The organism is Novosphingobium sp. (genome assembly GCF_041905565.1).
GTDB lineage: Bacteria > Pseudomonadota > Alphaproteobacteria > Sphingomonadales > Sphingomonadaceae > Novosphingobium.
This window is the reverse complement of the sequence record NZ_JAYRKX010000007.1, coordinates 55,768-111,934: the sequence shown is the minus strand read 5'-3', so window position 1 is coordinate 111,934 and position 56,167 is coordinate 55,768. Positions and strand designations below refer to the sequence as shown.

The window sequence follows — 56,167 nt, the reverse complement described above, 5'->3', positions numbered from 1 at the left end:
CATCGCGCTGGGCAATTTCGACGGGTTCCACCGCGGCCACCAGGCCGTGGTCGGCCAGGCGATCGACTGGGCGCGGGCCGAAGGCCGCCCGGCGATCGTCGCGACGTTCGATCCGCACCCGGTGCGCTACTTCGTGCCCGATGCGGCGCCGTTCCGGCTGACCACGCTGGACCAGCGGCAGGAACTGTTCGCCGATGCCGGGGCCGATGCGATGCTGGTGTTCCACTTCGACGCCGCGCTGGCCGCGACCACGGCGGAGCAGTTCGTGGCCGAGCTGCTGGCCGAGCGGCTGGGTGCGGCGGGCGTGGTGACCGGCGAGGATTTCACCTTCGGCAAGGCGCGCGGCGGCAATGTCGAAGTGCTGGCCCGGCTCGGCGCGCCGCTGGGCCTGCGCGCCAAGGCGGTTGGCCCCGTGGCGGACGAGGGCGAGGTGGTGTCTTCCAGCCGGATCCGCGATGCGCTGAAGGCCGGGGACTGCGGCCTCGCTACCCATCTCCTCACCCGCCCCTTCGCGATTCGCGGCACGGTGCAGCACGGTGACAAGGTGGGCCGCACGATCGGCTTTCCCACCGCCAACCTCGCCATGGGCAACTACCTGCGCCCGCGCTACGGCATCTATGCGGTGACTGCGGTGGTGCCGGGCGGGCGCGTGCTGCACGGCGCGGCCAACCTGGGCATCCGCCCCAGCTTCGATCCGCCCAAGGAACTGCTTGAGCCGCACTTCTTCGACTTTTCGGGTGACCTGTATGGCCAGGAAATCGAAGTGGCGTTCCACCACTTCCTGCGCCCCGAAGCGAAGTTCGACAGCCTGGAAGCGCTGACCCGCCAGATGGAAGCCGATTGCCTGAAGGCGCGCGAGCTGCTGGCGTGATCGTCTGGCTGAAGCGCGCGGGCTTTGTCCTGGCCGTGGCCTTCCTGGCGCTGACCGTAATCAACGCCAGCTGGCTGGCCGATGCGCCGCGCGGCTATCCCAAGCTGATCGCGCATCGCGGCGCGCACCAGCTGTTCGACCATCGCGGCGTCGGGCGCGACACCTGCACCGCCACCCGGATCGAGCCGCCGGTTCACGATTACCTTGAAAATACCCTGTCGGGGATGCTCACCGCCCAGCGGCTGGGCGCGCAGATGATCGAGGTGGATGTCGCCCCGACCGCCGATGGCCAGATCGCCCTGTTCCATGACTGGAAGCTGGATTGCCGCACCAATGGCAGCGGCGAGGTGCGGCAGGCGACCCTGGCCCAGCTGAAAGCGCTCGACGCGGGCCATGGCTACACGGCCGATGGCGGCAAGACATATCCGCTGCGGGGCCAGGGCGTGGGGGCGATCCCCAGTGTGGCCGAAGCCGTGGCCGCCCTGCCCGACCGGCCGCTCTTGTTCAATTTCAAGTCGAAGGATCCGGGCGAAGCGGACCTGCTGGCCAAGGCGCTGAAAGCTGCCGGACGCGATGTGGAGAAAGTGGGCGACGGCTTCTACGGCGCGCAGGGGCCGGTCACGCGGATTCGCCAGCTGTACCCCAAGGCCTGGGCCTTCTCGCTGGGCGAAGCCAAGGCCTGCACCACCGACTATCTCAAGACCGGGTGGTTCACCGTGGTGCCCGAAAGCTGCCGCAACGGCACGATCTTTGTCCCGATCAACTACCAGTGGGCCTTTGCCGGCTGGCCGAACCGCCTGATCGCACGGATGGACAGCGTCGGCGCCAAGGTGGTGGTGCTGGGCGCCTGGGGCAAGGACCGCGACATGGGTTTGAGCCTGCCCGAACAGATCGGCCAGGTGCCGAGCAGCTTCACCGGCTACATCTGGGTCGAGGACATCTACGCCGTCGGCCCGGCGCTGCACCCCGCCTACAACAAGCGCAACCCGGTGCAGGAAGCAGAACTGGCCAGGCAGCTCGAAGCGCGGCGCAAGCGTTGAATTTTGGACCGGTGCGCTGATCGCCTCCGCGATCAGCTTGCAACACCAGCCCGCTCCCCCGGCCCGACCACCCATTCAGGATACACTTCCGTGGGTGGTCGGGCCGGGGGAGCGGGCTGGGATGGCCTGTCCGCACCGGCGTCAGCCGGACAAGGACTCCAGCGCCCAGCGCGCGGCGTCGGCAACGGCTTCGTCGGGATCATCCAAGAGCGCGCCCACCTGCGGCAGAAGTGCGGCGTCCCCGCTGTTCCCCGCTGCGTAAAGGCAATTGCGCACGAACCGGTCGCGGCCGATGCGCTTGATCGGACTGCCGGAAAACAGCGCGCGAAAGCCCGCGTCGTCGAGCACCAACAGGTCCGCGAGGCGCGGCGCGATCAGTTCGGCGCGGGGCAGGAAGGCCTGCATCCGCCGCGCGCTATCGGCAAACTTGTTCCACGGGCAGACCGCCAGGCAATCGTCGCAGCCATAGATGCGGTTGCCCAGCGCGGCGCGGAACTCCTCTGGCACCGGACCCTTGTGCTCGATCGTCAGGTAGGAAATGCAGCGCCGCGCGTCGAGCCGGTAGGGCGCGGGGAACGCCGCCGTCGGGCAGGCGCGCTGGCAGGCATCGCACGATCCGCAGCGGTCGCGGCCCGGCGCATCGGGCGGGAAAGCCAGCGTGGTATAGATCGCCCCCAGGAACAGCCACGAGCCGTGGTCCCGACTGACGAGGTTGGTATGCTTGCCCTGCCAGCCCAGCCCCGCGGCCTGGCCCAGCGGCTTTTCCATCACCGGGGCGGTATCGACGAACACCTTGACGCCAATGTCCCCCAGCCCCCGCCGCGCCGCCTGATCGACCAGCCAGCGCGCCAAGGCCTTGAGCGCCTTCTTGACCACATCGTGATAATCGCGCCCCTGGGCATAGACCGAGATCCGCGCCCGGTCCCCCCGACCTTCCAGGGCGAGCGGATCGGCGGCAGGGGCATAGCTCATCCCCAGGGCCACCACGCTGCGGGCTTCGTCCCACAGCCCTTGCGGACTGCGGCGGTGATGCAGCCGGTCGGCCATCCACTGCATCTGCCCGTGCATCCCGGCGTCCAGCCATTGTTCCAGCCGGGCGGCGCGCAGCGGGTCCTCTGCCGCAGGCGCGATTGCGCAGGCGGCAAAGCCCAGCCGCGCCGCTTCTGCCGCGAGATCTTGCTTCAGCGCAGTGATTGCCGCCGCGTTAACCAAACTTCCTGTTGCCCTTCTTCACCCGCGCCCCATTATGCGGCGCAACCATGAGACCGGGGGAATGGCAGATGGGGAGCAGCGCGGCAACGGCGCCGGACAAGGTTAATCTGGCGATCGAGGCCCGCGGACTGATCAAGCGCTTCGACGGGTTCACCGCCGTCGACGGGGTCGACCTGTCGGTGCCCGAAGGCGCGATCTATGGCATCCTTGGCCCCAACGGCGCGGGCAAGACCACCACACTGCGGATGCTGCTGGGGATCATCGACCCGGACGAAGGCGTGCGCCGCGTGCTGGGGCACGACCGCCCGCACGAAGTGGCCCACACCATCGGCTACCTGCCCGAGGAGCGCGGGCTTTACCCCTCGATGAAAGCGTATGAGGCGATCGCCTTCATGGGCGCGCTGCGCGGGCTGCCGCTGGCCGAAGGGCGCCGCCGGGGCAAGGAACTGCTTGAGGCCCATGGCCTGGGCTATGCGATCGACCGCCAGATCCGCCAGCTGTCGAAAGGCATGGCGCAGCAGGTGCAATTGCTGGGCACGCTGGTCCACGAACCCCGGCTGGTGGTGTTCGACGAGCCGTTTTCCGGCCTCGACGCGCTGAACCAGGGCAAGCTCGAACGGATGATCCGGGGGCTGGCGGAAAAGGGCACCACAGTGATCTTTTCCACCCACGTCATCGCCCATGCCGAACGGCTGTGCGACGAGGTGGCGATCATTGCCGGAGGCAAGGTGCCCTTCGCCGGGCCGGTTGACGTGGCGCGCGACCGTATCCGCCCGCAAGTGCGGCTGGAAACCCGCGCGGCTGACGGCCCGTGGCGCGCCGCCCTGCCCGCCGAGGCGCGGCGCGAAGGCAGTTTCTGGTACTTCTCGCTGCCCGACAGCGGGATCGAACCCCTGCTGCGCGCGCTGATCGAGGGCGAAGCGGGGATCCTCTCGCTGTCGATCGAACGCGCCGGGCTGCACGATGCCTTTGTCGCCATTGCCGGCGAGGCTGCGGCCCGCGCGCTGGAAGCCAGCCCTGACGAGGAGACTGCCCGATGAGTGTCCAGCCCCGCAGTGGCCGCCTGTCGACCATGGCCGCCGCGCTGGTGATCGCGCGGCGCGATTTCACCGCGATCCTGTTTTCGCGCAGCTTCTTCTTCTTCCTGCTGGGGCCGCTGTTCCCGATGCTGGTCGGCGGCCTCGCGGGCGGGATCGGCCAGCGCGTGCAGGAACAGGCCGTGCGCCCGGAACTGGGCATCGCCATGGCCCCGGCAGACATGGCGGCGATGACCGCCGCCTACGAGCGGCTGGCGCCGCAGCTGGGCCTCCTGCCGGTGGTGGTCAAGGTGGCCGAAGTGCCGCCCGGCCAGGCATTCGACGCGCGCGCCGCGCTGTCGGACAAGCGGCTGAACCTGGCTGCGGTGGTCACCGGCACGCTGGACCAGCCCGTGCTGACCGGATCGCAGGACCTGATCGAACGCTGGCAGGGCCCGGTCGGGCTGGTCGCCGCCGAAGCCCGGCAAAGCGCGCCCAGCACCTTTCCCAAGGTGACGCTGGCCCCGATCACCAGCCAGACCACGGCAGACCAGACCCGCAGCCGGCTGGTGACCGCGCAGCTGGGCCAGACCGTGCTGTTCCTGCTGACCATGCTGCTGGCCGGCATGGTGCTGTCCAACCTGGTCGAGGAAAAGGGCAACAAGATCATCGAAGTGCTGGCCGCCGCGATCCCGATGGACGCGGTGTTCCTGGGCAAGCTGTTCGCCATGCTGGCGGTCAGCTGGGTCGGGATCACGGTGTGGGGCATGATGGGCGGCACGGTGTGGCTGGTGTCGGGCCATTCGCTGCAGGACTATCCCGCTCCGGCGGTCGGCTGGGCGGCTTTCCTGGGCCTGGGCGTGCTGTACTTCTCGATGGGCTACCTGCTGCTCGGTTCGCTGTTCCTGGCGATCGGGTCGATGGCCAGCACCGTGCGCGAAGTGCAGACGCTGTCGATGCCGGTGACCATGCTGCAGCTGCTGAACTTCTTCTTCGCCTCTTATGCCATGGCCCAGCCGGGCAGCGTGGTCGAACTGGCGGCGGCGACGATCCCGTTCTCCTCGCCCTTCACCATGCTGGCGCGCGCGGCGCAGGACCCGCGCCTGTGGCCCCACGCCCTGGCGCTGGCCTGGCAAGTGGTCTGCGTGGCGCTGTGCGTGCGGGCCGGGGCCAACCTGTTCCGCAAGCGGGTGATGAAAAGCGGTTCGGCCGGCGGCAAGCCGAAAGGCGGCCTGCTGAAGCGCGCCTTCGCCCGCTGAAGGCGGGCGCTCAGGCACGGCAAACCGGGCGGAATCACCGATGGGCCGCTATTGACAATCGAGTAAGTTAAGGTAGATAAGTTCGCAAGAGCAACGCATTACGTGCGATTGCGCGTGAGAGGATTTTTCATGGCAACTCAACCGATTGCTGCCGATTCGCCGCTGACCTACCGCAGTTCGCCCACCGCCGCCGAAGCCTTCGCCGGGTGGCTCAAGGAACACGGGCACGAGCTGCAGGCTCATACCCAGCGCTGGGACGTGTCGAACTCTGCCCTGTACCGCGATGATACCTGGCAGCCGATCTTTGCCGAGATGCGCGCCCAGGCCCCGGTCAACAAGATTACCGGCACGCCCTATGGCGATTTCTGGAACGTCACCACGGTGGAAACGATCCAGCACGTCGAATCGCAGCCCGAAATCTACTCGTCCTCGTGGCGGTACGGCGGGATCACCCTGACCGAACCGCCGCGCGACATCGCGCCGGAAGAGCTTGAGGAACGCCGCCTGCCGATGTTCATCGCGATGGACCGGCCCGAACACACCGGCCAGCGCCGCACCGTGTCCGAAGGCTTCACCCCCAGCGAAGTGGCCAAGATGGAGGCCGAAATCCGCGCCCGCACCCAGGGCGTGCTCGACAGCCTGCCGTGGGACGAACAGTTCGACTGGGTCGACAAGGTCTCGATCGAGCTGACCACCGGGATGCTCGCGATCCTGTTCGGCTTTCCCTGGCAGGATCGCCGCCTGCTGACCTTCTGGTCGGACTGGGCGGGCGATGTTGAGCTGAGCTTCGCGCGCGAGTTGGCGGAAACCCGCTGGCAGATCTTCACCGAGATGGCGACCTACTTCAAGGGGCTGTGGCTGGACCGCATGGGCAAGCCGCCCAGCCGCGACCTGATCTCGATGATGATCCATTCGGACGCGATGAACCACATGAGCCCGCAGGAATTCATGGGCAACCTGATCCTGCTGATCGTGGGGGGCAACGACACCACCCGCAACACCATGTCGGGCATCGTCCACGCGCTCGACAAGTTCCCCGACCAGCGCGCGCTGTTCGAGGCCGACCCTTCGGTCATCACCAACGGGGTGCAGGAATGCATCCGCTATGTCACCCCGCTGGCGCACATGCGCCGCACCGCCACCCAGGATGCCGACCTGTTCGGGCAACAGGTCAAGGCGGGCGACAAGCTGGCGCTGTGGTACATTTCGGGCAACCGCGATGAAAGCGTGTTCCCCAATGCCGACAAGCTGGACCTGACGCGCGAGAACGCGCGGCGCCACGTGGCCTTCGGCTATGGCATCCACCGCTGCGTCGGCGCGCGCCTCGCGGAACTGCAGCTGCGCGTGCTGATGGAGGAAATGCACGAGCGGCGGATGCGCGTGAACCTGACCGGCAAGGTCGAACGCACCCGCAACAACTTCGTCCATGGCCATACCCGAATGGAAGTGACCCTCTCGAAGTTCTGATCCGCCTGCCCTACATTGCTTCCCGGACAGCGGCCGTATCACCGGCCGCGTCCGGGAGAACGATCATGGATCACACGGCAACCCTGCCGCGCCGCGCGATGCTGCGCTGGCTGGCGGCATCGGCGGCGCTGCCCGCGCTGGCGGCCTGCGACAAGGCCCAGGCCAAGGGCTATCCGGTGCAGTTCAGCGACGGCGAATGGAAGCGGCGGCTGACGGCCGAGCAGTATTACATCCTGCGCAAAAAGGGCACCGAAGTACCCGGCACATCCCCGCTGCTGAAGGAACACCGCAAGGGCACCTTCACCTGCGCGGCCGATGGGCAGGCGCTGTTCAGTTCCGGCACAAAGTTCGACAGCGGCACCGGCTGGCCCAGCTTCTGGGCACCGCTGCCCGGCGCGGTCGCCTATTCGACCGATTGGGAAACCGGCTATCCGCGCAAGGAAGTGCACTGCACCCGCTGCGGCGGGCACCTCGGCCACGTGTTTGACGACGGGCCGAAGCCCACCGGCAAGCGTTACTGCATGAACGGCGACGCCTTGCTGTTCCGTCCGGGCTGAGCCGGCGGAACCACGCGCCACAGCGTCAGGGTTCCGGCTTCGCCCGGGAGCGGTACGCGTTCCAGCCAGTGCGGCGGCTGGTTGGCCAGCAGCTGCGCCATCAGCCCCTGCGGCGCCAGGCGGACGTAATTGCGTGCCTCGATCAGGTCGGAACAGGTCACCAGATGGGTGGCCCCGTGCCGGCGGACCAGCGCTTCGGCCTGGCCGGGCGCGGCGGTGAACGCCTTGATCACGGCCTCGATCGACGGGGCAGAGCGGTGATGGCCGGTCGCGATCACCGCGTGGGGGGTGCTGACCAGCAGGCTGGGGCCGATCTCGAACGGGGCGAACAGCGTGGCGCGCGGCAAGCCGGCCAGCACGGTCAGCGATTGCGGCTGGCCGCAGCCGGTCCCGGTAACCTGCGAATCGCCCGACTGCGCCGGGGCGCCGGGCTGGGCCAGCGCATTGCGCAGTGCGCCAACGGCCACGCCGGGCACCAGCGAGATGAAGATCACCGGCAGCGCCAGCAGCCGCAGCGCGGTGGGCAGGCGCGGCGCGCGGCGGAGCCATTCGAACACGGCAAAGCCCAGCGGCACCGTGGCAATCGCGGTCGCAACCGAACTGAAGCGCGACACCAGCAGCGCGATGACTATCGCCCCAGCCAGCAGCAGCGCGAATTCGCCCAGCGCCTCGCGCTGGCCGCCCAGGTCGCGCGCCCAGGCCCACAGCGTGACGGCCAGGCCAATCAGCGGCGGGATGATCATCTGCACCATGGTCGACAGGTCCTGCCGCCAGACCGGCAGCCCTTCGAGCACGTTGTCGTACCAGAAAGTGCGGACCAGCGGGTCCAGTTCGGCAAAGGGCCCGGCCAGGCACTGCGGCGCGAGCGCGAGGTAAAGCGCGCCGGTCAGCCCGGCGGCCAGCACCAGCAGCCCGACCAGCACCGGCCAGCCAAGCTGGCGGATCCGGGCAATCGCCCCGGTTAGCAGCGCGGCGAGCAGGAAGGCGGCCAGCAGGGCCGGGGAAACGGTATCGCAGTGGCTATCGGCGACCAGCCCGCGCGTTGCCACGAACAGCACGCAGCTTGCTCCGGCCAGCACCAGCAGCAGCTGCACCAGCGCATCGCGCCGGGGCGCGCCGCCGCGCAGCCAGCGCAGCCCCAGCACGCCCGCAGTCAGCGCGGCGAAGGGCAGCAATTCCAGGCTGATCGACAGTCCGATGGCCAGCGCCAGGGCGGCAAGTCGTGCCCCGCGCCGCGCATCGCGATCGAACAGCGCCGCCAGCGCGGCCAGCTGGCTGACGATCTGCCAGCCGTGATGATCGATCCGCAGCGGTTGCAGCTGGACCATCGCCGCCAGGGCCATGATCCACACCACGCAGGCGCCATAGGCGGCGCGCTCGCCAAACAGCCGCCGCGCGATCCGCGCGGTCAGCAGCATGGCGCACAGCAGGGTCAGCAGCGGCACCAGCGTAGCCGCCACCTGTTCGGCCACTGGCTGGCCCAGCAGCGGGCGCAGCGCGGCAATCAGCAGCGCCAGCGGCAGATCGACCAGCCGCGACCAATGGGTCGGCGTGCCGACCGGCGGATCGATGCGGTATTGCCGCAGGTCGAACCAGCCCTGCCCGTCCAGCAGGTCGCGGACCTGCACCAGGCGCAGCGCATCGTCGGGATCGGGAAAGCGAACGGCGGCAATCGCCGCCCAGTTGCGCACCAGCATGATCAGCGCCACGCCCAGCCAGGCCAGCACGATCCGCCGCCAGAACACGGCGGGGGCGGTCGGTTCAGTCATGCTGCAAGATCCCGGCGGAACACGACCACGTCGCGCAGCAGCCAGGTCACGGTAAAGCTCGCGCCGACCGCGACCAACTTGGCCAGGCGCGGATCGAGCCCGAGCATGCTGCCCGCGCCGACGATCAGCGTGGTCACGGCGAGGCCAATCAGCGCGGAGACGACGAACAGCGCCTTCTGCCGGGTGCGGGCCGCGCCGTGGCGGGCCACGCTATCGCCGAACACCTTGCGGCTGGATACCAGCCAGTGCACCACGATGCCCAGGCCATAGCCCGCCGCCGATGCCGGTCCGGGCGCCAGGCCCAGTTCCAGCAGCGCCAGGAAGCTGGCCATGTCGCAGCCCAGCGCGATCACGCTGGCGCCGAGGTAGCGCACCAGCACCACCTGGCGCAGCCGCCACAGCAGGTCGCCCACCGGCCTGCCCCTCAGGCCGCGTCGCGCCGGGGGGCGGCAATCCGTTCGGGCACTTCGCGCACCGATTCGAGCGCGGCGGCCTGGTCCTCGCTCACAGCGCGGCGCGCGGCGGGCAGTGCGGCTTCGGCGCCTTCGTTGCCGGCCTCGTGGTATTCGGCGTCCTCGTTGACGCACCACACGTCATAGACCCGCTCGCCCTGGAGGATGTTCTCCACCGTCAGCATCGCGGTCATCATCGCGTGGTCCTGGTTGTTGTAGCGGTGCATCCCGTTGCGCCCGACCATGTGCAGCGTCGGATACCGGCCTTCCAGTTCGCGGCGCATGGCATCGACATGGGCGGCATAGTCCTCGTCATAGACGGGATAGGCCTTTTCCTGGCGCACCACCGCGCCGCCGATCACCTGTTCGGCCGACACCAGGCCAAGCAGCGCCAGCTCGCGCGTGGCCAGTTCGACCAGGTCCTCGTCGGCCATCGACCACAGCCCGTCGCCTTCGAAGCAGAAGTATTCAAGGCCGACGCAGGCAACGCTTTCATCGGGCACCATTTCGGGCGACCACGAACGGAAGTTCTGGATGCGGCCGACCTTGACCTTGGAATCATGGATATAGATCCAGTTGTCCGGGAACAGGTCATCGCTGCGGATCTTGAGCGCGACGGTCAGGAAGTCGCGGTAGCGCAGCTGCTTGGCGGCGATGCTGGTGGCGGGCAGCGGATGAAGCCGCGCGGCCAGCTCGCGCATCGGCGCGGAACTGATCGCGTGGGCGGCGCGGATCACCGTTTCACCGCCATCGTGGCTGGCGGTCAGGCGCCAGCCACGATGGCCATCGCTGGCGAGCTGCTTGAGCGCGTGGCCCATCAGCACTTCGCCCTTGCCAGTGGCGACAATCTTGTCGCGCGCGGCGTCCCACATCATGCCGGGGCCAAGCCGCGGATAGCGGAATTCTTCCAGCAGGGTCTTGGCCTGCATCCCGTTGTTGGGCCGCTTGTTCAGGCCCAGGCTGCGCTTCAGCCCGTCGACCACCGCGCCCCACAGCGACAGCCCCTTGATCCGCTGCGCAGCCCAGTCGGCGCTCATTTCGTCGCAGGGCATGCCCCAGACCTTCTCGGTATAGGTCTTGAAGAAGATCGAGTAGAGCTTGTGGCCGAACTGGTTGACGGTCCAGTCCTCGAAGCTCTTGACCTGCTTTTTGGGCAGCGCCTTGGCCTTGGCAAAGCTCGCCATGCACAGCGTGCTGCGCACGATCCCCAGGTTCCACAGCGCTTCGAACGCGCGCAGCGGGTAGGAGTAGAACTTGCCCTCGTAATAGATCCGGCTCATCCGCGGGCGGCTGATGAAGTCGTCGGGCAGGATCTCGTTCCACAGGTCGACCACCTGCTTGCTTTTCGAGAAGAAGCGGTGCCCGCCGATGTCGAAGCGGTAGCCTTCGTGTTCCACCGTGCGGCTGATCCCGCCGACATAGGTCTGGTCGCGTTCGATGATCGCAACGCTGAGCCCGGCCTTGGTCAGCAGGTAGCCGGCGGTCAGGCCGGCGGGGCCGGCGCCGATGATCGCGACATCGACCTGGCGTTCACGCGGCTGGACGGGATTCGCGGCACCGGGATAAGCTGATACGGACATTCTGCCCCCACTTGTTGGTCGCGGCCAGAAGTGAAGGAAAATGCCTAATCACTGGTTAACACGACTGGGCGTTTGTCCGGCGGGCACGCGGACCGCGCCGGTCTGCAGGCGGTGGGCCAGCACGGCCAGTTCATCCAGCCGGAAGGCTTCCTGGAACACCAGCCCGTGCGCCGTGCGGCGGCGCCAGCGCACGCGGGCGTGGCGCTCGGGCAGGCCGGGGGCCGCGATCCGCACCTGCTGGCCCAGCGCCAGCCCCGGTTCCATCACCAGCAGCGCGCCCTGCTGCGACAGGTCCTGCAACTGTCCGGCGCGGCTGAGGCCCGCGTCATCGGTAACCATAACCGGCAAGACCAGTCGCAGCCGGATCGACCGCTTGGGAAAGGGCGTGCCTTCGTCCATCAATTCGTGAACGTCGACCGGCCCTTCGGCAAAGCGGAAGCCCGCATGGCCTTCGCTCTGCCACACCGGTTCAACCGCGTAGCGATCGCCATTGCCCAGTTCGAGTTCGAAGCGCGGCGCAGCGGGCAATTCGTGGAACAGCCGGGCCTTGATCCCGGTGCTGGACGCATCGCGCAGGATGCACAGGTATTCGCCCGCATCGGACACCAGCTTGCCCGCGCGCAACAGCAGGGTGTAGCGCTGGGCGGCGCGCTGGTCGGCCGCATCCCGCACCGCGGCATCGTCTGCCGCGGGCGCTGGGTCTGCCGGTGGTGCCTTGCGCGTCATGCCAGTCTCCAGGCCGGATCGTCGCGGAACCGGCCCAGTGCTGGCTAAGGGATCGTGGCTAAACCCCGGCTAAGCGGGGTCTAGGGACAAGTGCGGAGGAACGCCTTGGCGGGGCGTGGTGCGGGCGGCGGGACTCGAACCCGCACGAGCAAGGCCCAGGGGATTTTAAGTCCCCGGCGTCTACCATTCCGCCACGCCCGCGCGCGCTGCTGCGCAGTCCATTGGACTGGCGGCGGCGGCATTGCAACTCTTGCACGATACGGCCCTGCCCGGCCCGCCGATTACCCCCCAGCAATCGGCCGGTCAGGCGGCAGGCACGCTCAATCCGCGTTGAGGCGGGCGCGCATTTCCTTGCCGGGCTTGAAATAGGGCACGGCCTTGCCGGGCACCGATACGCTTTCGCCGGTGCGCGGGTTGCGGCCGGTGCGCGCCTCGCGCGTGCGGGTGCTGAACGCCCCGAACCCGCGCAGTTCCACGCGGCCGCCCTTGGCCAGCCGGTTCGCGATCTCGTCAAAGAAGACCGCCACCACCTTTTCGATTTCTTCGGCACGCATACCGGGATTGTCCCGGGCAAGCGCCTGCAGCAACTCGGATCGAATCATTATCACGCCTTTCCACGAACCGCTGTTACGGTTCGAACCCCCGTTCAGGAAATGAGCGCGGCACACCTTTCGACCCGGTACAAGCTGCACTGCACAGCATTAGCTTTGCCAAATATTGCGCCCCGACGCAACGCCCGAATGCAAACTGCGGTAATTACGTATTAACCTTAGGCAAGCAGGTCCGCCGGCGCAATTCCCAGCCGATCGATTCGCGCGCGGATGGCGGGCCATTCGACCGCCAGGAACGCCTCGCGCTCGCTCCGGCGCAGGCGGTCGGCCGCGCCGCGCGCCACGAACATGCCCACCCCGCGCTGCACTTCGACCAGGCCATCAAGCTGGAACTGCTGGTAGGCCTTGGCCACGGTCAGCGGATTGGCGCCCTGATCGGCCGCGAAAGCGCGCACCGACGGCAGCATCGCCCCTTCGGGATAAGTGCCATCGATGATCGCTGCGGCGATCAGGTCACGCAGCTTGAGATAGACGGGTTTGCTGGCATTCGACATGGTGCATCACTGCCATAATACAGCGCGGCAGACAAGCAGAATGAGCAATCGCTCATCTATGGCCAGGACCCATGAACAACCCTGTTTCAACTTTGCGCAACATTCTGCTTCCATGCCGCGCAAACCCCGCTAATCTCCCGCCGCATTCGGACGCACCGCCAGAGGGTTGCGTCACGTTCAGCTTTTCGGGGAGCTCGCATGAAAGACATGGCGCTGTGGAACGAGGGCGACTGGATCGCGGCAATCGCGGTCGCCGTCCTGATCGTGTTCCTGGCAATCGGGGGGAAGATCGCGGTCCAGAAGGAGCCGGAGTTCGCCGGCCACCCCAAGGGCCTGTACATGCTGTTCTTTGCGGAAATGTGGGAGCGATTCTCCTACTATGGCATGCGCGCCCTGCTGATCTTCTATCTGACCAAGCACTGGCTGTTCAGCGACGGCAACGCCAACCTGATCTATGGCGCCTACACCAGCCTGGTCTACATCACCCCGGTGCTGGGCGGCTACCTGGCCGACCGTTATCTGGGCCAGCGCAAGGCGGTGCTGTTCGGCGGCCTGCTGCTGGCCATCGGCCACACGCTGATGGCGGTTGAAGGCAACGGCGGCCAGAGCGACCCGGCCATCAACGTGTTCTGGGCGGCGCTGGCATTCATCATCGTCGGATCGGGCTTCCTCAAGGCCAATATCTCGGTGATGGTCGGGCAGCTCTACAAGTTGACCGATGTGCGCCGTGACGGGGCCTATACGGTGTTCTACATGGGCATCAACGTGGGCGCGGCGATCGGCACGATCCTGGTTGGCTATCTGGGCGAAACGCTGGGCTGGGGATACGGCTTTGGCCTGGCCGGCATCGGCATGATGGCCGGTCTGGTGGTCTTCGTCCTGGGCAAGAGCGCGCTGCGCGGCGCGGGCGAGGTTCCCGCCCCGCTGTCCAGATCGCGCGAGTTCACGCTGTATGGCATCGGCATTGCCGCGGTCGCGGTGATCTGGGGGCTGGTCCAGTACCAGGCGGTGATCCAGTCGCTGCTCGCCATTTCGGGCGTCGCGCTGCTTGGCTACGTCCTGTTCGAAACCTTCAAGCTGCCCAAGGAACCGCGCGAGCGGATGTTTGCGGTGCTGTTCCTGATCAGCCTCAACCCGCTGTTCTGGGGCCTGTTCGAGCAGGCTGGCGGCTCGATGAGCCTGTTCACCGATCGCTATGTCGATCGCGGCAATGCCCCGGCCTCGTTGTTCCAGTCGATCAATCCGATCTACATCATTCTGTTCGCCCCGCTGTTCGCCGGTCTGTGGCAGTGGCTTGGGCGGCGCGGCAAGGAACCTTCGGCACCGGCCAAGTTCGGCCTGGCCCTGGCGCAGATGGGGCTCGCCAATCTGGTCTTGGTCTGGGGCGCGGAAGCTTATGGCATCGCGGCGATGACCCCGGTGCTGTTCGTGTTCCTCTATTACCTGCTGGCGACCACGGGCGAGCTGTGCCTGTCCCCGGTCGGCCTGTCGGCGATGAACCGGCTTGCCCCCAGCTATCTGGCCTCGCTGATCATGGGTGCGTGGTTCTACATGACCGCGGTCGGCAATTTCGTTGCGGGCAAGATCGGCGAAGCAACGGGCGGGCACGGCGGCGAGATGAGCAAGGAAAAGCTGCTCGAGATCTATGCGCTGTTCGGCTGGATCTCGATTGGGGCAGCCGTGGCGGTCCTGCTGCTCTCGCGGATCGTCAAGAGCTGGATGCACCTCGACACGCTTGAAGACGCTGCGCGCGAACGGGACGCCTGACCATGACCAGAATCGCGAAACAACTGGTGGCGGCGGCCGCCCTGGCCCTGGCACTGAACAGCGCCGGAACGGGCCTGGCCAAGGACAAGAAGGCGTCCGAGGCCAGGGCCGACAATCCCGCCGTCAAGTTCAACAAGAACCCCTATCCATCCACCTACCGGCCCTATCCGGGCCAGCCGGTGCTGATCACCGGGGCGACCGTGTTCGATGGCAAGGGCGGGCGGATTGACGGCGGCGCGGTGCTGCTGCGGGATGGCAAGGTTGCCGGCCTGGGCGGCAGCCTGGCCGATCTGGCCGTGCCCGCCGATGCCGTGCGGATCGATGGCACGGGCAAGTTCGTCACCCCCGGGATCATCGATGCGCATTCGCACCTGGGCGTCTATCCCAGCCCCGGGGTGCAGGCCCATTCGGATGGCAACGAGGCGACCGCGCCGACCACGGCGGAAGTCTGGGCGGAACATTCGGTCTGGCCGCACGATCCGGGCTTTTCGCGCGCGCTGGCCAATGGCGGGGTGACCAGTCTGCAGGTCCTGCCGGGCAGCGCCAACCTGATGGGCGGGCGCTCGGCCGTGCTCAAGAACGTCTATGCCCGCACCGTGCAGGGGATGAAGTTCCCCGGCGCGCCTTACGGCCTGAAAATGGCCTGCGGCGAAAACCCCAAGCGCGTCTATGGCGGCAAGGGCCGGATGCCCAGCACCCGCATGGGCAACTTCGCCGTCAACCGCGCGACCTGGATCAAGGCGCAGGAATACCGCCGCAAGCGCGATGCCGGCAAACTGGAAACCCGCGACCTGGCGATGGAAACGCTGGCCGGGGTGCTGGACGGCGAAATCCTGATCCAGAACCACTGCTACCGCGCCGATGAAATGGCGCTGGTGCTCGATATGGCGAAGGAGTTCGGCTACAAGGTCACCGCCTTCCACCACGCGGTCGAAGCCTACAAGATCGGCGATCTGCTCAAGCAGAACGACGTGTGCAGCGCGGTCTGGGCCGACTGGTGGGGCTTCAAGATGGAATCGCTTGATGCGATCCCCGAAAACGCCGGCATCCTCTACAAGGCCGGGGCCTGCGTGGTGATCCATTCGGACGATGCCAACGGCATCCAGCGCCTCAACCAGGAAGCGGCCAAGGCGCAGGGCGATGCCCGCCGCGCCGGGATCGCCATTCCCGATGCCGAAGTGATCCGCTGGCTGACGCTGAACCCCGCCCGGGCGATCGGCGTCGACAAGCAGACCGGCAGCCTCGAACCAGGCAAGATGGCCGATGTGGTGCTGTGGAACGCCAACCCGCTGTCAACCTATGCCCGCCCGGAAAAGGTCTGGATCGACGGCGCACTGCTGTTTGACGCGGCCGATCCGAAGCGCCGCCCGGTCAGCGATTTCGAGCTGGGACAAAGCGGTGAAGGAGACGTGAAATGATCGCCCGCCGCCTGATTGCCGCGGCGCTGCTGGCCAGTGCCGCCACCGCGCCCGCGCTGGCCCAGGACTTTGCCGTCACCAATGCCACCGTCGCGATCGGCGATGGCAGCGCGCCGATTGCCAATGGCACCGTCGTGGTGCGCGGCGGCAAGGTGGTCGCCGCCGGAGCCGGCGTGGCCGTGCCCGCCGGGGTCCGCGTGATCGACGCCCAGGGCAAATGGGTCACCCCCGGACTGGTCGTCGCCGTGACCGACCTTGGCCTGCGCGATGTCGAGGCCGTGGACGACAGCAACGATACCGAAGCCGGCAAGAGCGCATTCAGCGCCGCGCTGGACATTGCCGCCGCGATCAACCCGGATGACATGCCGATCCAGATCAGCCGCGCCGGCGGGGTAACCCGCGCCGCCGTGGCCCCGCTCGACACCGGCACGATCTTTGCCGGGCAGGGCGCGGTGATCGATCTCGGTGCCGATAGCGATGCGGTAACCGCGGCGCGCGCCTTTCAGTATGTCGAACTGGGCGAACAGGGTTCGCGCAAGGCCGGAGGCGGGCGCGTGGCGGTGCAGGCCGCCCTGCGCAACGCGCTGGCCGAAGCGCGCGAGCTCGCCCGGCGCGGCGGCGGCCAGGGCGCCGATCCGCGCCTGCAGGACGGCGCGCCGGAACGACCCGGCGATGCGCTGCTCAACCGGTTTGACGCCGCCGCGCTGGTGCCGGTGGTCCAGGGCCGCCAGCCGCTCTACGCCCATGTCGAGCGCGCTGCCGACATCCGCATGGCGCTGAACCTCAAGCGCGAATTTCCGGCGCTGAAGCTGGTGCTGGTCGGCGTGACCGAAGGCTGGATGGTGGCAAAGGAACTGGCCGCGGCCGGCGTGCCGGTCTTCGCCACCCCGCTCAACGACCTGCCCGACCGGTTCGAGCAGATCGGCGCGACCCAGTCCAACGTCGGGCGGATGGCTGCTGCCGGAGTCAAGGTGGCGCTGGGCGCCTTCTTCGATCAGCCGCGCTATGCCCCGCAATATGCCGGCAACCTGGTGGCGCTGACCAGGCTGCCGGGGGCGAGCGGGCTGGACTGGGGCCGGGCATTGGCCGCGATCACTTCGGTCCCGGCCGAAGTGCTGGGCCAGGGCGACCGCTTCGGCAGCCTGAAGCCCGGCCGCGCGGGCGACGTGGTGATCTGGGACGGCGATCCGCTGGAAGCAAGTTCCGGCGTGCTGCGCGTGTTCATCGACGGGGTGGAACAGCCGCTGGCCAACCACGAAACCCGCCTGCGCGATCGCTACAAGGTTCCGACCGAGGGCAGCCTGCCCAAGGCCTACGAATGGTGAGCACGGCGCGGCACGATTGATCCTTGCCAATCCGTAGCGGCGTGCTAGCTATGTTGACGTTGTAAACATAGGGAGTGCGCAGATGGATGACGCCCTGGTCTCGCTCGTCGCCGCGTCGGTTACCTTCGTTGGCAGCCATTTCGTGCTGTCGCACCCCTTGCGCACCGGGCTGCACAATGTGTTCGGCGCGCGCGGGTTCCAGCTGATCTATTCGCTGGTCGCGCTGGCCAGCTTCGGCTGGATGGTAGCCGCGTTCCGCGCCGTGCCGGCCGCCGCCGCGCCGCTGTGGGACGGCACCGGCAACGGGCACTGGGGCTTTGCCAGCCTGCTGACGCTGATCGCCTCGGTGCTGCTGGTCGGCTCGTTCCAGGGCAACCCTGCCCTGCCCGATCCGCGCGCGCGCGCGCTGGCGGCAAAGGGCCCGCACGGCGTGTTCCACGTGACCCGCCACCCGATGATGTGGTCCTTCGCGCTGTGGGCCGTGGCCCACGCGATTGTCGCCTCCACCCCGCGCGTGCTGGTGCTGGCCGGCGCGCTCGGCTTCCTTGCGCTGGTCGGCGCGCACCTTCAGGACCGCAAGAAGGAAGCGCTGATGGGCGCCGATTGGCAGCGCTGGGAAGCGGTGACCAGCTACTGGCCGCGCTTCGAACGCCTACGCCAGTCCGGCCCGATCCCGCTTGGCGCGGGGCTGGTGCTGTGGCTCGCCGCAACCTGGGGGCACATCCCGCTGGCCTATGTCCCTGCGGGGGTCTGGCGCTGGCTGGTGGCCTGACGCGCAAGCCAGCCCAGCCACGCACGCTGCACCGGCGCGGTCCAGACCATCGCATGATCGCCGCCCGGCACCATGTCGAGCCGGGCCGCCGGGTTACTGCTCGCCAACCGTTCGGCCTGCGCGGGCGGCACCACCGCATCGGCGGCGCCCTGCATGATCAGGATCGGCGCGGTCACCCGGCCCAGCTTGGCGGCATTGTCGAACCGGTCCCTGACCAGCCAGTGCGCCGGTAGCCAGGGCAGCCGCGCCGCCACCACATCCGGCAGGCTGGCAAAGGGCGAGACCAGCACCAGCGCGCCCGCCCGGCCTTCACTGGCGAGCTGCGTCGCCACGCCCGAACCCAGCGAATTGCCGACCAGCGCCACCTGCTCGCGCGGTGTCCCCTGCGCCGCCAGCCAATCGAGCGCGGCGCGGCCATCAGCATAGAGCCCCATCTCTTCCGGCTCGCCCGGATTGCGGCCATAGCCCCGGTATTCGGGCAGCAGCACGGCGTATCCGGCAGCGCGCGCCAACTCGGTCGCGCGGGCGCCACCGGCCCAGCCATCGCCATTGCCATGAAAGAACACCACCACCGCGCGGCCCGGCTGGCCGGGATGCCAGGCGGCGGCCAGTTCCAGCCCGTCGGCGCTGCGCAAGGTCACTTCCTCGAACCCGGCGGGAACGTCCTGCCGCCCTTGCGGCGCGGGAAATATCAGGCTGCGCTGCGCGGCATAAAGCGCGCCCACCGCAAAGACATAGGTAAAGGCCGCCGCCAGCAGCGCGCCCAGCACCAGGCGCCGCAGCGCCACGCCGGTCAGGCCCGCGCCTCTTCCACCCCGGCACTGTTGTGGCGCAGCGCTTTCAGCACGCAATCGACGATCCCGGCGGCGTTGAGGCCGGCGGCTTCGTATTGCTTGTCCGGGCTGTCATGGTCCTGGAACAGGTCGGGCAGGCGCAGGGTGCGGATTTTCAGCCCCGCGTCGGTCAGCCCTTCGTCGCTCGCCATGGTCAGCACGTGGGCGCCCAGCCCGCCGATGGAGCCTTCCTCCACCGTCACCACCACTTCATGCGTGGCCATCAGCTGGCGGATCAGATCGGTGTCGAGCGGCTTGGCAAAGCGCAGGTCGGCGACCGTGGTGGACAGGCCCCGGGCGTCGAGCTGGTCGGCCGCCTTCATCGCTTCGGCCAGGCGCGTGCCAAGCGAGAGGATCGCGACCTTGCTGCCGTGGCGCACCACCCGGCCCTTGCCGATTTCCAGCTGCTGGGGAACGTCCGGCAGGGCAACGCCCGTGCCGTTGCCGCGCGGATAGCGGAAGGCAATCGGGCCGCTGTCGTGGCAGGCGGCGGTATAGGTCATGTGGACCAGTTCCGCTTCGTCCGCCGCGGCCATGACCACCAGGTTGGGCAGGCTCGCCAGATAGGTGATGTCGAAGCTGCCGGCGTGGGTCGCGCCGTCCGCGCCGACCAGCCCGGCGCGGTCGATCGCGAAGCGGACCGGCAGGTTCTGGATCGCGACGTCGTGGACCACCTGGTCATACGCGCGCTGCAGGAAGGTCGAATAGATCGCGCAGAACGGGCGCATCCCCTGCGCGGCAAGGCCGGCGGCAAAGGTCACGGCGTGCTGTTCGGCAATGCCGACGTCGAAGCTGCGGTCAGGGTGCGCCTGGGCAAACTTGTCCACTCCGGTGCCGCTGGGCATGGCGGCGGTGATCGCGCAGATGCGCGGATCGTCATTCGCCAGCTTGGCCAGGGTTTCGCCGAAGACGTTCTGGTAGGCCGGGGCACCCGCCGCCGGCTTGACCTGCTGGCCGGTGATCACGTCGAACTTCTGGACGCCGTGATACTTGTCCGCCGCCGCCTCGGCCGGGGCATAGCCATTGCCCTTTTGCGTGACGACATGGATCAGGCACGGGCCTTCCGCCGCATCGCGCACGTTTTCCAGGATCGGAACCAGCTGGTCGATATTGTGGCCGTCGATCGGGCCGACGTAATAGAAGCCCAGTTCCTCGAACAGGGTGCCGCCCATCGCCATGCCGCGCGCGAACTCGTCGGTCTTCTTGGCGGCGCGGTGCAGCGGTTCGGGCAGCTTGCGCGACAGGCGGCGGGCAATGTCGCGCAGGCCCAGGAACGGGCGCGAGGAAACCAGCCGCGCCAGATAGGCCGACAGCCCGCCCACCGGCGGCGCGATCGACATGTCGTTGTCGTTCAGGATCACCACCAGCCGGTTGCCGGCCGGCTTGGCGTTGTTCATCGCCTCATAGGCCATGCCGGCGCTCATCGCGCCGTCGCCGATCACGGCGATGCCCTTGCCGGGCTGGCCGCTCATCTGGTTGGCCACGGCAAAACCCAAAGCGGCGGAAATCGAGGTAGAGCTGTGCGCGGTTCCGAACGGATCGTACTCGCTCTCGCTGCGCTTGGTGAAGCCCGACAGGCCGCCACCCTGGCGCAGGGTGCGGATACGGCTGCGCCGCCCGGTCAGAATCTTGTGCGGATAGGCCTGGTGGCCGACGTCCCAGACCAGCCGGTCCTCGGGCGTGTTGAACACATAGTGCAGCGCCACGGTCAATTCGACCACACCCAGCCCCGAACCCAGGTGCCCGCCGGTGGTCCCGACAGCACTGATCATTTCGGCGCGCAGCTCGTCCGCCAGCTGGCGCAGCTGGCCGGGCGCAAGCTTGCGCAGGTCCTGAGGAGTATCGACAGTGTCGAGCAGCGGCGTCGCCGGAGTGGCAGTCATCTGGGGGCCTTACACCCTTGAATTGTTGGTGTCGATCAGCTGTCAGAACAGCTGGCGCACAGGCCGCGCAGTTCCACCACCGGGCGGATATCGGCAAAGCCGGCGCGCCGTGCGGCATCGACCAGCGCGCCGGTCAACCGGTCATCGTCGATATGGGTGGCGCGGCCGCACGAATCGCAGATCAGGAAGATGCAGTCATGCCGGCAGCCCGGGTGCGGATTGGCGACATAGGCATTGGCGCTTTCCACCCGGCGCGCCAGGTTGCTGGCCACGAACAGGTCAAGGATGCGGTAGACCGAATTGGCCGCAACCCGCTTGCCCCGTTCCTTCGAGACATGCTCGGCAATGTCATAGGCCGAGGCCGGGCGCGGCTGGGCGGCCAGCGCGCCGAACACTTCGGCGCGCATGTCGGTCCACTGCTCGCCCGCCTCGACCAGCGCGCGGCGCGCGGCATCGACCAGGCTTTCGCCCGAATGTTCGTGATGGTGGTGTGCTTGGCTGGCCATTGGAGGGATATAGGCGCGCGCGGCCCCCGGGGCAATCAGCCGCGCGTGAAGGCCGCTTTCCAGAAGCCGGGGAAGCGGCGGCGCAAGGCTTCCACCTTGGCCACATCCCAGGCGAGGATGTAGGGGTGGCGCGGATTCTTCGCCATGAAGTCCTGGTGGTATTCGGGGCCGGGGTAAAAGCCCTTGTAGCCCTCGATCCGGGTGACGATCGCTGCCTTCCAGATCCGCGCCCCGCCCAGTTGCGCGAGATAGGCCTGCGCCACCTGCTGCTGCTCTGCGTTCAGGGGCACCAGCGCCGAGCGGTACTGCGTCCCTTCATCCGGGCCCTGGCGGTTGAGCGTGGTCGGATCGGCCACCACCGAAAAGAAGATCCGCAAGAGCTGGTCATAGCGCACGACCTGCGGGTCATAGGTGATGCGGACCACCTCGGCATGGCCGGTATCCCCGCGCGAGACACGGTCATAATCCGCCGTGCGGGCGCTGCCGCCGTGAAAGCCAGTCACCACGCTGGTCACGCCCAGCACGTGGCTGAACACGCCTTCGACGCCCCAGTAGCAGCCCCCGGCGAACACTGCCTGTTTCAGCCCCTTGGGTTCCTGCGCCTGGCGCGCGGCGGCGGGGGCCAGCACGGTGCGCTCACCGGCGGCGGCGGCCGGTTCCTGGCAGGCGGAAAGGACCAGCAGGCCCGCGATCAGAAAACTGGTGCGGCGCTTCAACGCGTCTGGTCGGGCAGGGCGGGAGCCGCCTGCGCCGCGGGGATCACCGGGTTGCCAAAGCTGGCGCGGCCATCCGCCACCATCACCCCGGTCAGCACCAGCGCGCCCAGCGCGAAACCGATGCCGAAGGAACGATAGAGGTCGGCTTTGAACAGGCCCATTGCGGTGCGACTCGTGGATTAGGTGTTTCGACTGGGCGCCCTCCTCACCAATTCGGGCTTACCGTCGAGTGAATAAATGGGCGTTCTGCGCAAGGCCACGACGAATCGCGCGAGCCTTGCGACGAACGGTTGCCGCTGGCGCCGGATCAGTGGCGGAAGTGGCGCATCCCGGTGAAGACCATGGCCAGGCCGGCTTCGTCGGCGGCCTTGATCACGTCCTCGTCGCGGATCGAGCCGCCCGGCTGGATCACCGCGGTCGCCCCGGCTTCGGCCGCAGCCAGCAGGCCATCGGCGAAGGGGAAGAAGGCGTCGCTGGCCACCGCGCTGCCAACCGCGCGGCTGTGCGCCCAGCCGAACTTTTCCGCCGCTTCGGCTGCCTTCATCGCGGCGATCCGGCTGGAATCGCGGCGGTTCATCTGGCCCGCGCCGATCCCGGCGGTGATCCCGTCCTTGGCATAGACGATCGCGTTCGACTTCACGTGGCGCGCCACGGTCCAGGCGAACAGGCAGTCCTTCAGTTCCTGCTCGGTCGGCTGGCGCTTGGTCACGACCTTGAGATCGTCCAGCGTGATCGCGCCGTTGTCGCGGGTCTGGACCAGCAGGCCGCCGGTGATCGGCTTGACGTTAAGGCCGCCGCGGCGCGGATCGGGCAGGTCGCCGGTCAGCAGCAGGCGCAGGTTCTTCTTGCGTGCGAAGGCGGCAATCGCGGCTTCGTCCGCTGCGGGAGCGACCACCACTTCGGTGAAGATTTCGCAGATCGCTTCGGCGGTCGGCCCGTCCAACGGCACGTTGACCGCGACGATCCCGCCAAAGGCCGAAACGTCATCGCACTGCAGCGCCCCGGTCCAGGCGTCGAGCAGGCTCTTGCCCTGGGCCACGCCGCACGGGTTGGCGTGCTTGACGATCACCACCGCCGGATCCTGACCCTTGAATTCGGCGACCAGTTCGAGCGCGGCGTCGGCGTCGTTGTAATTGTTGTAGGACAGTTCCTTGCCCTGCAGCTGGCGCGCCTGGGCAATCCCCTGGCCGTGCGGGCCCTTGGGGATATAGAGCGCGGCGCGCTGGTGCGGGTTTTCGCCGTAACGCAGCTCTTCCTTGCGGGCGGCGGTAATCGCCAGCATTTCGGGGAACAGCTGCTGCTGGTCGGAATAAGCGAACCACTGGCTGATCATGCTGTCATAGGCGGCGGTCGCCGCATAGGCGCGCGCGGCCATCAGGCGGCGGAAGTCATAGCCGGTCGCCCCGTCCTTCGCCGCCAGTTCGGCCAGCAGTCCGGCATAGTCGGCCGGATCGGTGACGATGGTGACATAGGCGTGGTTCTTGGCCGCCGAACGGACCATCGAAGGGCCGCCGATGTCGATGTTCTCGATCACCTCGTCACGCTCGGCGCCCTTGGCCACGGTCGCTTCGAACGGGTAGAGGTTGACCACCACAAGGTCGATCGCGCCGATTTCGTGTTCGGCCATCGCGGCGGCGTGTTCGGGATTGTCGCGCACCGCCAGCAGGCCGCCGTGGACCTTGGGGTGCAGCGTCTTGACCCGGCCGTCCATCATTTCGGGAAAGCCGGTCAGCTCCGAAATGTCCTTCACCGTCAGGCCGGCATCGCGCAGCGCCTTGGCCGTGCCGCCGGTCGAGACCAGTTCCACCCCGCGTGAGGCTAGCGCCTGGCCCAGTTCGGCAAGGCCGGTCTTGTCGGACACGGACAGCAGCGCGCGGCGGATCGTAACGTCGGTCATGGCAGGGTTCCCGGATTGCGGCAGTGATTCGCTGCTGCGTCCCATAGGCTTTCAAACCCGGCTTGCCAGCCGGAAACGGGCCGGTTTCCCCCGCTTGTCAGCCCATTTTCTTGAGCAGCCAGGCGAAGTTTCCGCCCCCGCGCGAGACCAGCCCCTGCAGCACCAGTTGCTGGACCGGCTGCGGACGGCCCTGGCCATCGGCCCAGAGGCTTTCTTCCAGCGTGATCTGCCCGCCGCCCGAACGGAACTGCCACAGGCTGCCGTCGGGCAGCGCCAGGCCCGCGCCCTGCCCGTCGTCCGACAGGCGCACCTCGATATTCGGGCCGAGGTGAAAGCGGATCGCGAAGCCGACCTTGCCGTTCTTGCCCTTCTTGCCGCCGGGGACCAGCAGATCCTCGCCGCGCAGCTCGGTGCCGTCGTCGCGCAGGATCAGGATGCGGCGATGGGTCAGGCCATAGCGCGCTTCATAGCCGTTGTGGCTGGCTTCCAGCCGGGTCGCCGCGCCCTGGCCCTTGTCGCCGGTCAGCGTGCGGCGGTCCACTTCCACTTCGGACACGCCGGTGCCGATCGCGCCGTTGATCAGCACGGCGGTGGAGTTCGCATCGTCGAGCACCAGGGTGGAATGGGCGGCAGTGGCGCGCAGGCCCTGTTCCAGCCGCACCGGCATCAGCCCGCCGGCGCAGCCCGATCCGCCGCAATTGACCACCAGGCGGTGCCCGCCGTGGCTGAATTCGAACGCCAGCGTGGATGCGCAGCCGGTCCGCGCGTGCTTGGCCAGCGGCGGCGGGGCGGCATCGAACTGGAGGATCGACTGCTTGGCCACGACGCGCTGATAGCCCCACTGGCGCACGTCGCGCAGCGGACGGGTGCGCACGCCGCTTGCCTCGATCAGCGCGGCGATCTCGTCACCGTCGATCGCCCAGGCGCCCTGCCAGCTGCCCAGCGAGCCATCGCCGTGGGTCAGCGCCAGCAGCGGCGGGACCAGCATGGCGAGGATCGCTTCGAGCGCGGCCGGCGGATCCTGCCGCAGCGCGTGATAGCAGGCGCGCAGCCTGACGATCAGGGCAATCGCCTCGATCTGGCCGAGCGGACTGCGCGACAGCACGCCGCCATCATCGCCCACCAGCTCGCCCAGCGCCTTGATCAGCCCGGCTTCGCCGAACAGGCGGCGCGCCTTGCCATCGGGCAGCAGCAGCCCGGCGGCAACGATCCCGCACCACCCGGCCACTTCGGCCAGCAGGTCTTCGGCGCGCGACACGTTCTTGTCGAGCCAGCGGGCCGTTTCCTCGAGCGCGGCGAGCACCTTGGCCCGGTGCGCCTTGTCCGGGCCGGACAGGATCAGCGGGGCATGGACCAGCCAGTTGAGCTCGCGCGTGCCGGCATTGGCCAGCGACCAGGCCGGGCCCTTGCCCGGCTTGCCCGGCGGCTTGGGATTGGCGGCCAGCCAGGTGGCGAGCACGCGTTCGGCCACGGGCGCGGCCTGTTCGCGCGCGGCGCTGGCTTCAAGGTCGGCCAGCCAGGCAAAGGAATGGACCGCGCGTTCCAGCGGCGGCGCCATCCGCGCCACGCCGGCGAAATCGACCTGGGCGATCGGCGCCTTGACCCCGTGGACCAGGAAATGCCCGGCGCGCAGCGCGGTGCCGGCAACGCGCGATCCCGCCAGCGGGTTCTGCACCGTGGCCAGGATGCGCGGCTTGCCCGGCTTGCGGAACGGCCCGGACAGGGTCGATCCCGGAATCCCCAGACGATAGGCAAAGCGCAGCAGGCGTTCCCCGGCGCTGATCGCGGGCGGGGTGAAATCGGCCAGGGCCAGGGCGCGGCCCGGTTCGATCAGTTCGCCGCCGGACGGCATGGCCCCGTCTTCGTGGTGCGGCGCGGCGCTATCGGTCACCAGGCCCTCCTCGCAGGCGGTGGACAGCGGCAGCGCCATGTCCGTCCCGTCGCCGGCCTGAGCCGTGTCCGACCGAGGCGAGACCAGCGCATCGACCACTGGTCAACCCACCCCTTTCAGCGCGGCGATGTTGGCCGCGTAGCACTCCGGCCCGCCGCGGAACGCGGCCGTGCCGGCCACCAGCACATCGGCCCCGGCATCGACGCAGAGCCGCGCGATGGCGGGATCGACCCCGCCGTCCACTTCAAGCCGGATGTCGCGCCCGGTCTTGTCGATCGACTTGCGGATCGCCTCGATCTTGCGCAGCTGGCTGGAAATGAAGCTTTGCCCGCCAAAGCCGGGATTGACGCTCATCACCAGGACAAGGTCGATTTCCTCGTAAAGGTAGTCGAGCATCTTGGCCGGGGTGCCGGGGTTGAGCGAGACGCCCGCCTGCTTGCCCAGCGCCTTGATCGCCTGGACCGTGCGATGCGCGTGGGGGCCGGCTTCGGGGTGGAAGGTGATGATGTCCGCCCCGGCATCGGCAAAAGCCTGAAGGTAGGGATCGACCGGGCTGATCATCAGGTGGACGTCAAACGTCTTGGCGGTGTGGGGGCGCAGCGCCTTGACCACCATCGGCCCGATCGTGAGGTTGGGGACGAAATGCCCGTCCATCACGTCGACATGGATCCAGTCCGCCCCGGCCGCGTCGATCGCGCGCACTTCTTCGCCCAGCCGGGCGAAATCGGCGGAAAGGATGGAGGGCGAGATCAGCGGTGCGGCCATGACGCGAAAAATGCTCCCTTGACCGGCGCTTAACCGCCGCATCCGGGGGCAACAAGGCGCAGAGCGCTGGTTTTCCACACAACATCTTGAACTTGCCCAATCAGCCTGGCGCACACAGCAATCGTCCTGCCGCGCAATTGACCTGCGCCAAGCATGCGGGCATTGCCCTGTCTGATGGCCGATCCTGCTGCCTCCCACCCTGCCCCCCACCCCGCCCTGGCCATGCTGGCCCGCGAAACCGCGCTGCGCGAAGGCCCCGTCCCGCACGAGCTTGACGGCCTCGAAGTGCCGCTGGATGGCTGGTGCATGTCCGGCGACGGCGAAAGCTTCGTGTTCCGCGCTGCCACCGGGCTGGGCTATCACTACGTCAAGGGCCACGGCGTCACGGCCGAGCGCCCGGCCGGCTGGGACCCGGACGAGGACAGCCTGATCCGCAACGGCAGCGTCTATGCCGCGATCGCCTGCATCAACGGGCTCTATCCGATCCATGCCTCGGCCGTGGCCTGGCAGGGGCACGTCCATGCCTTCACCGGGCCATCGGGTGCGGGCAAATCAACCCTGACCGCGCAGCTCACCCGCCACGGCCTGCCGCTGTTCTGCGACGATACGCTGCTGCTTGACCTGACCCGGCCCGAAGCGCCGGTGTGCCTGCCCGGGCACAAGCGGCTGAAACTGTGGCCCGATGCGCTGGAGCTGACCGGGGCGAGCGCGACCGGTCAGATCGCCCGGCGGTTCGAGAAATTCTACGCCGAACCGGCCGGGGGCAGCATCAAGGACGTGCTGCCGCTGGCCAGCCTGACCTTCCTGGAGGTGGGCGAACCGGCACGGATCGAGCCGCTGCGCGGTGCGGAAAAGCTGCTGCGGTTGCAGGACGATCACTATACCACCGATCTGTTCCTTGCCGCGTCGCGGGCCGATCGGGCCGCGCGGTTTGCCCAGCTCGCCGCCCTGGCGCGCGGCCTGACCATTTCGCGATTTGTCCGCCCGCGCGATCCGGTACGCTTTGCGATGGACGCGGCGCTTGCCGAGCGGCATGTCAAGGGCAAGCCGCCCGTTTCTCCAGACCGAGAGCCGTCCCGATGACCCAGTCCTTGCGCAAATGCCCGGAAAACTTCGCCGAGACTGAAATCGACGACGAAATCGTGCTGATGTGCCTGACCAACGGCGATTTCTTCTCGATCAAGGATTCGGCGCTGGCAATCTGGAACCTGATCGACGGTGAACGTGACCGGACCGCGCTGCTTGATCGCCTGGCCCAGGACTACAGCGTGAGCGAGGACGCAATCCGGGGCGATGTCGATGAATTCCTCGCCGCCGCTACCGCTGCCGGGTTTGTCGCGGCTGACTGACCCCTGGCGCGCCCGGCTGCGCACGGCCGAGGCGATGGTGCGCCTGTGGCACGCGCGTCGGCTGGTCCGCCATCGCCCCTTCGCCGCCTGGCGCGCCCGACTGGGCACGCCGCTGCCGCGCGATGCGCCCCCGCCTGACGCGCATACGCACGCGCAGGCCGAGGCCTGGGCGTTGGCCCGCCACGTCGATCGCGCCGCCTGGCGCATGGGGGACGAATGGTTGTGCCTGCCGCGCGCCATCGCGCTGGCAGGCATGCTGCGCCAACGCGGGATCGGCTATGCGCTGAGCATCGCCGCCCGCCCGCAGGCCGCGCGGACCGGCTCCGACGATCTCCACGCCTGGATCGATGTCGGCCCGCTCCGGGTGATCGGCGACCTGCCAGGTGAATGGGCCGTTATCCATCGCCTGCAAGGCTGAGCGCGGCCGCGAGGATTCCGCCGGCGCGCTTCACAGTTGCAAAACTTTCTAGAATCGGTAAAAACGCGGAGCAATGAACATACGGGGTGTGGTCGCGGCACCTTCTGTCGAGAATTTAGGAGTAGTGTTGTGACCAAGCAGACCAAGACCTGGAACAAGCCCACCCTGGCGCGCCTGGGCCAGATCACCGATGTCGCCGGCACGCAGCCCGGCCCGTGCCAGACCACCAATAACGGTGGTCAGTGCAGCGGCACCGCGACCGGAATCGGCCTCTCCTGATTTGACCGGATGGGCGGGTTTTCCCCGCACATGGCCCTGCGCCTCCGGGCGCGGGGCTAAACTGGCTGGCTGATGTTCTTTTTTGCGCGGACTTGGGGCGACAACGATTGGCTTGCGCCGGATCGAGCCGCAACCTCGCTTGGGCTGTTTGCCGGGCATGCCGCCGATAGCTGCCGTTCGGGCGAGGATTTCTTCGCCGAGTTGCCAACCCCTCGTGCGCCTGTCCGCCGCGGCTGGCGCGTAACGCGATCGCCCGCCGGAACTGCGGTGCTGCTGGCTGGGGTAATCGACAATCTAGCCGAGCTTCAGGCCGCCCTGTCGCTGGGGCCATGCGGCCCCGAACAGGTCTATGCCGCCGCGGTCGAGCGCTGGGGCGACCGCGCCGACAGCCGGATCGTTGGCGAGTATGCAAGTCTCTGCACCCTCCCCGACGGCAGGGTGCGGATGGCCCGCAGCCCATGGTGCGGCTTGCCGTTGATGTTCCATGTCGGCCCGCACGGCCTGATGGCCGCATCAATCCCCCGCCCACTGTTCGCCGCTGGCCTGCCCAAGCAATTGCGCACCGACGTGATCGAACGGATGCTGTGCTTCGAAGAGTTTCAGGGCGAGGAAACTCATTTTGTCGGAATGGAGCAGGTCGCCGGGGGCACGGTGGTCCTGTTCGACCGCGATCGGCGCAATGTGCAGCGGTTCTATGACCCGGCCGCCCTGCCGCAAGTGCGGTTCGCCCGCGACGACGACTATGTCGAAGCCGCGCGGGCCATGCTGGACGAGGCGGTCGGCAAATGCCTGGCCTTGTCGCGCAATCCGGGTGTCACGCTGTCGGGCGGGCTCGATTCCGCACTGGTCTGCGATTCGCTGCTGCGTCAACTCCCGGCCGACCAGCGCCTGCGCAGCTTCACCTTCGTGCCCGTCCCCGAATGGGACGGTCGCACCGCCCCCCAACTGTTCGGTAATGATCGCCCCTACGTCGAACGCTTCCTGGCCGACCGGCCAGAGATCGACGCGACGTTCTTCGACAATGCCGACCTGGCGCCCGACAGCTTCGCCAACGAGCGGATGCTGGCCGCGGATATCGAATTCCCCTCGGTCGGAATCGGCTTCGTCCACCTTGGCATTGCGCGCGCCTCGCGCGATGCCGGGTGCGACTGGGTGTTCTGGGGGGCGCTCGGCAACATGACCGTCAGCGGCGAGGCGCCCTGGGCCCCAGCCACGCTGTTCCGGCAATTGCGCTGGGGCGAGGTCTGGCGGCTGGCTCGAACCCGGCTGGCCGACCCCCGCCCAATGTGGCGCCGCTTCCTGGCCACCGGGCTGATGCCCAATTTGCCCCGAAGCTGGCGCGAGACGATCCGCCGCGCCAAACCCGCGCATCAGCGGGTAGAGCAACTGGCCAATCCCTATCTCTTGGCCAGCGGCTCGCTTGCCGCAAAGCGGCTGGATAGCAACCTGACCGGGTCGGACACCGATATCGACTATTTCCATTCGCGTGAACGGTTCATCGAAGGCCTCTACCAGTCGATGGCGATCGGCGGGGAAATGCCCCTGGGCGTCCAGCAGATCTTCGGGGTGCGGGGACGCGATGCCTATGGCTATCGTCCGCTGATCGAGCTGTGCCTGGGCATGCCCGACGAGCAGTTCGTCGCCAAGGGCGAGCGCCGCCTGCTGGCGCGGCGCATGGCCGTGGGACGGCTGCCTGAAGCGCAGCGCACCGAAGTGCGCCACGGCGATCATGTGCCTGACTGGCATGCCCGCATCCGCCGCCAGCTGCCGCAATTGCGCGCCGAAGTGCAGCGGATTGCCGATCACCCCCAGCTTGGCAGCCTGATCGATACGGAGCGCATGCTGCACGATCTTGATCACCTGCCCGAAATCGCGCCCACCGACATGCCGACAATCGGCCGCCTGCGCTTTGCCTTGCATGCCGCCATGGCCACTCGCCGCTATGTTGATTTCGTGACCGGACGGAACGCGGCTTGAGCCAGCGCGTCCGCCTGTTCGAACCCGCGCAGGATGGCTGGGCCGCGCTGCGCGTGGGCCTGCTGATGCTGGGTGTCGCCCTGACCGAAAGCGTCGGGATCGTGCTGCTGGTGCCGCTGCTGGCCCTGCTCGACCAGGGTGAGGGCGGGCGGTTTGGCGCCTGGCTGCAGGCGCTGGGCCTGCCGCTGCGGCTTGAACCGGTCTTGGCGCTGTTCCTGGCGCTGGTCGTGCTACGCTCGCTCATCACCTATTTCCGCCAGCTGGAAGGCGCGCGGCTGGAAATGAAGCTGATCAACCGCCTGCGCGGGCGGGCCTGGTACGCGCTGCTGCATTGCGACTGGCGCGTGGCGATGGGGCTGCGCCGGGCCAATGCCGCCAACGTGGTGATCAGCCAGGTCAACCAGGCCGGCTACGTCGTCAACCAAGTGCTGGGCGCGCTGGCCAACGTGGTCACGCTGGGCGGCGTGGCCCTGGCGGCGCTGGCGATTTCCTGGCCGCTGGCCCTGACCGGGTTGATCGCCGGCGCACTGGTGCTGGCGGCCTGGCGCGGCACCCGGCAGCGCGCATCGCGCAGGGGCCGGACCGCGGCCGTAACCTATGGCCGGGTCTTCTCCCGGCTGGACGAAGGCATGCGGGCGCTGCGCGTGATCAAGAGCCTGGGCAGCGAGGCCAGCGCGGTGCGCGGTCTGACCGATGAATTCGCCGCGCTGGAAGCCACGCAGCTGGCCTATCAGCGCGACCTGGGCCGCAGCCGCGCGCTGCTCCAGATCGGCGGCGCGGCGGTACTGGCCGCACTGGTCTGGTTGTCGGTCACGCGCTGGCACATGGCGGCGGCCACGCTGCTGCCGATGGTCGCGCTGTTTGCCCGCAGCGTGCCGTTGCTGGAAGCGCTGCAGCAATCCTTGCTGGCCCTGGCCAACGGCCGCCCCGCGATTGACGCAGTGACCCAGCTGATCACCACGGCCGAAGCCTCGCCCGAGCCCGATGCCACCGGCGTGGAAGCGCCGGACCTGGCAGAGGCGATCGCGCTGGACCAGGTCAGGGTGCAATTCACTGGCCAGGCGGCTCCGGCGCTGGACCAGGTCAGCCTGCGCATCGCCGCGGGCGAGATGGTGGCGCTCGAAGGGCCGTCGGGTTCGGGCAAGAGCACGCTCGCCGACTTGCTGGGCGGGCTGATCGCCCCCGACCACGGCACGGTGCAGATCGACGGCGCAGTGCTGGACGGGCCGCTGCGCCGCGCCTGGCGGGGCTGCGTGGCCTATGTCCAGCAGGATCCCGTGCTGCTCAACGCCTCGCTGCGCGAAAACCTGCGCTGGGCCGCACCCGATGCCGACGATGCGCGGCTGGAGCGCGCACTGGGCGATGCCGCAGCGCGGTTTGCGCTGGACCTGCCGCAGGGCCTCGACACCATGCTGGGCGATGGCGGGCGGCGGCTGTCGGGCGGCGAGCGCCAGCGCCTGATGCTGGCCCGCGCGCTGCTGCGCGATCCGGCGCTGCTGATCCTGGACGAGGCGACCAGCGCGCTCGACGCCGCCAACGAAGCGCTGGTGGCCGAGGCAATCGGGCGGTTGAAGGGCCGCCTCACGATCCTGATGATTGGCCACCACGGCCGCCTGGCGGCTTTGGCGGACCGGCGGATCCGGCTGGACGGTGGGAAGATTGCCAGCGCCTAGCTGACAATCCCATTTCCGCCCAATTCAGTTCATATTAAGCGCGCGAATCGCATTGGGGAAGGAACACGGCCACCGGCAAAGGTGAAAGCGGCATGGTTGCAGGGCGGCACCCTGACCCGGTTGAGGCCAGTTTCCAGACAGGATCGAGCAACGATGATGAAGCACAAGTCCGCGCGCGCGCTGGCCGCGCTGTTTGTCCCGCTGGCGCTGGGCGCTGCCGTGCTGGGTACGACTGGCGCCGATGCCGCGCCCGCCGCAGCCGCCGCGCCGCCGGCCGGCTGCACCGGTCCCGCCAGCCAGACCTGGCTGAACGTGGTGGTCGACGGGGTGAAGAACAGCAACGGCCTGGTCGCCGTGACGCTTTATGCCGACGATGCCAGCAAGTTTCTGGTCAAGCGCGGTTCGCTGTATGTCGGGCGGGTCGATGCCCAGTCCGGCACCACCCGGGCCTGCATCTTCGTGCCGCGCACCGGGGTCTATGCCCTGGCGCTGTACCACGATGAAAACGCCAACCGCTCGTTCGACCGCACCGGGATCGGCTTTCCGGCCGAAGGGTTCGGCTTTTCGAACAACCCGGCGACCCTGGCGGGCCTCCCGACCTTCAAGTCGGTGCGGCTGAACGTGCCCAAGTCCGGGCTGACCACCCGGATCCACATGAAGTATCCCTAGGGCCTGACCCTAGGCGCGGACCGCCTGGTACACTTCGGCCAGTTCGACCGGGGCCTGGGCCTCGGCCAATTCGTGCGCGCGCGGATCGTCGACGTCGAGCCACCAGGCCCCGCCAATCTCCATCGTCGCCGCGCGCCCCGCGTCGGCCAGGCGCTGCATCCCTTCGGACAGGCTGCCCGCCTGCCCGGCGTCGATCGCCGCCTGGATCGCCTGGGCCAGTTCGGGCGTGGCGAGGAACGCCCCGCAATCGACCGCGTCGTATTCGGGAATGGTCTTGCCGATCGCGCGGATGAAGCCGCGCTCGTCCAGCCGCACCCAGGTGGCGTCGTCCGGATCGACCAGCGGATTGTCGCAGCGCCGGTCGACCGCCAGGGTAACCCCGCGGTCCGCGCCGTGCTGGCGGGCCAGATCGCGCAGGATCACGGCAGAGAAGATGTGATCGGACATCATCAGCAGGTAGTTGCCGTCAATCACGCTGGCCCCGGCCATGACCGACCAGCCGTTCGGCTTCGACCAGTCCGCCACCCGCTGCGCCACCACCGGAATGCCGATCCGGTCTGACAGGCCGGGCAGGAACGCCTCGATCCGCTCGGCCTCGTGCCCGGTGACCACCACCACCCGCTGCGCCCCGGCGGCGCGCGCCTGGCGGGCGCCCAGTTCGAGCAGCGGGACCCCCGCGACCGGGGTGAGTGGCTTGGAATCGGACAAGTCGCGCAAACGGCTGCCGAATCCGGCGGCGATGATCAGGGCATCCATGGCCTGTGGCTTTCCCGTAAATGCGAACGGCGCCGGTCAGCAGAACCGACCGGCGCCGTCAAAGCAAAAGGCTGCGGGGCTTATTCGGCCGCCAGCGGCGCTTCGGTGATGTATTCGTCGACCATCTGGGCGGCCAGATCGTCGTTGAACTGCTGCGGCGGGTGCTTGCAGAAGTAGGCCGACGGGCCGATCAGCGCACCGCCTTCACCGCGTTCCAGGGCAACCTTGGCGCAGCGGATCGCGTCCATGACGCAAGCCGCCGAGTTCGGGCTGTCTTCGACCGAGAGGCGCAGTTCCAGTTCCATCGGCACGTTGCCCCACTGCAGCCCTTCCAGGCGCAGGAAGCACAGCTTGTTGTCCTTCTGCCAGGGAACATAGTCCGACGGGCCGACATGGATGTTTTCGTCTTCGAGACGCTGGGCGAGCATGGCCTGCACCGCCTCGGTCTTCGATTCCTTCTTGCTGCCCAGACGCTGGCGGTCGAGCATGTTCATGAAGTCGGTGTTGCCGCCGGTGTTGAGCTGGTAGGTCCGCTCAACCGTCACGCCGCGGGCGGCGAACAGGCTGGACAGCACGCGGTGGACGATCGTGGCGCCAACCTGGGCCTTGATGTCGTCACCCACGATCGGGATGTTCTTGGCGCGGAACTTGGCTTCCCATTCCGGGCGGCTGGCGATGAACACCGGCATGCAGTTGACCACCGCCACGCCCGCTTCCAGCGCGCAGTCCATGTAGAATTCTGTCGCTTCCTGCGAACCGACCGGCAGGAAGTTGACGAGCACGTCGGCGCCCGAATCCTTGATCGCCGCGACGATGCGGGCCTTGTCGGCTTCCGGTTCGTCCGAAACGATGAAGCCCTTTTCGCCGACCGTGGTCATGTGCGCGGCAACGCCGTCCGACACCTTGCCCATGATCACCTTCGCGCCGGTGGCCGGCACGTCGGCCTTGAACACCTTGGTGTTGTTCGGCTGGGCGAAGATCGCCTCGGCGATGTCCTTGCCGACCTTGCGCGCATCGACGTCGATGCCGAGCACGAAGTCAACGTCACCCGCGCCATAGCCGCCGATCTTGTCGTGGATCAGGCCCTGCGAGCTGTTGTTCTGGCGGTAATAGGCAACGCCCTGCACCAGCGAGCTGGCGCAGTTGCCCACACCAATCATGGCGACCTTGATAGGCTTCATTATGGTTCGATCCCTTCCGAGCGTGACGGCGCGGTTCCAGTGAAACACGCCTCATTGTTAAATCGCGCGCCAAAAGCAAGTGTTTTAGCGCAGGTCAAGCGGGTTCTCGCGTCATGACGGTGACGACCACCATGAACCACCCCGCCGCAACCACTGCAAATGCATAAAGTGCAAAGGCCGAGAAGCCCGATGCAATCAGCACGGCGCCGGCCAGCGCATAGAAATCGCGCATGGTCAGCCAGGTCAGCCATTGCTTCAGCCTGGATGGACGCTGGCTGAACCGATCCTTGAGAGCATTGAAGGTCATACCTTCGGCGCTTCTGCGGCTGCGCCGTCCCAGGATCCACAGGCCCAGCCCCATCACCACCAGTCCGGCCGCTCCGGCCATAGCCGCCCGGCCCTGCCCCTGGCAATACAGGTTCCACGACACCCCGGCCACGCAGGCCAGGTTGGTCAGGGCATCGACCAGGGAATCGAGCGCGGCCCCCTGCGGCGAGGAGCGAAACGTGGCGCGGGCGATTTCGCCGTCGACCCCGTCGAAGATCGAGGCCGCCTGGAACAGCAGCGCTCCCGCGACCAGCCCGGCCGGCGTGCCGGAAAACAGCGCGGCGGCCATGGCCAGCGCAAAGGCTGCCGTGCCGAAGGTGGCGTGCAGCGGCCGGGCATGGGGGAACAGGCGCAGCACCAGCCGCGAACAGGCCTGCGAGATCGGGCGGTTGACGTGGCGCGAGACGATCCCGTCGCCCGGCTTGGCCGTGGCCGTGATGACCTGCCGCGCCGCCGCCGCCAGCGCTTGCCGTGACAGGGCTTCGGGCATCGGGGCAAGCGCCGCCGCGCCGCCGCCCAGCCGCGCCGCGCCGGACAGGTCGGGCAGCGCCCCGGCCGCCAGCGCCTCGGCCGGCACAACAGGTGTATCGGCGGGCAGGTCGGCCAGATTGTCCCCGGGGGCGGCCACCGCCCAGTCCAACTCGGGAACCAGCCGGGCCGCTTCGGCGGCCACGGCGGCGGGCAGCCGGTCCAGTCCGGGGGCGATCACCACCGCCCGGCCGCACTGCGCCCGGGCCAGCGTATGCAGCGCACGCACGATCGCGGGCAGGCCGGCCACCATGGTGTAAGCCGCTGCCGCACTTGGAAACACTGCCACTACAGCACGAATTGTAATCGTGCCCTCCTGCCCTGTACGTCTTTTGCGCCGCTTTCGCGCGGCGCGCTCTGTTGCGAACCCGTAAAGCGGCTATAAGGCGCGCAGGGGCCTGCGCCAAGGGGCGCGTGATGGAGTGATACAAAGTGGCAGGGGACGCGGCGAGCCTGGGCGGCGCAGGGAACAACGGCAGACCCGCGCCCAAACGACCACAGCGCCCGCGCGAATTGCAGGATCCGCTCAACCACTACCTGTACCATCCGCTTGCCTGGCAACTGGCGCGGGCGCTGGCCCATACGCCGATCACGCCCAACATGGTGTCAGTGCTGGGCGCGGGCACGGTAATCGCCGCCAGCGCGGCCTATGCCGGGCTGAGCTATCCGGTCTCCGCCGCGCTGGGCATGGCCCTGCACATGACCTGGCACGTGGTCGACGGCGCTGACGGCGACCTGGCACGGATGACCGGCCGGTCCAGCCCGATCGGCGAAATGGTCGACGGGCTGTGCGACTATCTCAGCCACGTGGTGCTGTATCTGGTGATGGGCTGGGTGATGACCCGGATCGGCGGCACGTTCGGCGGCTGGCACGCCTGGGCGCTGGTGGTCTTCGCCGGCGTCAGCCACGCGGTCCAGGCCAACCACGTCGAAGTGCAGCGCCGGCAATATCAATACTGGGTTTATGGCACGCCGTGGATCCGCCTGTCGCACGATGCGCAGGATTCGGCCACCTCGCGCAGTCTGTTCGCCGGGCTGGTCTCGGCCTACCTGGGCGTGGCCACGGGCATGACCCCGCATGCGCTGCGGGTCGATGCCGCCGTTCAGGCCGCGCAGGGGGACCGCGCCGCGCTGGACCGGATCGCCCGCATCGCGCGCGAGGAAACCCAGCCACTGCTGCTGCTGTGCAAGATCCTGGGCCCCAATCCCCGCGCGGTGGTGCTGGGCCTGTCGATGTTCGCGGGCACCCCGGCGTGGTACATGATCTATCAAAGCGTGGTGCTGAACCTGCTGCTGGTCTGGTCGGTGATTCGCCACAACGCCGCGGCCAAGCGCATCGCGGCGCGGATCGGGGCCTAGACGCGGGCCAAGGCTTGGCTATTCTCCCTGCAACACCAAGTCCGGGAGAAGACCATGCTGCACGAATCGCTGCTTGACGACGCGCGCGCCATATCTGGCGACATCGTGGCGCTGCGCCGGGCGATCCATGCCGAGCCGGAACTGGGCCTGCACACGCCCCTTACCCGCGACAAGGTGCGCGCCGCGCTGGCCGACCTGCCGCTCGAATGGGCCGAAGGGCCATCGACCACCGGGCTGGTCGCGACGCTGAAGGGCGACGCCGGGCCGGGCCGGATCGTGCTGCTGCGCGGCGACATGGACGCCCTGCCGATGCCCGAGGAAACCGGCCTGCCCTATGCCTCGACCATTGGCGGCTGCATGCACGCCTGCGGGCACGATGCCCACACCGCGATGCTGGCCGGCGCCGTGCGGCTGCTGTGCGCGCGGGCCGGCAGCCTGAAGGGCGAAGTGCGGTTCATGTTCCAGCCGGGCGAGGAAGGCCACCACGGCGCGCGTTACATGCTGGAAGACGGGCTGCTGGGCGGCACTGCCGGGCATCCCCTGCCTGAAGCGGCCTTTGCCCTGCACGTCATGCCCAATGCCCCGCACGGGCTGGTCGCAGGCCGCGCCGGGCCACTGATGGCGGCGGCGGACCAGTTCGACATCGTGGTGCGCGGCGCGGGCGGGCACGCCTCGATGCCGCACCAGGGGCACGATCCGGTGCCGGTCGCCTGCGAGATCGTGATGGCGATCCAGACCATGGTCACCCGCCAGTTCGATGCGCACGACCCGGTGGTCGCCACCGTGGCGCGGATCGAGGCGGGCACGGCCCACAACGTGATTGCCGACTTCGCCACGCTGAAAGGCACGCTGCGCACCCTTTCGCCGCGCCACCGGATCAAGCTGCACGATGCGCTGCGCCAGCTGGCGATGGGCATTGCCGCCGCCCACGGCCTGTCCGCCGAAGTGACCATCACCGAGGGCTTTCCAGTCACAATCTGCGACGACCGGGCCGTGGGCCTCGCCGCCGCGACCACGCGCGAGTTGTTTGGCGAACCGGCCTGGCGCGAGCTCGACCGCCCGATCATGGGCGCGGAAGACTTTTCCTATGTGCTGGAACAGGTGCCCGGCGCGATGCTGTTCCTGGGCGTGGCGCACGAAGGGGCCGACTGGCACCAGTGCCATTCGATCCATTCCCCGCGCATGGTGGTGGATGAAACCGTGATGCCGCGCGGCGCGGCGCTGCTGGCCGGCATGGCCGAGCGGTTCCTGGAACGCGGCTGGGAATAGGCCCCTATTCGCACAGCTCGCACAGGGCGTGGATGATCCCGCTGACCACGGGATCGCGCAGGCTGTAGAACCGCGTCTGCGCCTCGGCCCGGCAGGCCACCGCGCCTTCCTCGCGCAGCATCGCCAGGTGCTGCGACACGGACGATTGCGACAGCCCGGTCAGTCCGACCAGCTCGTTGACCGAAGCCTCGCCCTCGTCCAGCCGGCACAGCATCAGCAATCGCTCGGGGTGGCTCATGACCTTGAGCTTGGCCGCCATATGCGCCGAATTGGCCTTGAGCTGGGAAAGATCGGCGGGTTTCATGCATCACCTTCGGTCAGGGGGCGGCCATCGTCGCGCAGCAGCACGTAGATTGCCGGGATGACCAGCACGGTCAGCAGCGTCGATGAAGCCAGCCCGAACAGCAGCGAGATCGCCAAGCCCTGGAAGATCGGATCGGTCAGGATCACCGCCGCGCCGATCATCGCCGCCAGCGCGGTCAGCACGATCGGCTTGAAGCGGATCATGCCCGCCTCCAGCAGCGTTTCGCGCAGGCTCTTGTCGGGCGTGCGGGCGTGGCGGATGAAATCGACCAGCAGGATCGAATTGCGCACGATGATCCCGGCCAGCGCGATAAAGCCGATCATGCTGGTGGCGGTGAACGGGGCCATGAACAGCATGTGCCCGGCCACGATCCCCACCAGGGTCAGCGGGATGGGCGTGAGGATCACCAGCGGCAGCTTGAAGCTGCGGAACTGCCCGACGACCAGCACATAGATCCCCAGCAGGGCGACCATGAAGGCCGCGCCCATGTCGCGGAAGGTCACCCAGGTGATTTCCCATTCGCCGTCCCACAGCAGCGACGGCTTGCTTTCATCCACCGGCTGGCCGTTGAGCAGCACTTCCGGCTTGGTCAGCCCCGCCTTGGCCCAGTCGAACTGTTCGACCGCATCGTCGACCGCGAGCATGCCATAGATCGGCGCTTCATACCGGCCCGCCAGATCCGCCAGCACCATCGCCGCACCGCGCCCGTCGCGCCGGAACATCGCCTGTCCGCCCGGCACCACCCGGGCGCTGACCAGTTCGCCCAGCGGCACCAGCTGCCCACCCGGCGCGACCGCGACCGGCGTGGCGGCGAGGCTGGCCGACCAGCTGCGCTGGGCCTGATCCAGCCCCAGTTCGATCGGCAGCGGATCGCGGTCCGCCCCGCGCGGGGCATGGCCGACCGTGGTGTTGCCGAGGAGCGCACCGATCGAATCGAACAGCTGGCGTTCCGACAGGCCGTACTGGTCCAGCTTGGCCCGGTCCGGGACCAGTTGCAGCGTCGGGCGCGGCGCGCCGAACGAATTGTCGACATCGACGATGTAGGGCACCGACCTGAACAGCTTTTCGACCTGTTCGGCGGTCTGGCGGCGGGTCTGTTCGTCCGGGCCATAGATTTCGGCCAGCAGGGTGGCGAGCACCGGCGGCCCCGGCGGGGTTTCGACCACCTTGAGCGAGGCCCCGGCGGGCAGCGGCACGGCTTTGAGCAACTGCTCGCGCAGGTCCACCGCGACCTCGTGGCTGGAGCGCGCGCGATCGCCCTTGGGCTGGAGCGTAACCATCAGGTCGCCCAGTTCCGGCTGCGCCCGCAGGAAATAATGCCGCACCAGACCGTTGAAGTTGAACGGCGCGCTGGTCCCGGCATAGGCTTCCATAGCGACCACTTCGGGCACCTTGCGGACGACGGCGGCGGCCTGTTCCAGCACCCGCCCGGTCATTTCCAGGCTGGTCCCTTCGGGCATGTCGAGCACCAGCTGCACTTCGCTCTTGTTGTCGAAGGGCAGCAGCTTGACCGTCACCGCCTTGAAATAGAACATCGAGCAGGCGACCAGTGTGGCCACGCCCACCGCGATCAGGAAGCGCCGCGCGCTGTCGCGGCTGGCGATCACGCGGCTGGCATAGCGCCGGTAGAGCGCGCCCAGCTTGCCGCCGTGGGCGTCGTGCTCGCCGTGCGCCAGGCCTTGCCGGGCAAAGCGGATCATCAGCCAGGGGGCAATGATCACCGCAACAAAGAAGCTGAATACCATCGCCGCGCTGGCGTTGATCGGGATCGGCGCCATGTAGGGACCCATCAGGCCGGATACGAACAGCATCGGCAGCAACGCGGCCACCACGGTCAGCGTTGCGACGATGGTGGGATTGCCCACTTCGGCCACGGCGTCGACCGCCGCGTCGATCCGGCTGCGGCCATCGGCCATGCCCCAGTGCCGGGCGATGTTCTCGATCATCACGATCGCATCGTCGACCAGGATGCCGATCGAGAAGATCAGCGCGAACAGGCTGACGCGGTTGATGGTAAAGCCCATGATCTTGCTGGCGAACATGGTCAGCATGATCGTAGTGGGAATGACGATGGCGGTCACCCCCGCCTCGCGCCAGCCGATCGCGAAGCCGATCAGCACGACGATCGAAATCGTCGCCAGCGCCAGGTGGAAGATCAGCTCGTTGGCCTTTTCATTGGCGGTTTCGCCGTAATTGCGGGTTACTGCCACGCTGACGCTGTCGGGCACCAGCTTGCCCTTGAGCAGGTCGAGCCGCTCTACCACCTGTTCCGACACGGTCACCGCATTGGCCCCGGCGCGCTTGGCAATCGCCAGGCTGACGGCGGGAGTCATCACCCAGCCCGCCTTGTCATCGCGCGCCCAGCGCCAGGCGCGGGCCTGGTCCTGGGTCGGCCCCTGCTGCACCGTGGCCACATCGCGCAGCAGCACCGGCGCGCCGCCGACCGAACGGACGGTCAGGTTGCCGAGTTCCTCGGCGGTCTTGAGCGTCTGACCGGCGGTGACGGCCACGGCCTGCCCGCTTTCGCGCACGGTCCCGGCGGGGAAAGCGCGGTTGGCCTGGCTGACTGCCTCGATCACGCTGCCCAGCGGCACCTGGTGCGCCGCCAGCCGCGCCGGATCGGGCACGACGCGCAGCGCCATGCGCTGCCCCCCGGTGATGAAAGTCAGGCCGACATCGTCGACCTTGGCCAGCTCGGTGCGCAGCTTGCCGGCCAGTTCGAACAGCGCCTGATCGTTCCACTGCCCCGGCGCGCCGGGCTTGGGCGTCAGGGTCAGCACCACGATCGGCACGTCGCTGATCCCGCGCACGGTGACCTGCGGCGGGGGAATGCCCACGGGAATGCGGTCGATATTGGCGGCGATCTTTTCGTTGATGCGGGTCGCGGCGTCTTCCGGGTTCGAACCGACCAGGAAGCGTGCGGTGACCAGCACGCCATTGTCCTGCGCCTGGGTATAGACGTGTTCGACCCCGTCGACGCTCTTGACGATCGTCTCCAGCGGCTTGGCTACCAGTTCGATCGCCTCGGGCGCGGACAGGCCGGGCGCCATGACCCGGATGTCGACCATCGGCACCGAAATCTGCGGTTCTTCCTCACGCGGGATGGTGATCGTCGCGATCAGGCCGACCACCATCGCGGCGAGCAGCAGCAGCGGGGTCAGCGGCGACTGGATCGTCGCGCGGGTCAGCCGCCCGGAAATGCCCAGGTTCATTGGCCGGCCTGCGCGATCAGGGTATCACCCGCCGCCGCGCCGGACAGCAGTTCCAGCTTGCCCGGCACGCTGCTGGGCGCAAGCTGGACCGGCACCTGCGCCGCGCTGCCATCCTTGGCGAGCACGGTGACATAGTCGATGCCGTAACGGCTGGTGACGAAAGTGGTCGGGACCAGCAGCGCCTTGCGCGCGCCGGTTTCCACCCGCGCGGCCAGGCGGCGGCCGATCAGGCGGTTGTCCAGCCCCGGCATTTCGACATCGGCGGCGAATTGCCCGGCGCTGATCGCCGGATAGACCCGCACCACGCGGCCCGTGCTGGTCCCGGCCAGCGCGCTGGCCTGAACCTGCGAGCCGGGGCGGACCTTGTCGGCCAGCGATTCAGGGATCTGCAGGCGCAGCACGGTTGGCCCGGCGGTAATCGCCGCAACCACCACGCCCGGGGCCACCGGAGCGCCCGCCGGCACATCGGCACGCAGCACGCGGCCGCTGGTCGGCGCAATCACCGCGCCCTGCCCGGCCACGGCGCCAACGGCGGCCTGCTGGGCCTGGGCGGCGCGGATCTGCGCGCGCGCGGCATCGGCGGCGGCCTGCGCCTGATCCAGCCGCGCCTTGGCATAGACGCCGTTCTGGTAAAGGTACTTCACCCGTGACAGTTCCGCCTCGGCCTGGGCGGCCTGGGCCTGGGCAGCGGCGGCCTGCGCGCCGTAAGCCCCGGCCTGGTAGCTCAGCTGGCTGTCGACGATCCGGCCGATCACCTGGCCTTTGGTCACCAGATCGCCCTCGCGCACGGACAGGCTGGTCAGGATGCCGGGAATGCGCGCCAGGACCTGGGCCTGGTCGACCGTGGTCACTTCCGCGCTGACGTCCTGCCAGGCGGCTGCATCGGCCGGGGCCAGCACCAGCCGATGCCCGGCCGGAGCCTTGGCCGACGCGGCCGGTTCACTCGTTTCGCCGCAGGAGGCCAGCACCAGCGCCATGGCCAGCGTTGCGATCGTCAGTCCAGCCTTGCGCATGCCCCGCTTCCTTTCCGTCGTTCAGCGTTCGACCGGCAATCCTGCCGCCTGCCAGGCACCGAAGCCCCCGGCGAGGTGCGTATCCACTTCCGTCCGGGCCATGGCGCAGCGTTCCAGCGCCATGGCCGAACGCCGCCCGGCGGCACAGTTCAGCACCATGGTCCGCCCGCCCGCATCGGGCAGCTGGCTGGTCTGGAAAGTGGAAAGCGGCAGGTTGACCGCCCCAGGAATGTGCCCGGCAGCGAATTCGTCCACTTCGCGCACATCGACCACCAGCGCCCGATCATCGCGCAGCAGCTGCGCAAGCTCGCCCGGGGTCAGTTCACGATGCCGCGCCTTGCCGAAACCGAAAACCATTGTCCTGCGTCCTTCCTGTGCGGCGAATCTGCCGCTGCATATTTCCTCTTGCTCATATCGTCTTTAACTAATATTAGTCAAGTCACATAGACAGTGAGTCGGGTCCTTTCGGGTCGCAACGAAGGGCAACGCCGCAGGTAGGAGCAGGATCATGGCGCTACCGGTAATTGTGGTTCTTGGCGCCGGGCTTGGCGGGACGATCGCGGCTTATGAAATCCGCGACGCCGTCCAGGGCGCGGCCGAGGTTACGGTCATCAACGATTCGGACGACTTCTGGTTCGTGCCATCGAACCCCTGGGTCGCGGTGCGCTGGCGCGAGCCTGAAGCGATCAAGGTCCACCTGCCGCCGATCATGGCGAAAAAGGGCATCGGCTTTACCTCGGTCGGGGCCAGGCGGGTCCATCCGGCGGAAAACCGGATCGAGCTGAACGACGGCTCGTCAGTCAGCTATGACTACCTGGTCATCGCCACCGGCCCGGACCTGGCGTTTGACGAAGTGGCAGGACTGGGGCCCAAGGGCTTTACCCAATCGGTCTGCCGCACCGATCACGCCTCGGCAGCCGCCGACATGTTCGAACGGCTTGCCGCCGATCCCAAGCCCGTCGTGATCGGCGCGGCGCAGGGCGCCTCGTGCTATGGCCCGGCCTACGAATTCGCGATGATCGTCGATACCGAACTGCGCCGCCGCAAGATCCGCGACCGGGTGCCAATGACCTTCGTCACTGCCGAACCCTATGTCGGCCACCTGGGCCTCGACGGGGTGGGCGACACCAAGGGCCTGCTCGAAAGCGAGATGCGAGGTCGCCACATCAAGTGGATCACCAATGCGCGCATCGCCAGGGTCGAGGACGCCCTGATGCATGTCGAGGAAGTGAACGAGGACGGCTCGGTCAAGGGCCAGCACGAGTTGCCGTTCGGCTTCTCGATGATCCTGCCCGCCTTTCGCGGCGTGCCTGCGGTGTTCGGGATCGAGGGGCTGACCAATCCGCGCGGCTTCATCCTGGCCGACAAGCACCAGCGCAACCCCGCCTTCCCCAACGTGTTCGCGCTGGGCGTCTGCGTGGCGATCCCGCCGGTGGGCAAGACCCCGGTCCCGGTCGGCGTGCCCAAGACCGGGTTCATGATCGAAAGCATGGTCACCGCGATCGCCGCCAACCTCAAGCTGATCCTGGCTGGCCAGGAACCCAGCGAGGAGGCCAGCTGGAACGCGGTCTGCCTGGCCGATTTCGGCGATGGCGGCGTGGCCTTTGTCGCCCAGCCGCAGATCCCGCCGCGCAACGTCAACTGGTCAAGCGAGGGCAAATGGGTCCACCTCGCCAAGATCGGGTTCGAGAAATACTTCCTCCACAAGATCCGCCGGGGCACCAGCGAGCCGTTCTACGAAAAGCTCGCGCTGCACGCGCTCGGCATCAGCAAGCTGCGGTTCAAGTAAGGAGCACCTGGCATGACACTCGATTCCGCCGTTTTCCGCTTTGCCGGCGTGGTAGTGCTGGCCAGCCTGGCCTTGGCGCACTGGGTCCATCCGGCCTGGCTGTACCTGACTGCCTTTGCCGGGCTGAACATGCTGCAGGCCAGCTTCACCGGCTGGTGCCCTGCCGCCACGGTGCTCAAGAAGCTGGGCGTGCGCCCCGGAGCCAGTTTCGACTGAGCCCGCCGCCGTGCCCCGGCGCTGAACGAGGCTGAGGGCGGACGGCTGATCGCCGTCTGGCGGCCCAACGCCTTGACCGGCAACGTGGGCGAAAAATGCCGCGCCGGGTCAAATAGGCACAATACCTCAATTCGATATTGCCAATGCGATGCCTTTGGGCGAGTGAACGGGCGCGATCCAGGGCGCGCCAAGGGGGCCGACCTGCCAGTTCCGGCCCGTGGCTGGCGGCAGGACGCAATCCCGCTTGGGGATGGCATCCCATATCAATCAGTTTCCAAAGGAATCCCCGGAGTGACCAACAAGACGGCCCTGATTACCGGCATCACCGGGCAAGACGGCGCGTACCTGGCCCGCCTGCTGCTCGACAAGGGATACCGCGTTCACGGGATCAAGCGGCGCTCCTCGTCCTTCAACACCGGGCGGATCGACGACATCTACGAAGATCCGCACAAGCCGAACCCGCAGCTGACGCTGCATTACGGCGACATGACGGATTCGACCAACCTGATCCGCATCGTCCAGGAAACCCAGCCGGACGAGATCTACAACCTCGCGGCGCAAAGTCACGTCCAGGTCAGCTTCGAAACGCCCGAATACACGGCCAATTCGGACGCGCTGGGCACGCTGCGCCTGCTTGAGGCGATCCGCATCCTGGGGCTGGAACAGACGACCCGGTTCTACCAGGCATCCACCTCAGAGCTTTACGGCCTGGTCCAGGAAGTGCCGCAGCGCGAAACCACGCCGTTCTATCCGCGCAGCCCCTATGCCGCGGCCAAGCTCTATGCCTACTGGATCGTGGTCAACTACCGCGAAGCCTATGGCATGCATGCCTCCAACGGCATCCTGTTCAACCACGAGAGCCCGCTGCGCGGCGAAACCTTCGTCACCCGCAAGATCACCCGCGCCGCCGCCGCGATCTCGCTCGGGCGGCAGGACGTGCTCTATCTCGGCAACCTCGATGCCAAGCGCGACTGGGGCCATGCGCGCGAATATGTGCGCGGGATGTGGATGATGCTGCAACAGGACGAGCCGGACGATTACGTGCTGGCCACCGGCGAAACCAACACGGTGCGCCAGTTCGTCGAATGGTCGTTCGCGGACGTCGGGATCGAGCTGGAATGGCGCGGCGAAGGCGCGGCCGAGCAGGGCTTCTGCAAGCAGACCGGGGCGCTGCGCGTCGCGGTCGATCCGCGCTATTTCCGCCCGACCGAGGTTGACCTGCTGATCGGCGATCCGACCAAGGCCCACACCAAGCTGGGCTGGCGCCACGAAACCTCGGTGCGCGATCTGGCCCGCGAAATGGTCCAGGCCGACCTTGACGTGATGCGCACCGCCGCGATCGGGCTGGGTAGCTGACCGATGACCTATGATCTTGCCGGTAAGCGCGTCTGGGTTGCCGGCCATCGCGGCATGGTCGGCGGGGCGATTGCCCGCCGCCTGGCCGACGAGCAATGCGAAGTCCTGACGGTCGGGCGTGAGACGCTGGACCTGACCGACCAGCGCGCCGTGCTGGACTGGATGCGCAAGGAACGCCCCCAGGCGGTGTTCCTGGCCGCCGCCCGGGTTGGCGGAATCCTCGCCAATTCGACCTATCCGGTCGATTTCCTGCGCGACAACCTGCTGATCGAAACAGCGATCTTCACCGGCGCGCACGATGTGGGCGTGGAAAAGCTGCTGTTCCTGGGTTCGTCCTGCATCTACCCCAAGTTCGCCCCCCAGCCGATCCAGGAAGACGCGCTGCTGACTGGCGAACTGGAGCCAACCAACGAGTGGTACGCGATCGCCAAGATCGCCGGGATCAAGCTGGCCCAGGCCTACCGCCAGCAGTATGGCTGCGATTACATCAGCGCCATGCCGACCAACCTTTATGGCCCGGGCGACAACTTCGACCTCAACTCCAGCCATGTGCTGCCCGCGCTGATCCGCAAGGTCCACGAAGCAAGGCTGATCGGCGCCCCGGTGCAGGTCTGGGGCACGGGCTCGCCGCGCCGCGAATTCCTCTACGTCGATGACTGCGCGGATGCCTGCGTCCACCTGATGAAGGTCTATTCGGACAAGGGCCACGTCAATGTCGGCTCGGGCGAGGACATCTCGATCATGGAGCTGACCCGGCTGGTGATGGACGTGCTGGACTATGCCCGGGGCGAAGTGGTGACCGACCCGTCCAAGCCCGATGGCACCCCGCGCAAACTGATGGACAACAGCCGGCTGCGCGCGCTGGGCTGGGCCCCCAAGGTCGACCTGCGCGAAGGCGTGGCGAACAGCTACCAGGCATTCCTGGCCGGCGAGGGCCGGGGGCTTTAGGCACCGTCCGGCTGCCGTAACCGGCGGCCGGGGCAAACCCCATGGCGGCGCGGCTTTTCAGGATGGCAACTTTGCAATCTGCGTCTAAAGGCTTCGAACCATGCAGGTTCTGATTATCGAGACGCAGCGCTACCGCGATGCGCGCGGCTGGTTCAGCGAAACCTGGAGCGCCGCGCGAATGGCCAAGGCCGGAATCGCGCACGATTTCGTGCAGGACAACCAGTCCTGCTCGGTCCAGGTGGGCACTCTGCGCGGACTGCATTTCCAGCGCCCGCCGTTCGCGCAGGCCAAGCTGGTCCGCTGCCTGAAGGGACGCATCTTCGACGTTGCCGTGGATATCAGGCCGCAATCGCCGACCTTCGGGCATTGGGTCGGGGCCGAGCTGGCCGCCCAGGATGGCCGGCAGATGCTGGTGCCGCGCGGCATGGCCCACGGCTTCCTGACGCTGGAGCCCGATACCGAGGTGGCCTACAAGGTCGACAATCCATACGCTCAGGGCAGCGAAGGCGGAATCCGCTGGGACGATCCGGCCATCGCGATCGACTGGCCGCTGGCCGGGCTGACCCCGCTGCTGTCGGACAAGGATGCGCAATTGCCCGGAGTTGCCGAAGCGCTGCTGGAATTCGCATATGATGGCAATCCGTTACAGCCAATCCGGACAATAACGGTATAGTCGGCCCGCAATGTTCCTGGATGGGTAAGTCATCACCGTTATGAACGCGAAGCGCATCTTGATCACAGGCGGGGCCGGCTTCATCGGATCGGCGCTGGTGCGCCAGCTGCTGGCGACCACCGAACACGAAGTGCTGAACCTGGATGCACTGACCTATGCCGCCGTGCCCGGATCGCTGGCAGCGGTTGCCGATCATCCCCGCTACCGCTTCGTCCAGGGCGACATTTGCGATCCGGGGCTGGTCAGGCAGCTGCTGACGCAGTTCCAGCCCGACATCGTCACCCACCTGGCGGCGGAAAGCCATGTCGACCGTTCGATCGATGCGCCGGGCCAGTTCATCACCACCAACGTGGTGGGCACCTGCAACCTGTTGCAGCAATGCCTCGACTATTGGCAGGGCCTGCCGGCCGAGGCCCGGTCCGGCTTCCGGTTCCACCACATCTCGACCGACGAGGTATTCGGCTCGCTCGGGCCGACGGGACACTTCCACGAGCAGTCGCCCTACGATCCCCGCTCGCCCTATTCGGCGTCGAAGGCCGGGGCGGACCACCTCGTCAGGGCCTGGGGCCATACCTATGGCCTGCCGGTCCTGCTGACCAATTGCTCGAACAATTACGGCCCCTTCCACTACCCGGAAAAGCTCATTCCCCTGACCATCATCCGGGCGCTGGGCGAACAGGACCTGCCGGTCTACGGTGACGGGCAGAACATCCGTGACTGGCTGCATGTCGAAGATCACGTCGCCGCCCTGCGCCTGGTGTTCGAAACCGGCGCACCGGGGGAAACCTATGCGATCGGCGGCAATGCCGAACGCACCAACCTGGCGGTCGTGCAGGCGATCTGCGACGAGCTGGACCGCCTGGTGCCCCGTTCGGGCGGCGGCACCTACCGCGACCTGATCGGCTTTGTCGCGGACCGGCCCGGCCACGATCGCCGCTATGCGATCGACGCGGCCAAGATCACCCGCGAGCTGGGCTGGACGCCCACGGTTGCCTTCGAGCAGGGGATTGCGGCGACGGTCAGGTGGTATGTCGAGAACCGGGCGTGGTGGGAGCCGATCATGGCGCGGCGCGATCCGACCCGCCGCCTGGGCACCCGGACCTGAGATGACGCCCCGGCGCGTTCTGGTTGCCGGAGGCAACGGGCAGGTCGGCCGCGAGCTGGCCCGCCTGGCCGATCCGGCCCGGTGGGAGCTGAGCCGCCCGGATCGCAGCCAGCTCGATCTTGCCGACGAGGGCGCGGTGCGCGCGGCGCTGGCGCAGGGCCGCTGGGATGCGGTTATCAACTGCGCCGCCTGGACCGACGTGGACGGGGCGGAAAGCCATGCGGATGACGCCCGCCGGGTGAACGCCGCCGCCGCGGGCTGGCTGGCGCAGGCGGCCCGGGCCGAGGGCCTGCCGATGGTCCATTTTTCCACCGACTATGTCTTTTCGGGGACCAGCGAGGCCCCCTATGCCGAAACGGCCCCGACCGACCCGATCAATGTCTATGGCCAGACCAAACTGGAAGGCGAGGAACTGGTCATGGCCGCCCATCCCCGGGCCATCATCCTGCGGATCGCCCGGGTGCTGAGCCCGCATCGTACCAACTTTCTGAAGACCATGCTGGCGCTGGGCGCGCAGCGTGACCAGCTGTCGGTGGTCAGCGACCAGACCGGCTGCCCGACCGGGGCCAGCGATGCGGCCGGCGCCGCCCTGGCCGTGCTGGAACAGATGCTGGACGATCCCGGCCGGGTCGGCGGCATCTATCATTGCACCAACGCCGGCCAGGCCAGCTGGTTCGAACTGGCCGCCACGATCTTTGCCCTGGCAGAGCAAAAGGGTTACAAGGCACCCCAGTTGACCCCCGTAATGGCGAGCGAATTCAAGACCATCGCCGCGCGTCCGCGCAATGTGATCATGGCTTGCGAAAAGCTGTACCGCGACTTCGCAATCCGCCTCCGGCCCTGGCCGGACATGGTTGCAGAAGTGATCGACAGCCTGGCGCTGCCCAGCCCGACCGACAGGAATTGGAAATGAAAGGCATCATTCTCGCAGGCGGGTCTGGCACGCGGCTGCATCCGATGACCCAAGTGGTCTCGAAGCAGCTCATGCCGGTCTATGACAAGCCGATGATCTATTACCCGCTGTCAACGCTGATGCTGGCGGGCATTCGCGAGATCCTGATCATCTGCGTTCCGCGTGATGTAGCGGCGTTCCAGGCGCTGCTGGGGGATGGTTCGCAATGGGGCCTGTCGATCGAATACCGCGCCCAGCCGGCGCCTGAAGGGATCGCGCAGGCCTATATCATCGGGGCCGATTTCGTTGCCGGGGACCACTCGGCCCTGATCCTGGGCGACAACATCTTCTATGGCCACGGGATCACCGAGCTGTTCAAGCAGGCAATGGCCACGCCGTGCGGCGCTAGCATCTTCGCCTATCACGTAACCGATCCTGAGCGTTACGGCGTGGTCGAATTCGATCAGGCCATGCGGGCCCTGTCGATCGAGGAAAAGCCTGCGCAGCCCAAGTCCGACTGGGCGATCACCGGCCTGTATTTCTATGACGAGCAAGTGGTCGAGATCGCCGCCGGGCTGCGGCCATCGGCGCGGGGCGAACTGGAAATCACCGATATCAACCGAGCCTACCTCGAACGCGGCCAGCTCAATGTCGAGATCATGGGGCGCGGCTTTGCCTGGCTGGACACGGGCACGCCGGAATCCCTGCTGGAGGCCGGCAATTTCGTGCGAACGCTGGAAGCGCGCCAGGGCTTCAAGATCGCCTGCCCCGAGGAGATCGCCTTCACGCAGGGCTTCATCGACCGCGACCAGCTGGGACGGCTGGCGGCGGGGCTGGGGAAATCCGCCTATGCGCGCTACGTGGCCGCGCTGCTTGAGCAGTGATCCGGCCCCTGCGCAGCAGCATCGCCCCAACCGCCATGCGTAAATCGCTCCACCTGCCACAAATCCTCTGGTGCGGACTGAAAGCCGCGCCAGGCCGGACGCTGCGCGGCGCCTACTGGTATCTGCGCGGCAAGCGGGTGCGCGGCCTCAACCTGCTCAAAGCGGCAGCCGCAACCAGCCCGGACTATTACCGGCTGTGGACCAGGGTCACCGAGCCGCGCCTGGTGGCACAATATTGCGCGGCTGATACCGACCAGCCCCTGCCGCAGCTGAGCGCGGTTGTCCTGGGCGCTGCGGCCGATCCGCTCGCCAGCCGCCGCACACGGCAATCGCTGACGCAGGCGTTCGGGTCCGACCTGCCCATCCTTGAGCTCGACCGCGACGGCACGTTTGTCACGCCGCCGCCGCCCGGCACCTGGCTGCTGGCCATCCAGGCGGGCGACTTCGTCGCTCCTGTGGCAGGACGGGCGTTGGCCGCCGCGTGCCGCCGCAATGGCGTGGCTGGACTGGTCTATTGGGACGAAGACCGGCTGGTGGATGGCGCCCGCCGCGATCCCTGGGCCAAGGGCGAATGGGACGAACTGGTGTTCCTGGCGCGCGACGGGCTGTGCGGCGCGGGCGCCTTCAGGGTGCCGGACGATCTTGCGGCAGATGCGGCGCGCGATCCCGCTGCCATGCTGGCCCATGCCGCCGCCGGGGCCGACCAATCGACCGCCGTCCACGTCCCACTGGTCCTGACCCATCGCGCGGCCCCGGCCCGGGCCGACCAGGCTGCCCGCCGCGCCCAACTGCTGTCGCGCGCCTGGCCCGGCCACCCCGGCCTGGCCATCGGCGACGATGCCGGCTTGCAGGTCGAATGGCCGGTCGAACACTGGCCAAGCGTGTCGATCGTGATCCCGACGCGTGACCGGGTCGAACTGCTGGAGCCCTGTATCAAGGGCCTCAAGCAGCTTGAATACCCGGGCGAGGTGGAACTGATCGTGGCCGACAACGGCAGCGTCGAACCGGCCACGCTGCACTTCCTGGCACAGTTCAGGGCCGCAGGCGGGCGCGTGGTGGACTGCCCGGGCGAGTTCAACTTCTCGACCATCAACAACCGCGCCGTGGCCGCGGCCGGTGGCGAACTGGTCTGCCTGCTGAACAACGACATCGAGCCGCTGGACGGAATCTGGCTGACGGCCATGGCGCGCCATGCGGTCCGGCCGGGCATCGGCGCCGTGGGCGCCATGCTGCTCTATCCGGACGGGACGATCCAGCATGCCGGGGTCGCGCTAGGCGTCGGCGGGGCGGCCGGCCACATCTATCGCGGCCTGCATCCGGCGGATCCGGGCAACGGGGCGATGCATCGCACCACCCGCCGGGTTTCGATCGTGACGGCGGCATGCCTGCTGGTGCGCCGCAGCACCTACCTCAGCATGGGCGGGCTGGACGAGCGCGAGTTCGCGGTCGCCTTCAACGACGTCGACTTCTGCCTGCGGCTGGGCCGCGCCGGGCTGGCCAACGTCTTCGTTGCCGAAGCCTGCCTGATCCACCACGAATCGAAATCGCGCGGCAGCGACATGCACGCCAGCAACCTGGCCCGGTATCGCCGCGAACTGGCCGCGCTGCATGCGCGCTGGGATACGGCGGTGGCGCTCGATCCCTGGCACAGCGCATTGATCAGGCGGGCCAGCGAGGATTACGTGCTGGAACTGTAATGGCCAGCCCCCCGCACCTTCCCACGGTAACGCTTGCGGCCGTGACCAGTGTCGCCATCGAAGCGACGGTCGAGGCGATGCACCGCTCGATGCGGCAATTGCGGTTCGGCGCGGCCAAGCTGTTCACCGACCAGCCCGCACCGCCGGGATGCCATCCTGACATCGAGGTCGTGCCGATCCCGCGCCTGTCATCGCGCGAGGCCTATTCCCGCTTCATGCTGCGCGGCATGGCCGGGGCAATCGACACCGCGCATGTCATGGTGGTGCAATGGGACGGGTTCGTGCTCGACGGAGCTCGCTGGGACGAACGCTGGCTGGCGCTGGACTATATCGGCGCGCCCTGGCCGCAGTTCGACGATGGCATGGATGTCGGCAACGGCGGGTTCTCGCTGCGCTCGCGGCGGCTGCTGGCCGCGCTGGCCGAACTCGCGCCGGACACCGAGGAGGCCGAGGACATCGTCATCGCCCGCCAGCTGCGACCGCAGCTGGAAGCGCTGGGGATGCGATTCGCGGCGCGCGAAACAGCGGCGAACTTCGCGTTCGAGCGCACGCGGCGGCAGGGCACCGAGCTGGGCTTCCACGGGGCATTCAACCTGCCCGGACTGCTGTCGGCGCGGGACCTGCGCTGGTTTCTGCAACGGGTCGAACCCGGCCTGATCAACCCCCGCGATCTGCGGACGATGCTGGCCGGATGCCTGGTGCGGGCCGATATGGGCAACGCGATCCGGCTACTGATGCGGCTGGCGCGCTAGCGCGGACTGGCTTTGCGGTTGCAAATCGCCAAAGCACAGGCCATTAGCCCAAGAGACTTCTGCGGTCGTCCCGGTCGCTGCCAGGAACCTAACAGTCCAATGCTTTCCAATATCTTGACCCGGCTCAGAGGACTTTCTCCCCTCTTTACTGTGACCGTCTTGATCCCGACGCTCTGCGCAGCGCTGTATTACGGCCTGCTCGCGTCTGACGTCTATGTTTCGCAGGCCAAATTCGTAGTGCGCAGTCCCGAAAAGCCGACTGGCACCGGGCTTGGCGTGCTGCTCAAATCTGCCGGCTTCACCAATGCCGGGGACGAGATCTATGCCGCGAAGGAATTCGTCGCGTCGCGCGATGCGCTGCAATCGCTCGACAAGGACGGAACGGTCCGCAAGGCCTATGGCAGCCCGGCCGTGTCGCTCTTCGACCGGTTCGATCCGCTTGGCCTGGATGGCAGCTTCGAAGCCTTGTATCGCTACTATTCCAAGAAAGTGGCGATCGAACATGACAGCGCGTCGTCGGTCACCACGCTGACCGTGCGGGCCTATACCCCGCGCGAGGCCCAGATGCTCAACGAGCGTCTGCTCGAAATGGCCGAGGCGACCGTCAACCGGCTGAACGAACGCGGACGGCAGGACCTGATCCGCTATGCCCAGCGCGAAGTTGACGAGGCACAGAGCGCATCGCGCGCGGCGGCGCTGGCGCTTTCGGCCTACCGCAACCAGCAGGGCGTGGTGGACCCCGAAAAGCAGGCGGCGGTCCAGCTGCAGATGATTTCCAAGCTGCAGGATGAACTGATCTCGACCAAGACGGAACTGGTCCAGCTGCAACAGTTCGCGCCGCGCAATCCGCAGCTCGAAGTGCTGCGCACCAGGGTGCGCAGCCTGGGCACCCAGATCGACGAGGAACTGGGCAAGGTCGCCGGCGGCCGCAAGTCGCTGTCTTCGACGGCAGCGCAATACCAGCGGCTGGTGGTTGAAAGCCAGTTCGCCGACAAGCAGCTGGCCGGTGCGATGTCCTCGCTCGAGGAGGCCCGCAACGAGGCACGACGCAAGCAGGCCTATGTCGAACGGATCGTCCAGCCCAACCTGCCGGACGAGGCGCTGGAACCGCGTCGGCTGCGCTCGATCCTGGCATCGATCATTGTCGGCCTGGCGCTGTGGGGCGTGCTGTCGATGCTGCTGTCGAGCATCAAGGAGCATGTCGATTGATCGAGGCCCGCCAGCCCGAACCACTGCAGCCCCCGTCGCTGCGCCGGTCCTGGGAAATCCAGCGCCGGGTGATCGGCGCGCTGGTGATGCGCGAAGTGCTGACCCGCTATGGGCGGCACAACATCGGCGTCCTGTGGCTGTTCGTCGAGCCGATGATGTTCACCCTGGGCGTCGCCACGCTGTGGGCGGTGGCCGGCCTCAACCATTCCTCGAACCTGCCGATCGTGGCCTTCGCCCTGACCGGCTATTCGGCGGTGCTGTTGTGGCGCAACATGCCCTCGCGCTGCATCGGTTCGGTGCTGACCAACGCCGCGCTGATGTATCACCGCAACGTCCGGCTGATTGACATCTACCTCTCGCGCCTGGTCCTTGAGGCGATCGGGGCGACCACCTCATTCATCGTCCTGTCGATCCTGTTCATCAATCTCGACATGATGAAACCACCGGAAGACATCCTCAAGGTGGCCTGGGGATGGGGCATGCTGACCTGGTTCGGCGCGTCCTTCGCCATGTTCCTGGGCGCCCTGTCGGAACGGACAGAGCTGGTCGAAAAGATCTGGCACCCGGTTTCCTACCTGATGCTGCCGCTGTCCGGCACGACGTTCCTGGTCGATGCCATGCCGCCGCAGTTCCAGCACATGGTGATGTGGATTCCGATGCTGCATGGCACGGAACTGATGCGCGAGGGCTACTTCGGCAGCGCGATCAAGGCCCATTACGACCAGGTCTACATGACCGGCGTGTGCCTGTTCTTCACCCTGTTTGCCCTGTCCGAGGAACGCTATGCCAGCAAGCGGGTGATCCTCGAATGATCCGGCTGACAGGCGTCCGCAAGTCCTACCACACCCGCTCGGGCATGCACGAGGTGCTGCGCGGGATCGACCTGACCATCGCGCCGGGTGAAAAGCTGGGCATCGTCGGGCGCAACGGGGCGGGCAAGTCCACGCTGTTCCGCATCATCAGCGGAGTCGAACTGCCCACCTCCGGGACGGTCGAACGCACGATGAGCGTGTCCTGGCCCCTGGCCTTCGGCGGCGCGTTCCAGAACGGGCTGACCGGCTACGACAACCTGCGCTTCATCTGCCGGATCTATGGCACCGATTACCAGCGCGCGGTGGAATACGTGGCCGAGTTCAGCGAGCTTGGGGCCTATATGCGCGAACCGCTGCGGATTTATTCGTCAGGCATGCGCGCACGCCTAGCTTTCGCAATCTCCATGGTCGTCGAATTCGATTGCTACCTGATCGATGAAGTAACCGCGGTCGGCGATGCCCGGTTCCAGGCGAAATGCCAGTCGGAACTGTTCGAAAAACGGGCCGACCGTTCGCTGATCATCGTTTCGCACGATACCCACTACCTGCGCCATCATTGTGATCGCGGTGCGGTTTTGCTGGATGGCACGCTTCATCAATTTCCCACCGCTGATGAAGCAATTACATTTCATGAGCAGTTGATGGCAGCCTGAAGATCGGGCATCGGGTTCCGAGACGATCACAGGCGATTTC

Annotated in this window: 54 protein-coding genes and 1 tRNA gene (1 of these 55 cut by a window edge); 32 read left to right on the top strand and 23 right to left on the bottom strand. The window is 67.6% G+C overall.

The features are described 5' to 3' along the window. Both ACE3N9_RS07845 and ACE3N9_RS07840 read left to right on the top strand, forming a co-directional pair. Positions 1-871: the 3' portion of a bifunctional riboflavin kinase/FAD synthetase gene (locus ACE3N9_RS07845; protein ID WP_374282659.1), read on the top strand. 53 nt of this gene lie to the left of the window's left edge; the window shows 871 of its 924 coding nt (coding positions 54-924); its start codon lies beyond the left edge, outside the window; its stop codon occupies positions 869-871. Beyond that, complete coding sequence (locus ACE3N9_RS07840; RefSeq protein ID WP_374282565.1) at positions 868-1,911, top strand: glycerophosphodiester phosphodiesterase family protein; 1,044 nt, start codon at positions 868-870, stop codon at positions 1,909-1,911. The genes ACE3N9_RS07845 and ACE3N9_RS07840 overlap by 4 nt, the downstream gene beginning before the upstream one ends. Before the next feature lie 141 nt (positions 1,912-2,052). On the opposite strand, the gene queG is transcribed toward ACE3N9_RS07840, so the two are convergent. Continuing rightward, complete coding sequence (gene queG / locus ACE3N9_RS07835) at positions 2,053-3,123, bottom strand: tRNA epoxyqueuosine(34) reductase QueG (protein WP_374282563.1); 1,071 nt, start codon at positions 3,121-3,123, stop codon at positions 2,053-2,055. A gap of 47 nt (positions 3,124-3,170) precedes the next feature. On the opposite strand from queG, the gene ACE3N9_RS07830 reads away from it, so the two are divergent. From ACE3N9_RS07830 to msrB, 4 genes are all read left to right on the top strand, one after another. Next, positions 3,171-4,163 (top strand): ABC transporter ATP-binding protein, encoded by a 993-nt coding sequence (locus ACE3N9_RS07830; RefSeq protein WP_374282561.1) that lies wholly within the window; start codon positions 3,171-3,173, stop codon positions 4,161-4,163. Further along, complete coding sequence (locus ACE3N9_RS07825; protein ID WP_374282559.1) at positions 4,160-5,398, top strand: ABC transporter permease; 1,239 nt, start codon at positions 4,160-4,162, stop codon at positions 5,396-5,398. Before ACE3N9_RS07830 ends, ACE3N9_RS07825 begins: the two co-directional genes overlap by 4 nt. 129 nt (positions 5,399-5,527) lie before the next feature. Further along, positions 5,528-6,865 carry a cytochrome P450 gene (locus ACE3N9_RS07820; RefSeq protein WP_374282557.1) on the top strand — a complete coding sequence of 446 codons (1,338 nt, stop codon included), beginning with the start codon at positions 5,528-5,530 and terminating at the stop codon, positions 6,863-6,865. 65 nt (positions 6,866-6,930) lie between these two features. Next, positions 6,931-7,422: a peptide-methionine (R)-S-oxide reductase MsrB gene (gene msrB / locus ACE3N9_RS07815; protein WP_374282555.1), complete on the top strand. Its 492-nt coding sequence runs from the start codon at positions 6,931-6,933 to the stop codon at positions 7,420-7,422. Here the strand turns inward: msrB and ACE3N9_RS07810 are convergent. The 7 genes from ACE3N9_RS07810 to ACE3N9_RS07780 all read right to left on the bottom strand — a co-directional run bounded on the left by ACE3N9_RS07810 (position 7,380) and on the right by ACE3N9_RS07780 (position 13,054). Continuing rightward, the gene (locus ACE3N9_RS07810) at positions 7,380-9,191 is read right to left on the bottom strand and encodes a hypothetical protein (RefSeq protein ID WP_374282553.1); all 1,812 of its coding nucleotides are present in this window, start codon (positions 9,189-9,191) and stop codon (positions 7,380-7,382) included. The genes msrB and ACE3N9_RS07810 overlap by 43 nt on opposite strands. Beyond that, positions 9,188-9,604 (bottom strand): GtrA family protein, encoded by a 417-nt coding sequence (locus tag ACE3N9_RS07805; RefSeq protein ID WP_374282551.1) that lies wholly within the window; start codon positions 9,602-9,604, stop codon positions 9,188-9,190. Before ACE3N9_RS07805 ends, ACE3N9_RS07810 begins: the two co-directional genes overlap by 4 nt. Before the next feature lie 11 nt (positions 9,605-9,615). Beyond that, positions 9,616-11,223 (bottom strand): NAD(P)/FAD-dependent oxidoreductase, encoded by a 1,608-nt coding sequence (locus tag ACE3N9_RS07800; RefSeq protein ID WP_374282549.1) that lies wholly within the window; start codon positions 11,221-11,223, stop codon positions 9,616-9,618. A gap of 48 nt (positions 11,224-11,271) precedes the next feature. Beyond that, positions 11,272-11,949: a PilZ domain-containing protein gene (locus ACE3N9_RS07795; protein ID WP_374282547.1), complete on the bottom strand. Its 678-nt coding sequence runs from the start codon at positions 11,947-11,949 to the stop codon at positions 11,272-11,274. 116 nt (positions 11,950-12,065) lie between these two features. Next, a tRNA-Leu gene (locus ACE3N9_RS07790) sits at positions 12,066-12,150 on the bottom strand. Positions 12,151-12,269: 119 nt separating this feature from the next. Then, the gene (locus ACE3N9_RS07785) at positions 12,270-12,551 is read right to left on the bottom strand and encodes an integration host factor subunit beta (RefSeq protein WP_374282545.1); all 282 of its coding nucleotides are present in this window, start codon (positions 12,549-12,551) and stop codon (positions 12,270-12,272) included. A 167-nt stretch (positions 12,552-12,718) separates the two neighbouring features. After that, positions 12,719-13,054 (bottom strand): GntR family transcriptional regulator, encoded by a 336-nt coding sequence (locus ACE3N9_RS07780; protein WP_374282543.1) that lies wholly within the window; start codon positions 13,052-13,054, stop codon positions 12,719-12,721. 198 nt (positions 13,055-13,252) lie between these two features. Here ACE3N9_RS07780 and ACE3N9_RS07775 point away from each other — a divergent pair, with 198 nt between their 5' ends. The 4 genes from ACE3N9_RS07775 (at position 13,253) to ACE3N9_RS07760 (ending at position 18,336) form a co-directional block, all read left to right on the top strand. Further along, on the top strand, positions 13,253-14,821 hold the full coding sequence (locus ACE3N9_RS07775; RefSeq protein ID WP_374282541.1) for a peptide MFS transporter: 1,569 nt from the start codon (positions 13,253-13,255) through the stop codon (positions 14,819-14,821). 2 nt (positions 14,822-14,823) lie between these two features. Continuing rightward, a complete protein-coding gene (locus ACE3N9_RS07770) occupies positions 14,824-16,239 on the top strand; it encodes an amidohydrolase (protein ID WP_374282539.1) in 1,416 nt (471 codons plus the stop codon). After that, a complete protein-coding gene (locus ACE3N9_RS07765) occupies positions 16,236-17,564 on the top strand; it encodes an amidohydrolase family protein (protein WP_374282537.1) in 1,329 nt (442 codons plus the stop codon). The genes ACE3N9_RS07770 and ACE3N9_RS07765 overlap by 4 nt, the downstream gene beginning before the upstream one ends. A gap of 82 nt (positions 17,565-17,646) precedes the next feature. Next, complete coding sequence (locus ACE3N9_RS07760) at positions 17,647-18,336, top strand: NnrU family protein (protein ID WP_374282535.1); 690 nt, start codon at positions 17,647-17,649, stop codon at positions 18,334-18,336. On the opposite strand, the gene ACE3N9_RS07755 is transcribed toward ACE3N9_RS07760, so the two are convergent. From ACE3N9_RS07755 to rpe, 8 genes are all read right to left on the bottom strand, one after another. Further along, complete coding sequence (locus tag ACE3N9_RS07755) at positions 18,297-19,124, bottom strand: alpha/beta hydrolase (protein ID WP_374282533.1); 828 nt, start codon at positions 19,122-19,124, stop codon at positions 18,297-18,299. The two genes, ACE3N9_RS07760 and ACE3N9_RS07755, sit on opposite strands and share 40 nt — an antisense overlap. Before the next feature lie 5 nt (positions 19,125-19,129). Further along, positions 19,130-21,052, bottom strand: a complete 1,923-nt coding sequence (gene dxs / locus ACE3N9_RS07750; protein ID WP_374282531.1) for a 1-deoxy-D-xylulose-5-phosphate synthase — start codon at positions 21,050-21,052, stop codon at positions 19,130-19,132. 35 nt (positions 21,053-21,087) lie between these two features. After that, positions 21,088-21,558 carry a Fur family transcriptional regulator gene (locus ACE3N9_RS07745; protein WP_374282529.1) on the bottom strand — a complete coding sequence of 157 codons (471 nt, stop codon included), beginning with the start codon at positions 21,556-21,558 and terminating at the stop codon, positions 21,088-21,090. Between the two features lie 35 nt (positions 21,559-21,593). Continuing rightward, positions 21,594-22,274, bottom strand: coding sequence for a peptide-methionine (S)-S-oxide reductase MsrA (msrA, locus tag ACE3N9_RS07740; RefSeq protein WP_374282527.1), 681 nt, complete (start codon positions 22,272-22,274; stop codon positions 21,594-21,596). After that, a complete protein-coding gene (locus ACE3N9_RS07735) occupies positions 22,271-22,435 on the bottom strand; it encodes a hypothetical protein (RefSeq protein ID WP_374282525.1) in 165 nt (54 codons plus the stop codon). The genes msrA and ACE3N9_RS07735 overlap by 4 nt, the downstream gene beginning before the upstream one ends. Before the next feature lie 146 nt (positions 22,436-22,581). Further along, positions 22,582-24,171, bottom strand: a complete 1,590-nt coding sequence (gene purH / locus ACE3N9_RS07730) for a bifunctional phosphoribosylaminoimidazolecarboxamide formyltransferase/IMP cyclohydrolase (RefSeq protein WP_374282523.1) — start codon at positions 24,169-24,171, stop codon at positions 22,582-22,584. Positions 24,172-24,268: 97 nt separating this feature from the next. Further along, positions 24,269-26,101, bottom strand: coding sequence for a heparinase II/III family protein (locus ACE3N9_RS07725; protein WP_374282657.1), 1,833 nt, complete (start codon positions 26,099-26,101; stop codon positions 24,269-24,271). 63 nt (positions 26,102-26,164) lie between these two features. After that, positions 26,165-26,827: a ribulose-phosphate 3-epimerase gene (rpe, locus tag ACE3N9_RS07720; RefSeq protein WP_374282521.1), complete on the bottom strand. Its 663-nt coding sequence runs from the start codon at positions 26,825-26,827 to the stop codon at positions 26,165-26,167. Between the two features lie 174 nt (positions 26,828-27,001). Between rpe and ACE3N9_RS07715 the strand changes: the two genes are divergently transcribed. From ACE3N9_RS07715 to ACE3N9_RS07685, 7 genes are all read left to right on the top strand, one after another. Beyond that, positions 27,002-27,910 (top strand): hypothetical protein, encoded by a 909-nt coding sequence (locus tag ACE3N9_RS07715; RefSeq protein ID WP_374282519.1) that lies wholly within the window; start codon positions 27,002-27,004, stop codon positions 27,908-27,910. Then, positions 27,907-28,176: a PqqD family protein gene (locus ACE3N9_RS07710; protein WP_374282517.1), complete on the top strand. Its 270-nt coding sequence runs from the start codon at positions 27,907-27,909 to the stop codon at positions 28,174-28,176. The genes ACE3N9_RS07715 and ACE3N9_RS07710 overlap by 4 nt, the downstream gene beginning before the upstream one ends. Further along, positions 28,121-28,594: a lasso peptide biosynthesis B2 protein gene (locus tag ACE3N9_RS07705; RefSeq protein ID WP_374282516.1), complete on the top strand. Its 474-nt coding sequence runs from the start codon at positions 28,121-28,123 to the stop codon at positions 28,592-28,594. The genes ACE3N9_RS07710 and ACE3N9_RS07705 overlap by 56 nt, the downstream gene beginning before the upstream one ends. A gap of 129 nt (positions 28,595-28,723) precedes the next feature. After that, positions 28,724-28,873 carry a hypothetical protein gene (locus ACE3N9_RS07700; RefSeq protein WP_374282514.1) on the top strand — a complete coding sequence of 50 codons (150 nt, stop codon included), beginning with the start codon at positions 28,724-28,726 and terminating at the stop codon, positions 28,871-28,873. A 267-nt stretch (positions 28,874-29,140) separates the two neighbouring features. Continuing rightward, the gene (locus ACE3N9_RS07695; RefSeq protein WP_374282512.1) at positions 29,141-30,850 is read left to right on the top strand and encodes an asparagine synthase-related protein; all 1,710 of its coding nucleotides are present in this window, start codon (positions 29,141-29,143) and stop codon (positions 30,848-30,850) included. Further along, complete coding sequence (locus ACE3N9_RS07690; RefSeq protein WP_374282510.1) at positions 30,847-32,523, top strand: ABC transporter ATP-binding protein; 1,677 nt, start codon at positions 30,847-30,849, stop codon at positions 32,521-32,523. Before ACE3N9_RS07695 ends, ACE3N9_RS07690 begins: the two co-directional genes overlap by 4 nt. Before the next feature lie 153 nt (positions 32,524-32,676). Then, positions 32,677-33,192: a DUF2141 domain-containing protein gene (locus tag ACE3N9_RS07685; RefSeq protein ID WP_374282508.1), complete on the top strand. Its 516-nt coding sequence runs from the start codon at positions 32,677-32,679 to the stop codon at positions 33,190-33,192. A 9-nt stretch (positions 33,193-33,201) separates the two neighbouring features. Here the strand turns inward: ACE3N9_RS07685 and ACE3N9_RS07680 are convergent, their stop codons facing one another. From ACE3N9_RS07680 to ACE3N9_RS07670, 3 genes are all read right to left on the bottom strand, one after another. Further along, the gene (locus ACE3N9_RS07680) at positions 33,202-33,948 is read right to left on the bottom strand and encodes an NTP transferase domain-containing protein (protein ID WP_374282506.1); all 747 of its coding nucleotides are present in this window, start codon (positions 33,946-33,948) and stop codon (positions 33,202-33,204) included. Positions 33,949-34,028: 80 nt separating this feature from the next. Beyond that, positions 34,029-35,129, bottom strand: coding sequence for an inositol-3-phosphate synthase (locus ACE3N9_RS07675; protein ID WP_374282504.1), 1,101 nt, complete (start codon positions 35,127-35,129; stop codon positions 34,029-34,031). Between the two features lie 94 nt (positions 35,130-35,223). Beyond that, on the bottom strand, positions 35,224-36,273 hold the full coding sequence (locus ACE3N9_RS07670; RefSeq protein ID WP_374282502.1) for a CDP-alcohol phosphatidyltransferase family protein: 1,050 nt from the start codon (positions 36,271-36,273) through the stop codon (positions 35,224-35,226). A 143-nt stretch (positions 36,274-36,416) separates the two neighbouring features. Here ACE3N9_RS07670 and ACE3N9_RS07665 point away from each other — a divergent pair, with 143 nt between their 5' ends. Both ACE3N9_RS07665 and ACE3N9_RS07660 read left to right on the top strand, forming a co-directional pair. Beyond that, a complete protein-coding gene (locus ACE3N9_RS07665; protein WP_374282500.1) occupies positions 36,417-37,343 on the top strand; it encodes a CDP-alcohol phosphatidyltransferase family protein in 927 nt (308 codons plus the stop codon). 54 nt (positions 37,344-37,397) lie between these two features. Beyond that, positions 37,398-38,612 carry a M20 family metallopeptidase gene (locus tag ACE3N9_RS07660; RefSeq protein WP_374282498.1) on the top strand — a complete coding sequence of 405 codons (1,215 nt, stop codon included), beginning with the start codon at positions 37,398-37,400 and terminating at the stop codon, positions 38,610-38,612. Between the two features lie 4 nt (positions 38,613-38,616). On the opposite strand, the gene ACE3N9_RS07655 is transcribed toward ACE3N9_RS07660, so the two are convergent. The 4 genes from ACE3N9_RS07655 to ACE3N9_RS07640 are packed head-to-tail and all read right to left on the bottom strand — an operon-like array spanning position 38,617 to position 43,498. After that, the gene (locus ACE3N9_RS07655) at positions 38,617-38,916 is read right to left on the bottom strand and encodes an ArsR/SmtB family transcription factor (RefSeq protein ID WP_374282496.1); all 300 of its coding nucleotides are present in this window, start codon (positions 38,914-38,916) and stop codon (positions 38,617-38,619) included. Further along, the gene (locus ACE3N9_RS07650; protein WP_374282494.1) at positions 38,913-42,128 is read right to left on the bottom strand and encodes an efflux RND transporter permease subunit; all 3,216 of its coding nucleotides are present in this window, start codon (positions 42,126-42,128) and stop codon (positions 38,913-38,915) included. Before ACE3N9_RS07650 ends, ACE3N9_RS07655 begins: the two co-directional genes overlap by 4 nt. Then, positions 42,125-43,141 carry an efflux RND transporter periplasmic adaptor subunit gene (locus tag ACE3N9_RS07645; protein ID WP_374282492.1) on the bottom strand — a complete coding sequence of 339 codons (1,017 nt, stop codon included), beginning with the start codon at positions 43,139-43,141 and terminating at the stop codon, positions 42,125-42,127. The genes ACE3N9_RS07650 and ACE3N9_RS07645 overlap by 4 nt, the downstream gene beginning before the upstream one ends. A 21-nt stretch (positions 43,142-43,162) precedes the next feature. After that, positions 43,163-43,498 (bottom strand): rhodanese-like domain-containing protein, encoded by a 336-nt coding sequence (locus ACE3N9_RS07640; RefSeq protein WP_374282490.1) that lies wholly within the window; start codon positions 43,496-43,498, stop codon positions 43,163-43,165. Between the two features lie 151 nt (positions 43,499-43,649). On the opposite strand from ACE3N9_RS07640, the gene ACE3N9_RS07635 reads away from it, so the two are divergent. From ACE3N9_RS07635 to ACE3N9_RS07575, 13 genes are all read left to right on the top strand, one after another. Next, a complete protein-coding gene (locus ACE3N9_RS07635) occupies positions 43,650-44,930 on the top strand; it encodes an NAD(P)/FAD-dependent oxidoreductase (protein WP_374282489.1) in 1,281 nt (426 codons plus the stop codon). Positions 44,931-44,942: 12 nt separating this feature from the next. Further along, on the top strand, positions 44,943-45,146 hold the full coding sequence (locus ACE3N9_RS07630; protein WP_374282487.1) for a DUF2892 domain-containing protein: 204 nt from the start codon (positions 44,943-44,945) through the stop codon (positions 45,144-45,146). 291 nt (positions 45,147-45,437) lie between these two features. Then, the gene (gmd, locus tag ACE3N9_RS07625; RefSeq protein WP_374282485.1) at positions 45,438-46,502 is read left to right on the top strand and encodes a GDP-mannose 4,6-dehydratase; all 1,065 of its coding nucleotides are present in this window, start codon (positions 45,438-45,440) and stop codon (positions 46,500-46,502) included. A gap of 3 nt (positions 46,503-46,505) precedes the next feature. Beyond that, on the top strand, positions 46,506-47,450 hold the full coding sequence (locus ACE3N9_RS07620) for a GDP-L-fucose synthase family protein (protein WP_374282483.1): 945 nt from the start codon (positions 46,506-46,508) through the stop codon (positions 47,448-47,450). Positions 47,451-47,550: 100 nt separating this feature from the next. Then, positions 47,551-48,123 (top strand): dTDP-4-dehydrorhamnose 3,5-epimerase, encoded by a 573-nt coding sequence (gene rfbC, locus ACE3N9_RS07615; protein WP_374282481.1) that lies wholly within the window; start codon positions 47,551-47,553, stop codon positions 48,121-48,123. A 40-nt stretch (positions 48,124-48,163) separates the two neighbouring features. Then, positions 48,164-49,228 carry a dTDP-glucose 4,6-dehydratase gene (gene rfbB, locus ACE3N9_RS07610; protein ID WP_374282480.1) on the top strand — a complete coding sequence of 355 codons (1,065 nt, stop codon included), beginning with the start codon at positions 48,164-48,166 and terminating at the stop codon, positions 49,226-49,228. 1 nt (position 49,229) lies between these two features. Then, on the top strand, positions 49,230-50,141 hold the full coding sequence (rfbD, locus tag ACE3N9_RS07605) for a dTDP-4-dehydrorhamnose reductase (RefSeq protein ID WP_374282478.1): 912 nt from the start codon (positions 49,230-49,232) through the stop codon (positions 50,139-50,141). Further along, the gene (rfbA, locus tag ACE3N9_RS07600) at positions 50,138-51,004 is read left to right on the top strand and encodes a glucose-1-phosphate thymidylyltransferase RfbA (protein ID WP_374282476.1); all 867 of its coding nucleotides are present in this window, start codon (positions 50,138-50,140) and stop codon (positions 51,002-51,004) included. The genes rfbD and rfbA overlap by 4 nt, the downstream gene beginning before the upstream one ends. Positions 51,005-51,039: 35 nt before the next feature. Further along, entirely contained in the window at positions 51,040-52,701 is a 1,662-nt protein-coding gene (locus tag ACE3N9_RS07595; RefSeq protein ID WP_374282474.1) for a glycosyltransferase family 2 protein, read from the top strand. Next, positions 52,701-53,453: a DUF5672 family protein gene (locus ACE3N9_RS07590; RefSeq protein WP_374282472.1), complete on the top strand. Its 753-nt coding sequence runs from the start codon at positions 52,701-52,703 to the stop codon at positions 53,451-53,453. The genes ACE3N9_RS07595 and ACE3N9_RS07590 overlap by 1 nt, the downstream gene beginning before the upstream one ends. A gap of 150 nt (positions 53,454-53,603) precedes the next feature. Then, a complete protein-coding gene (locus ACE3N9_RS07585) occupies positions 53,604-54,662 on the top strand; it encodes a hypothetical protein (protein WP_374282470.1) in 1,059 nt (352 codons plus the stop codon). Then, entirely contained in the window at positions 54,659-55,474 is an 816-nt protein-coding gene (locus ACE3N9_RS07580; RefSeq protein ID WP_374282468.1) for an ABC transporter permease, read from the top strand. Before ACE3N9_RS07585 ends, ACE3N9_RS07580 begins: the two co-directional genes overlap by 4 nt. Continuing rightward, a complete protein-coding gene (locus ACE3N9_RS07575) occupies positions 55,471-56,127 on the top strand; it encodes an ABC transporter ATP-binding protein (protein WP_374282466.1) in 657 nt (218 codons plus the stop codon). Before ACE3N9_RS07580 ends, ACE3N9_RS07575 begins: the two co-directional genes overlap by 4 nt. Positions 56,128-56,167 lie beyond the last annotated feature (40 nt).

Coding starts and splice junctions, on each gene's coding strand:
- ACE3N9_RS07830 (WP_374282561.1), top strand. CDS start 3,171: ATGAGACCGGGGGAATGGCAGATGGGGAGCAGCGCGGCAACGGCGCCG.
- ACE3N9_RS07825 (WP_374282559.1), top strand. CDS start 4,160: ATGAGTGTCCAGCCCCGCAGTGGCCGCCTGTCGACCATGGCCGCCGCG.
- ACE3N9_RS07820 (WP_374282557.1), top strand. CDS start 5,528: ATGGCAACTCAACCGATTGCTGCCGATTCGCCGCTGACCTACCGCAGT.
- msrB (WP_374282555.1), top strand. CDS start 6,931: ATGGATCACACGGCAACCCTGCCGCGCCGCGCGATGCTGCGCTGGCTG.
- ACE3N9_RS07810 (WP_374282553.1), bottom strand. CDS start 9,191: ATGACTGAACCGACCGCCCCCGCCGTGTTCTGGCGGCGGATCGTGCTG.
- ACE3N9_RS07800 (WP_374282549.1), bottom strand. CDS start 11,223: ATGTCCGTATCAGCTTATCCCGGTGCCGCGAATCCCGTCCAGCCGCGT.
- ACE3N9_RS07795 (WP_374282547.1), bottom strand. CDS start 11,949: ATGACGCGCAAGGCACCACCGGCAGACCCAGCGCCCGCGGCAGACGAT.
- ACE3N9_RS07785 (WP_374282545.1), bottom strand. CDS start 12,551: ATGATTCGATCCGAGTTGCTGCAGGCGCTTGCCCGGGACAATCCCGGT.
- ACE3N9_RS07780 (WP_374282543.1), bottom strand. CDS start 13,054: ATGTCGAATGCCAGCAAACCCGTCTATCTCAAGCTGCGTGACCTGATC.
- ACE3N9_RS07775 (WP_374282541.1), top strand. CDS start 13,253: ATGAAAGACATGGCGCTGTGGAACGAGGGCGACTGGATCGCGGCAATC.
- ACE3N9_RS07770 (WP_374282539.1), top strand. CDS start 14,824: ATGACCAGAATCGCGAAACAACTGGTGGCGGCGGCCGCCCTGGCCCTG.
- ACE3N9_RS07765 (WP_374282537.1), top strand. CDS start 16,236: ATGATCGCCCGCCGCCTGATTGCCGCGGCGCTGCTGGCCAGTGCCGCC.
- ACE3N9_RS07760 (WP_374282535.1), top strand. CDS start 17,647: ATGGATGACGCCCTGGTCTCGCTCGTCGCCGCGTCGGTTACCTTCGTT.
- dxs (WP_374282531.1), bottom strand. CDS start 21,052: ATGACTGCCACTCCGGCGACGCCGCTGCTCGACACTGTCGATACTCCT.
- ACE3N9_RS07745 (WP_374282529.1), bottom strand. CDS start 21,558: ATGGCCAGCCAAGCACACCACCATCACGAACATTCGGGCGAAAGCCTG.
- ACE3N9_RS07735 (WP_374282525.1), bottom strand. CDS start 22,435: ATGGGCCTGTTCAAAGCCGACCTCTATCGTTCCTTCGGCATCGGTTTC.
- purH (WP_374282523.1), bottom strand. CDS start 24,171: ATGACCGACGTTACGATCCGCCGCGCGCTGCTGTCCGTGTCCGACAAG.
- ACE3N9_RS07725 (WP_374282657.1), bottom strand. CDS start 26,101: ATGGCGCTGCCGCTGTCCACCGCCTGCGAGGAGGGCCTGGTGACCGAT.
- rpe (WP_374282521.1), bottom strand. CDS start 26,827: ATGGCCGCACCGCTGATCTCGCCCTCCATCCTTTCCGCCGATTTCGCC.
- ACE3N9_RS07715 (WP_374282519.1), top strand. CDS start 27,002: ATGGCCGATCCTGCTGCCTCCCACCCTGCCCCCCACCCCGCCCTGGCC.
- ACE3N9_RS07710 (WP_374282517.1), top strand. CDS start 27,907: ATGACCCAGTCCTTGCGCAAATGCCCGGAAAACTTCGCCGAGACTGAA.
- ACE3N9_RS07705 (WP_374282516.1), top strand. CDS start 28,121: ATGTCGATGAATTCCTCGCCGCCGCTACCGCTGCCGGGTTTGTCGCGG.
- ACE3N9_RS07685 (WP_374282508.1), top strand. CDS start 32,677: ATGATGAAGCACAAGTCCGCGCGCGCGCTGGCCGCGCTGTTTGTCCCG.
- ACE3N9_RS07680 (WP_374282506.1), bottom strand. CDS start 33,948: ATGGATGCCCTGATCATCGCCGCCGGATTCGGCAGCCGTTTGCGCGAC.
- ACE3N9_RS07675 (WP_374282504.1), bottom strand. CDS start 35,129: ATGAAGCCTATCAAGGTCGCCATGATTGGTGTGGGCAACTGCGCCAGC.
- ACE3N9_RS07660 (WP_374282498.1), top strand. CDS start 37,398: ATGCTGCACGAATCGCTGCTTGACGACGCGCGCGCCATATCTGGCGAC.
- ACE3N9_RS07655 (WP_374282496.1), bottom strand. CDS start 38,916: ATGAAACCCGCCGATCTTTCCCAGCTCAAGGCCAATTCGGCGCATATG.
- ACE3N9_RS07650 (WP_374282494.1), bottom strand. CDS start 42,128: ATGAACCTGGGCATTTCCGGGCGGCTGACCCGCGCGACGATCCAGTCG.
- ACE3N9_RS07645 (WP_374282492.1), bottom strand. CDS start 43,141: ATGCGCAAGGCTGGACTGACGATCGCAACGCTGGCCATGGCGCTGGTG.
- ACE3N9_RS07640 (WP_374282490.1), bottom strand. CDS start 43,498: ATGGTTTTCGGTTTCGGCAAGGCGCGGCATCGTGAACTGACCCCGGGC.
- ACE3N9_RS07635 (WP_374282489.1), top strand. CDS start 43,650: ATGGCGCTACCGGTAATTGTGGTTCTTGGCGCCGGGCTTGGCGGGACG.
- ACE3N9_RS07630 (WP_374282487.1), top strand. CDS start 44,943: ATGACACTCGATTCCGCCGTTTTCCGCTTTGCCGGCGTGGTAGTGCTG.
- ACE3N9_RS07620 (WP_374282483.1), top strand. CDS start 46,506: ATGACCTATGATCTTGCCGGTAAGCGCGTCTGGGTTGCCGGCCATCGC.
- rfbC (WP_374282481.1), top strand. CDS start 47,551: ATGCAGGTTCTGATTATCGAGACGCAGCGCTACCGCGATGCGCGCGGC.
- rfbB (WP_374282480.1), top strand. CDS start 48,164: ATGAACGCGAAGCGCATCTTGATCACAGGCGGGGCCGGCTTCATCGGA.
- rfbD (WP_374282478.1), top strand. CDS start 49,230: ATGACGCCCCGGCGCGTTCTGGTTGCCGGAGGCAACGGGCAGGTCGGC.
- rfbA (WP_374282476.1), top strand. CDS start 50,138: ATGAAAGGCATCATTCTCGCAGGCGGGTCTGGCACGCGGCTGCATCCG.
- ACE3N9_RS07595 (WP_374282474.1), top strand. CDS start 51,040: ATGCGTAAATCGCTCCACCTGCCACAAATCCTCTGGTGCGGACTGAAA.
- ACE3N9_RS07590 (WP_374282472.1), top strand. CDS start 52,701: ATGGCCAGCCCCCCGCACCTTCCCACGGTAACGCTTGCGGCCGTGACC.
- ACE3N9_RS07575 (WP_374282466.1), top strand. CDS start 55,471: ATGATCCGGCTGACAGGCGTCCGCAAGTCCTACCACACCCGCTCGGGC.